The organism is Nonomuraea gerenzanensis (genome assembly GCF_020215645.1).
Lineage (GTDB): Bacteria > Actinomycetota > Actinomycetes > Streptosporangiales > Streptosporangiaceae > Nonomuraea > Nonomuraea gerenzanensis.
On record NZ_CP084058.1, the window covers coordinates 11438298 to 11493915 of the forward strand.

The 55618-nt window shown below is 66.3% G+C and carries 63 protein-coding genes, 1 tRNA gene and 1 pseudogene (2 of these 65 only partly in view); 17 read left to right on the forward strand and 48 right to left on the reverse strand.

What is annotated here, in order from left to right:
* Both LCN96_RS53290 and LCN96_RS53295 read left to right on the forward strand, forming a co-directional pair.
* Nucleotides 1-10: the final stretch of a hypothetical protein gene (locus LCN96_RS53290; RefSeq protein ID WP_225270011.1), read on the forward strand. 230 nt of this gene lie to the left of the window's left edge; 10 of the gene's 240 nt are visible here — the last part of the coding sequence; its start codon lies off the left edge, out of view; the stop codon is at nt 8-10.
* Between the two features lie 31 nt (nt 11-41).
* The gene (locus LCN96_RS53295) at nt 42-383 is read left to right on the forward strand and encodes a DUF4190 domain-containing protein (protein ID WP_225270012.1); all 342 of its coding nucleotides are present in this window, start codon (nt 42-44) and stop codon (nt 381-383) included.
* A 42-nt stretch (nt 384-425) separates the two neighbouring features.
* Here LCN96_RS53295 and LCN96_RS53300 read toward each other — a convergent pair whose 3' ends face one another.
* The 5 genes from LCN96_RS53300 to LCN96_RS53320 form a co-directional block, all read right to left on the reverse strand.
* The gene (locus LCN96_RS53300) at nt 426-1187 is read right to left on the reverse strand and encodes a hypothetical protein (protein ID WP_225270013.1); all 762 of its coding nucleotides are present in this window, start codon (nt 1185-1187) and stop codon (nt 426-428) included.
* A 255-nt stretch (nt 1188-1442) separates the two neighbouring features.
* On the reverse strand, nt 1443-2558 hold the full coding sequence (locus LCN96_RS53305; RefSeq protein ID WP_225270014.1) for a radical SAM protein: 1116 nt from the start codon (nt 2556-2558) through the stop codon (nt 1443-1445).
* A gap of 25 nt (nt 2559-2583) precedes the next feature.
* On the reverse strand, nt 2584-2916 hold the full coding sequence (locus tag LCN96_RS53310; RefSeq protein ID WP_225270015.1) for a hypothetical protein: 333 nt from the start codon (nt 2914-2916) through the stop codon (nt 2584-2586).
* A gap of 350 nt (nt 2917-3266) precedes the next feature.
* Complete coding sequence (locus tag LCN96_RS53315) at nt 3267-3590, reverse strand: hypothetical protein (protein ID WP_225270016.1); 324 nt, start codon at nt 3588-3590, stop codon at nt 3267-3269.
* Nucleotides 3591-3770: 180 nt separating this feature from the next.
* A complete protein-coding gene (locus LCN96_RS53320; RefSeq protein WP_225270017.1) occupies nt 3771-4169 on the reverse strand; it encodes a hypothetical protein in 399 nt (132 codons plus the stop codon).
* 350 nt (nt 4170-4519) lie between these two features.
* On the opposite strand from LCN96_RS53320, the gene LCN96_RS53325 reads away from it, so the two are divergent.
* Nucleotides 4520-5767: a transcriptional regulator gene (locus tag LCN96_RS53325; RefSeq protein WP_225270018.1), complete on the forward strand. Its 1248-nt coding sequence runs from the start codon at nt 4520-4522 to the stop codon at nt 5765-5767.
* 170 nt (nt 5768-5937) lie between these two features.
* Here LCN96_RS53325 and LCN96_RS53330 read toward each other — a convergent pair whose 3' ends face one another.
* The 24 genes and pseudogenes from LCN96_RS53330 to LCN96_RS53445 form a co-directional block, all read right to left on the reverse strand.
* Nucleotides 5938-6504, reverse strand: coding sequence for an RNA ligase family protein (locus LCN96_RS53330; protein ID WP_225270019.1), 567 nt, complete (start codon nt 6502-6504; stop codon nt 5938-5940).
* Between the two features lie 553 nt (nt 6505-7057).
* Nucleotides 7058-7582 carry a hypothetical protein gene (locus LCN96_RS53335; protein ID WP_225270020.1) on the reverse strand — a complete coding sequence of 175 codons (525 nt, stop codon included), beginning with the start codon at nt 7580-7582 and terminating at the stop codon, nt 7058-7060.
* Nucleotides 7572-7949: a DUF6915 family protein gene (locus LCN96_RS53340; RefSeq protein WP_225270021.1), complete on the reverse strand. Its 378-nt coding sequence runs from the start codon at nt 7947-7949 to the stop codon at nt 7572-7574. Before LCN96_RS53340 ends, LCN96_RS53335 begins: the two co-directional genes overlap by 11 nt.
* On the reverse strand, nt 7946-8311 hold the full coding sequence (locus LCN96_RS53345) for a hypothetical protein (RefSeq protein ID WP_225270022.1): 366 nt from the start codon (nt 8309-8311) through the stop codon (nt 7946-7948). Before LCN96_RS53345 ends, LCN96_RS53340 begins: the two co-directional genes overlap by 4 nt.
* A complete protein-coding gene (locus LCN96_RS53350) occupies nt 8308-8751 on the reverse strand; it encodes a DUF7296 family protein (protein ID WP_225270023.1) in 444 nt (147 codons plus the stop codon). The genes LCN96_RS53345 and LCN96_RS53350 overlap by 4 nt, the downstream gene beginning before the upstream one ends.
* An 11-nt stretch (nt 8752-8762) precedes the next feature.
* Complete coding sequence (locus LCN96_RS53355; RefSeq protein WP_225270024.1) at nt 8763-8939, reverse strand: hypothetical protein; 177 nt, start codon at nt 8937-8939, stop codon at nt 8763-8765.
* 2 nt (nt 8940-8941) lie between these two features.
* The gene (locus LCN96_RS53360) at nt 8942-10738 is read right to left on the reverse strand and encodes a DNA polymerase (protein WP_225270025.1); all 1797 of its coding nucleotides are present in this window, start codon (nt 10736-10738) and stop codon (nt 8942-8944) included.
* 51 nt (nt 10739-10789) lie between these two features.
* Nucleotides 10790-11239 carry a hypothetical protein gene (locus LCN96_RS53365; protein WP_225270026.1) on the reverse strand — a complete coding sequence of 150 codons (450 nt, stop codon included), beginning with the start codon at nt 11237-11239 and terminating at the stop codon, nt 10790-10792.
* An 8-nt stretch (nt 11240-11247) separates the two neighbouring features.
* The gene (locus LCN96_RS53370) at nt 11248-11463 is read right to left on the reverse strand and encodes a hypothetical protein (protein WP_225270027.1); all 216 of its coding nucleotides are present in this window, start codon (nt 11461-11463) and stop codon (nt 11248-11250) included.
* A 22-nt stretch (nt 11464-11485) separates the two neighbouring features.
* Nucleotides 11486-11692 (reverse strand): hypothetical protein, encoded by a 207-nt coding sequence (locus tag LCN96_RS53375; RefSeq protein ID WP_225270028.1) that lies wholly within the window; start codon nt 11690-11692, stop codon nt 11486-11488.
* A gap of 75 nt (nt 11693-11767) precedes the next feature.
* A complete protein-coding gene (locus LCN96_RS53380) occupies nt 11768-11977 on the reverse strand; it encodes a hypothetical protein (protein ID WP_225270029.1) in 210 nt (69 codons plus the stop codon).
* Between the two features lie 17 nt (nt 11978-11994).
* Nucleotides 11995-12660 (reverse strand): hypothetical protein, encoded by a 666-nt coding sequence (locus LCN96_RS53385; protein WP_225270030.1) that lies wholly within the window; start codon nt 12658-12660, stop codon nt 11995-11997.
* Entirely contained in the window at nt 12661-13422 is a 762-nt protein-coding gene (locus LCN96_RS53390; RefSeq protein WP_225276260.1) for a metallophosphoesterase, read from the reverse strand.
* Nucleotides 13419-13565, reverse strand: coding sequence for a hypothetical protein (locus tag LCN96_RS53395; protein ID WP_225270031.1), 147 nt, complete (start codon nt 13563-13565; stop codon nt 13419-13421). The genes LCN96_RS53390 and LCN96_RS53395 overlap by 4 nt, the downstream gene beginning before the upstream one ends.
* On the reverse strand, nt 13565-13963 hold the full coding sequence (locus LCN96_RS53400) for a hypothetical protein (protein WP_225276295.1): 399 nt from the start codon (nt 13961-13963) through the stop codon (nt 13565-13567). The genes LCN96_RS53395 and LCN96_RS53400 overlap by 1 nt, the downstream gene beginning before the upstream one ends.
* A complete protein-coding gene (locus LCN96_RS57610; protein ID WP_225270032.1) occupies nt 13860-14096 on the reverse strand; it encodes a DUF3310 domain-containing protein in 237 nt (78 codons plus the stop codon). The genes LCN96_RS53400 and LCN96_RS57610 overlap by 104 nt, the downstream gene beginning before the upstream one ends.
* Before the next feature lie 66 nt (nt 14097-14162).
* Complete coding sequence (locus LCN96_RS53410; RefSeq protein WP_225270033.1) at nt 14163-14825, reverse strand: toprim domain-containing protein; 663 nt, start codon at nt 14823-14825, stop codon at nt 14163-14165.
* Nucleotides 14826-14838: 13 nt separating this feature from the next.
* Nucleotides 14839-15027 (reverse strand): annotated as a pseudogene (locus LCN96_RS57615) (hypothetical protein); the annotation flags it as partial.
* Nucleotides 14999-15391: a hypothetical protein gene (locus LCN96_RS53420; RefSeq protein WP_225276296.1), complete on the reverse strand. Its 393-nt coding sequence runs from the start codon at nt 15389-15391 to the stop codon at nt 14999-15001. The gene LCN96_RS53420 and the pseudogene LCN96_RS57615, both read right to left, overlap by 29 nt.
* Nucleotides 15388-15534: a hypothetical protein gene (locus LCN96_RS53425; RefSeq protein WP_225270034.1), complete on the reverse strand. Its 147-nt coding sequence runs from the start codon at nt 15532-15534 to the stop codon at nt 15388-15390. Before LCN96_RS53425 ends, LCN96_RS53420 begins: the two co-directional genes overlap by 4 nt.
* Entirely contained in the window at nt 15531-16388 is an 858-nt protein-coding gene (locus LCN96_RS53430) for a DnaB-like helicase C-terminal domain-containing protein (RefSeq protein WP_225270035.1), read from the reverse strand. Before LCN96_RS53430 ends, LCN96_RS53425 begins: the two co-directional genes overlap by 4 nt.
* Nucleotides 16389-16575: 187 nt before the next feature.
* A complete protein-coding gene (locus tag LCN96_RS53435; RefSeq protein WP_225270036.1) occupies nt 16576-17355 on the reverse strand; it encodes a RecB family exonuclease in 780 nt (259 codons plus the stop codon).
* 336 nt (nt 17356-17691) lie between these two features.
* On the reverse strand, nt 17692-18165 hold the full coding sequence (locus tag LCN96_RS53440; RefSeq protein WP_225270037.1) for a hypothetical protein: 474 nt from the start codon (nt 18163-18165) through the stop codon (nt 17692-17694).
* Between the two features lie 1783 nt (nt 18166-19948).
* Complete coding sequence (locus LCN96_RS53445; protein ID WP_225270038.1) at nt 19949-20446, reverse strand: hypothetical protein; 498 nt, start codon at nt 20444-20446, stop codon at nt 19949-19951.
* A gap of 163 nt (nt 20447-20609) precedes the next feature.
* Between LCN96_RS53445 and LCN96_RS53450 the strand changes: the two genes are divergently transcribed.
* The 7 genes from LCN96_RS53450 to LCN96_RS53480 all read left to right on the forward strand — a co-directional run bounded on the left by LCN96_RS53450 (nt 20610) and on the right by LCN96_RS53480 (nt 27065).
* Nucleotides 20610-20685: transfer RNA gene (locus tag LCN96_RS53450), tRNA-Lys, on the forward strand.
* Nucleotides 20686-20902: 217 nt separating this feature from the next.
* Nucleotides 20903-22294, forward strand: coding sequence for a tyrosine-type recombinase/integrase (locus LCN96_RS53455; protein WP_225270039.1), 1392 nt, complete (start codon nt 20903-20905; stop codon nt 22292-22294).
* A gap of 53 nt (nt 22295-22347) precedes the next feature.
* Nucleotides 22348-22737: a hypothetical protein gene (locus tag LCN96_RS53460; protein ID WP_225270040.1), complete on the forward strand. Its 390-nt coding sequence runs from the start codon at nt 22348-22350 to the stop codon at nt 22735-22737.
* Nucleotides 22671-24977: a TOTE conflict system archaeo-eukaryotic primase domain-containing protein gene (locus LCN96_RS53465; protein ID WP_225270041.1), complete on the forward strand. Its 2307-nt coding sequence runs from the start codon at nt 22671-22673 to the stop codon at nt 24975-24977. The genes LCN96_RS53460 and LCN96_RS53465 overlap by 67 nt, the downstream gene beginning before the upstream one ends.
* Before the next feature lie 108 nt (nt 24978-25085).
* On the forward strand, nt 25086-25331 hold the full coding sequence (locus tag LCN96_RS53470) for a hypothetical protein (protein WP_225270042.1): 246 nt from the start codon (nt 25086-25088) through the stop codon (nt 25329-25331).
* Complete coding sequence (locus tag LCN96_RS53475; RefSeq protein ID WP_020547379.1) at nt 25328-25717, forward strand: type II toxin-antitoxin system VapC family toxin; 390 nt, start codon at nt 25328-25330, stop codon at nt 25715-25717. Before LCN96_RS53470 ends, LCN96_RS53475 begins: the two co-directional genes overlap by 4 nt.
* 181 nt (nt 25718-25898) lie before the next feature.
* Complete coding sequence (locus LCN96_RS53480) at nt 25899-27065, forward strand: hypothetical protein (protein WP_225270043.1); 1167 nt, start codon at nt 25899-25901, stop codon at nt 27063-27065.
* Nucleotides 27066-27327: 262 nt separating this feature from the next.
* On the opposite strand, the gene LCN96_RS53485 is transcribed toward LCN96_RS53480, so the two are convergent.
* The gene (locus tag LCN96_RS53485; protein WP_225270044.1) at nt 27328-28689 is read right to left on the reverse strand and encodes a site-specific integrase; all 1362 of its coding nucleotides are present in this window, start codon (nt 28687-28689) and stop codon (nt 27328-27330) included.
* A gap of 1071 nt (nt 28690-29760) precedes the next feature.
* On the opposite strand from LCN96_RS53485, the gene LCN96_RS53490 reads away from it, so the two are divergent.
* Together LCN96_RS53490 and LCN96_RS53495 are read left to right on the forward strand one after the other, a co-directional pair.
* A complete protein-coding gene (locus LCN96_RS53490) occupies nt 29761-30207 on the forward strand; it encodes a hypothetical protein (protein ID WP_225270045.1) in 447 nt (148 codons plus the stop codon).
* Nucleotides 30208-30259: 52 nt separating this feature from the next.
* Nucleotides 30260-30871, forward strand: a complete 612-nt coding sequence (locus LCN96_RS53495; protein WP_225270046.1) for a DUF6461 domain-containing protein — start codon at nt 30260-30262, stop codon at nt 30869-30871.
* 1085 nt (nt 30872-31956) lie between these two features.
* Here the strand turns inward: LCN96_RS53495 and LCN96_RS53500 are convergent.
* From LCN96_RS53500 to LCN96_RS53555, 12 genes are all read right to left on the reverse strand, one after another.
* Nucleotides 31957-32745: an MBL fold metallo-hydrolase gene (locus tag LCN96_RS53500; protein ID WP_225270047.1), complete on the reverse strand. Its 789-nt coding sequence runs from the start codon at nt 32743-32745 to the stop codon at nt 31957-31959.
* Between the two features lie 424 nt (nt 32746-33169).
* Nucleotides 33170-34267, reverse strand: coding sequence for an oxygenase MpaB family protein (locus LCN96_RS53505; protein ID WP_225270048.1), 1098 nt, complete (start codon nt 34265-34267; stop codon nt 33170-33172).
* Between the two features lie 355 nt (nt 34268-34622).
* Entirely contained in the window at nt 34623-34931 is a 309-nt protein-coding gene (locus tag LCN96_RS53510) for a site-specific integrase (RefSeq protein ID WP_225270049.1), read from the reverse strand.
* A gap of 295 nt (nt 34932-35226) precedes the next feature.
* On the reverse strand, nt 35227-36654 hold the full coding sequence (locus LCN96_RS53515; protein WP_311132149.1) for a DEAD/DEAH box helicase: 1428 nt from the start codon (nt 36652-36654) through the stop codon (nt 35227-35229).
* 354 nt (nt 36655-37008) lie between these two features.
* On the reverse strand, nt 37009-37215 hold the full coding sequence (locus LCN96_RS53520; RefSeq protein ID WP_020545593.1) for a cold-shock protein: 207 nt from the start codon (nt 37213-37215) through the stop codon (nt 37009-37011).
* A gap of 234 nt (nt 37216-37449) precedes the next feature.
* The gene (locus tag LCN96_RS53525) at nt 37450-38178 is read right to left on the reverse strand and encodes an N-acetylmannosamine-6-phosphate 2-epimerase (RefSeq protein ID WP_225270050.1); all 729 of its coding nucleotides are present in this window, start codon (nt 38176-38178) and stop codon (nt 37450-37452) included.
* Nucleotides 38179-38203: 25 nt separating this feature from the next.
* A complete protein-coding gene (locus LCN96_RS53530; protein ID WP_225270051.1) occupies nt 38204-39112 on the reverse strand; it encodes an ROK family protein in 909 nt (302 codons plus the stop codon).
* On the reverse strand, nt 39109-40038 hold the full coding sequence (locus LCN96_RS53535) for a dihydrodipicolinate synthase family protein (protein ID WP_225270052.1): 930 nt from the start codon (nt 40036-40038) through the stop codon (nt 39109-39111). The genes LCN96_RS53530 and LCN96_RS53535 overlap by 4 nt, the downstream gene beginning before the upstream one ends.
* Nucleotides 40035-41024: an oligopeptide/dipeptide ABC transporter ATP-binding protein gene (locus LCN96_RS53540; protein WP_225270053.1), complete on the reverse strand. Its 990-nt coding sequence runs from the start codon at nt 41022-41024 to the stop codon at nt 40035-40037. The genes LCN96_RS53535 and LCN96_RS53540 overlap by 4 nt, the downstream gene beginning before the upstream one ends.
* On the reverse strand, nt 41021-42949 hold the full coding sequence (locus LCN96_RS53545; protein ID WP_225270054.1) for a dipeptide/oligopeptide/nickel ABC transporter permease/ATP-binding protein: 1929 nt from the start codon (nt 42947-42949) through the stop codon (nt 41021-41023). Before LCN96_RS53545 ends, LCN96_RS53540 begins: the two co-directional genes overlap by 4 nt.
* Before the next feature lie 2 nt (nt 42950-42951).
* Nucleotides 42952-43902: an ABC transporter permease gene (locus LCN96_RS53550; protein WP_225270055.1), complete on the reverse strand. Its 951-nt coding sequence runs from the start codon at nt 43900-43902 to the stop codon at nt 42952-42954.
* Between the two features lie 22 nt (nt 43903-43924).
* On the reverse strand, nt 43925-45514 hold the full coding sequence (locus LCN96_RS53555; protein WP_225270056.1) for an ABC transporter substrate-binding protein: 1590 nt from the start codon (nt 45512-45514) through the stop codon (nt 43925-43927).
* Nucleotides 45515-45642: 128 nt separating this feature from the next.
* On the opposite strand from LCN96_RS53555, the gene LCN96_RS53560 reads away from it, so the two are divergent.
* Complete coding sequence (locus LCN96_RS53560; RefSeq protein WP_225270057.1) at nt 45643-46365, forward strand: FadR/GntR family transcriptional regulator; 723 nt, start codon at nt 45643-45645, stop codon at nt 46363-46365.
* Nucleotides 46366-46463: 98 nt separating this feature from the next.
* Nucleotides 46464-47966 (forward strand): sialidase family protein, encoded by a 1503-nt coding sequence (locus LCN96_RS53565; protein WP_225270058.1) that lies wholly within the window; start codon nt 46464-46466, stop codon nt 47964-47966.
* A gap of 419 nt (nt 47967-48385) precedes the next feature.
* On the opposite strand, the gene LCN96_RS53570 is transcribed toward LCN96_RS53565, so the two are convergent.
* The gene (locus tag LCN96_RS53570) at nt 48386-49048 is read right to left on the reverse strand and encodes an O-methyltransferase (protein WP_225270059.1); all 663 of its coding nucleotides are present in this window, start codon (nt 49046-49048) and stop codon (nt 48386-48388) included.
* Nucleotides 49049-49114: 66 nt separating this feature from the next.
* Here LCN96_RS53570 and LCN96_RS53575 point away from each other — a divergent pair, with 66 nt between their 5' ends.
* The gene (locus LCN96_RS53575) at nt 49115-49765 is read left to right on the forward strand and encodes a TetR/AcrR family transcriptional regulator (RefSeq protein ID WP_225270060.1); all 651 of its coding nucleotides are present in this window, start codon (nt 49115-49117) and stop codon (nt 49763-49765) included.
* A gap of 136 nt (nt 49766-49901) precedes the next feature.
* Here LCN96_RS53575 and LCN96_RS57035 read toward each other — a convergent pair whose 3' ends face one another.
* Together LCN96_RS57035 and LCN96_RS53580 are read right to left on the reverse strand one after the other, a co-directional pair.
* Nucleotides 49902-50036 (reverse strand): hypothetical protein, encoded by a 135-nt coding sequence (locus tag LCN96_RS57035; RefSeq protein ID WP_263657418.1) that lies wholly within the window; start codon nt 50034-50036, stop codon nt 49902-49904.
* A 49-nt stretch (nt 50037-50085) separates the two neighbouring features.
* Nucleotides 50086-50691, reverse strand: coding sequence for a TetR/AcrR family transcriptional regulator (locus LCN96_RS53580; protein WP_225270061.1), 606 nt, complete (start codon nt 50689-50691; stop codon nt 50086-50088).
* A gap of 98 nt (nt 50692-50789) precedes the next feature.
* On the opposite strand from LCN96_RS53580, the gene LCN96_RS53585 reads away from it, so the two are divergent.
* Entirely contained in the window at nt 50790-51392 is a 603-nt protein-coding gene (locus LCN96_RS53585) for an NADPH-dependent FMN reductase (protein ID WP_225270062.1), read from the forward strand.
* A complete protein-coding gene (locus LCN96_RS53590) occupies nt 51389-52882 on the forward strand; it encodes an MFS transporter (protein WP_225270063.1) in 1494 nt (497 codons plus the stop codon). Before LCN96_RS53585 ends, LCN96_RS53590 begins: the two co-directional genes overlap by 4 nt.
* A gap of 314 nt (nt 52883-53196) precedes the next feature.
* On the opposite strand, the gene LCN96_RS53600 is transcribed toward LCN96_RS53590, so the two are convergent.
* From LCN96_RS53600 to LCN96_RS53610, 3 genes are all read right to left on the reverse strand, one after another.
* On the reverse strand, nt 53197-53559 hold the full coding sequence (locus tag LCN96_RS53600; RefSeq protein WP_225270064.1) for a VOC family protein: 363 nt from the start codon (nt 53557-53559) through the stop codon (nt 53197-53199).
* Between the two features lie 243 nt (nt 53560-53802).
* A complete protein-coding gene (locus tag LCN96_RS53605) occupies nt 53803-54483 on the reverse strand; it encodes a response regulator (protein ID WP_225270065.1) in 681 nt (226 codons plus the stop codon).
* Nucleotides 54484-54520: 37 nt separating this feature from the next.
* Nucleotides 54521-55618, reverse strand: partial view of a sensor histidine kinase gene (locus tag LCN96_RS53610; RefSeq protein ID WP_225270066.1) — the 3' portion only. Its footprint extends 84 nt past the window's final position; only the last 1098 of its 1182 coding nucleotides appear in the window; its start codon lies off the right edge, out of view — the gene reads right to left on this strand; its stop codon occupies nt 54521-54523.

A 55618-nucleotide genomic window follows, 5' to 3' on the forward strand; every position in this document is an offset into this window, starting at 1 on the left:
GCAGGCTTGAGTAGGACGATCTCGTGAGATATAGGTCGGCAATGGCCACTCCCCTCCAGCCCGAAGAGCCCGTTCCGTACGGCTACCCCTACAGCGAGCACCCGCCGCCAGCTCCCCCACCGACGCCGCCGGCGGGCTACTGGCAGCCGGCACCGCGGCGCACTGTTCCATCGAGTCGAGCGAAGCTCAGTGTGCTGTTCGGAGTGGTCGGACTCTTTCTTCCTTACGTGGGTGCCGTTCTGGGGATTGCTGCCGTGGTGACAGGTCACCAGGCGCGCAAGGAGATTAGGACTGGCCCGTACCGGGGGTACAACACGGCTGCACTCGGCCTGGTGCTCGGCTATGTCACGCTGCTGGGGCAGCTCGTCATGCTCCTCCGGTGAAGGAGAAACACCCCCGCCTCACAGTGGATGCGGGGGGTGGTCTCACGTACCGATACAGAGTCGATGGCTGAGCCACTCGTGGGCGGCCCACTGCATCTTCATCTTCCACTTGGCCGAGTCTGCCTCAGAGATCTCGGTCCACATGTTCACGCAGCCCTCCGCGAAGACCTTCAGTCCTTCGGCCGGTGCTGCCTGCCAGGCGGGGAGGTCTCGGAACACCGTCTCGGCCTGTTCCGCTGTGTGCCCTCCGGCTATCAGCCGCAGAATCATGCATGCTGGGTCGATCCACCCGGCCCCCTTCGTTGGCCATGCCCAGTCGATGAGAAGGGCGCGGCCGTCCGAGATAAGGACGTTCAACGGGTTGTAGTCGGTGTGGAGGAGGCGGTCTCCTACGAGCCAGTGGAGATCCTCCTCATTAAGGATGTACGGCTTCCAGCGGCTCTCAGCCGTTTTCAGGTCCAGGCTGGGACACGAGATTCGGCCGAGGACGGCCATCGTGTGTTCGATCTTGGGGAGGTCTTCCGACCCTGGCGTGTAGTCGGCGTGTCGGCCGTCTATGTACTCGAAGCCGATCAGGTCCCAGTGTTCGTCTTCCTCTACCCGCCACTGGACGCGCGGAGAGATCGAGGCCACGTACGGCCCGATGGTCCACTCCATGTCTTGCGTCCAGCGCCTCGGGTACGCACGCTTCAGGCCCTTGACGAAGAACTTGTCGAACTCCGTCTCCAGGATCAGCGCGACGGCCGAGTTCATGCCCTCGGATGCAGTTTCCGCGTTCATGACGCGACCGGTGTACTTCTCCACGGCTGCTCTTGTGGAGTCCGGGAGGTCCTCCCAGTGTGTTCGTTCTACAGTCACACTTCCTCCGTCCTTGAACGCCGGGGGCCGCCCCACGATATCGGTAGGACGGCCCCTGGCCTGCGTCGATGGACTAGTACGGCTGGTCGTCAGACGACGAGCATGAGCACTTCTGCGGACCAGTCAGAGCGTCGATGTCCTGAATCACTTCGATCTCAGGCCTCGGCGCGGGCTTGGTCCCGATCTCAACCATGACTGCGGTCATGTGGCGTTCACCTCCTTCGGGTGTCCGTGCTGGCAGTAGTTCGCCAGAGGGGAATTGGCCTTCCGGTAGAGCTGGACGAGCGGCATGCAGGTCCCACAAGAGCCCTGGAGAGTGCACCCGGTACATCCGCCCTGCCGAAGGAGCAGGGAGTCAGCGATCTCGCCGAGCCGGTACATGCCTTCCGGCCCCTCGGCTACGAGGTCGATGTTGGGCTCTCGGCCGATCTTGCAGATCGAGGCCATGCCGTGCGGATCGACGTGGAAGAACGTGTGACCGGCATTGCAGCCCGTGAATGTCTTCCTCTTGCGGAGGTGCTCCAGCGATTGCGAGGGGAGCGTCTCAGCGCCGCCGTAGATGGTCGGCGACATGTTGACGAAGGTCGAATACGGGATGCCGAGCTCCTCCGCCATGCCCTCCATCCGGGCCTGCTCGTCCGCGTTGTGCTTGGTGACGATCAAACTGAACTTGAGCGGAAGGCCAGCCTCGTGTCCGGCCCTGACACCCTTGATGAACTTCCTGTAGGAGCCAGGCCGACGAGTCAGGCTGTCGTAGCTGGCCTCGGTCGCGCCGTAGACGCTGATCGTGATGTCGTGCGGCCGGTGCTCGGTGAGCATCTCGAGAATCCGCGCGTCGTGGAGCTTGGAGCCGTTCGAGAGGATGCTGATCATCATGCCGAGCTCGAAGCTGAGCATGTAGGTCTCCCGGAACAGCTTGTCGATCGTTGGCTCTCCTCCGGTGAGCTGGAACCAGAGGACTCCGAGAGCCTGGAGATCCCGGATCATTTTCTCCCTGTCCGGCCACTCCAGCCCCTCGAATTTCTTGAGGCCGAGGTAGCAGTGTTCGCAGTCGTAGTTACAGCCGAGGTTGAGTTCGTAAGTCGCTCTGACGTAGCCGTACGAGCTCGGCTGGCGGACGAGGACCTTGTCCGTGAAAGGCTCCAGGTCGATGTCTCCCCACACGGAGGAAGCGGCCTCAGGAAACCAGGCCGGAGAGTCGGCCGCGGCCGAGAGCTCCAGATACTTCGCCTCGGAGATCCGGATGCCTCCTCGACGGCCAGGGCTTAGCGCGAAGTACTCCCCGTCCAGGTACGGGCTGACGATGACGGTGTGCATGCTGCGCAGTCCCTTCGGCTTGGGATCAGGTGGGGAAATAGCGCTTGTGCGCCGAGCAGCTCGGGCCGGCGCAACGAGGAGCGAAGTCGTAGCCAGCCAGACGGCGGATCTCAGGTAAAACCGGGAAGATCGGCCAGCGTGCAGCCGACGCGATGACCATGAGCGGAAACCCGATGGGGCCGATGACGGCCCACTGGCGTGACACGATGAGCTGCTCTCGTCTCCGAGCCTTGCAGCCGCCACACATCTTCGAGACGTCTCGCTGTGTGAGCCGATCTATGGCCTCGATCGTCGGCAAGACAAAGAGCCCGATGCCGGTCAGCCAGATCAGGAGGAGGACGTCCGTCGGCGCGATCACGACGTGGCCCTCTTCCGGTGGTTGTGCGAGGCGGAGAGTCGTTGCCAGGTTCGAGCGGCTGGCCCGTACGGTCCTCGGGCGGTAATCAATTCACGCCCGTTCGAGGTGCGGTGCTTGACGAAATACTCGCTATTGCCCCATGTGCATAGGACGAACTGCTCACAGCAGGAGGCTTCAAGTATCACGACGTACCTATTCGGGATGTACGGCTCCCAATAACGCATAACAGTCACTCCTGCGGCGCGGCGGCCAACCGGGGAAGTGTGGGCCGGGAAGGACCGCCGCGCCTGATCGAGGGCTCGGGGCGAGAGGGTTGACCTTCCGGCCCCGGAGTGTCTTACGGCCGGGCGCTAGAGAATCATGCCGAGCTTGCGCCAGTCGTCGCCGGACGCCCGGAGGTCGCCCGGGTGCTCCTGGTCGCGTACGGAGTAGGCGTCGTGGTCGTTGATCCGGGCGTACTCCAGGCCCATCCCCTCGACCGCCTCGTAGCGGTCCTCGTCCACGTCGTACTCGTACAGGTCCGCTTCCCCGTCCACCTGCGCGAGGCCGGCGCTTCTGCCGAGGACCGCGCCCAGCTTGCGGAAGGCGTCACCGGCGTTCCGGATTTCGTCCTCCTGTCGGCCCTTGACGCGGACCGCGTAGTCATCGGTGTCCCCGATCGGCGCGTACTCCAAGCGGGTACCTTCGAGCGGCGCCCACTTGTCCTCTGAGACTTCGACCCTGTGTAGGTCGGGCTCGATCCTGGCCGACATCGTGTTCTCCTCGGGGTTAGTTTCTTCGGTTGTGCCGGACGCCAGGGCCCGGCTTGGACTCCCCAACCCGTCGAAGCCGAGGGCAACGACGGGCCGGGGAGGCTATATAGATCTCTCCTTGAGGGTGCGCACAATCCTCCTGTAGTCCTCAGGGGAGACCACGCCTTTTCCGGTCCAAAATAGGTCTGACTGCTGGGCTGCCCAGGGTTCCCACATGTTTAATACGGCGGCCAGGTCTTCAGCACCCAATGCTTGTTGAGCTGACAGCAGTGGGATGCCATCGACAAGCACTTTCGTTAGCAACGCCATTTGATAATGGTGACTGGTTAGCTGAATGGCGGACACCCATGACAGCTCAGAAACTCGATATCTGATGTTGCGGCCTTGAGCAGGAACGGTCACTAATCGACGCCAGTTGCTGAACTGCGCGACGAAGGTGAAGTCGAGTGCCTGGCGACAGGTCACGACATCCCGTGGGCTAAGGTCCTCATCCTGCCGCATGCCACTGGCCCTTGGCCGAGACGACTGAATCGTGGTTCCTGATCAGGCTCAGGACGACCTTCCCGTGCCGGTAACCGGTAGGGCGCATCGTGGTGTCGAGCCTGACAAGCTGGACGAAGCCCGCCGAACCTACTGGTAGGTGATCAAGGGCTTGCCTTAGACGTTCTTCGGCTCTAGCGGCGTAGTTCGTCACTCCGCACGACCCTCTACTGTCCCTGTCGCTGGCTTCCCAGTTGAAGAGGCGGTTCGCATCCGAATTCACGACTTCATCACAACGCTGGGTAGCAGGCTCAGACCAGGAGAGACTAGAGGAGAGAAGCGGAGAGTCCCCCATCTGCGCGAGGTGTGCCGTGAGCGATCAGAGGAAGAAGCTGCCGGCGTGGGCTGTCCGCTTGAAGGCGGAGCGAAAAGCGCGCTTCTGGTCCCAGAAGGACATGGCAAGACAGCTTGTTGAGGCTGCTCCTCCTGATCTGCGGCTTCCGCAGCGAACGTCCATCATGCGGGAGATGCGTGATTGGGAGGCTGGGAGGTGGAAGCCGAGCGACATATACCGGCGCTTGTACGCCATCGCGTTCGGCATGGATGAGTTGGATCTCTTCGCCGATCCATGCAAGCCGTCAGGGAAGAGCCCTGAGGAGGTTCTCGCGTCGATCATGCCGGACGGTGACCCGCTTGTGCCTCTTGCTCTCAAGGCTGGCCGCCGAGTTGGGAAGAGCATCGTCGACGACTTGACTGCCCGCGTTCACAGCTTGCGGCTAGCCGACGATGTGCTCGGGGGTGAGGACCTGATCGGCCCAGCCTTTCGTGAGCTGGATGCCGCGGTGCGGGTCTACCGGGAGTCGATCCACACTGAGGACACTGGCCGCAAGCTTCTGACTGTCATTGGTGAATGCGCGCAGATCGCTGGATGGGTAGCCTCTGACGCCGGCGAGCATGGTCAGGCCGAGCAAACGTATGCCCTCGGTATAAGCGCTGCACGAGAGGCGGGGGACGCTGTCCTCGAATCCAACCTAATCGGCTCTCTCGCCTATCAGATGTCCAACATAGGGGATACGGGCAATGCGGTAGCGCTGGCCGAGGCAGCGGTAAAGACAGCCGGACGACACTCTCCAGGCCGCGCCCGTGCTCTTGCTTGGGATCGCCTGGCCTGGGCTCATGCCCGAGACAACGATGCTCAGTCCGCAATGCGTGCCCTCGGGGAGGCCAGCACTGCTCTGGGCGGCGACCGCGTGCAGGACACCCCTGGCTATCTTTATTGGGTGGATGCGGGAGAGCTCCAGGTTATGGAGGCCAGGGTCTACACCGAGTTGCGTCGCCCGCTCCGAGCGGTACCTCTCCTATCGGATGTACTGGCTCGGTACGACGCCACCCACACGCGAGAGCTGGCTCTGTATCTGTCATGGCTGGCGGTGGCGCTCACAGACGCGAACGAACCGGAGGAAGCAGCGCATACCGCCCGCCGGATGCTTGAACTATCCGGAGATGTGGCAAGCGACCGTACACACACTCGCTCCTTGGTTGTGCTCAGCAGGCTAGAAACGTACGCAGATGTGCCGCAGGTGCGGGAACTGCTCACGGACTATCCACTCGGCGCATAACCCTTCAACGGGCCTAGATACTTTGGAAAGCAGAAAGGGCCCGGAGGAATCCTCCGAGCCCTTTCTTGTTCAGTCCTCTACTTCGCCAGCTTAAAGCCGAGCAGTAGACCGGCGATGAAAGTAATCAAGCAGGGAACGATGATTGCTTCATCGAAGCTCATGGCCATCCCTTACTTGTCCAGAATGACCTTGAATATCTGGTTCGCGGCCGTGTGGTAGAGGCAGATGCCTTCGGGGCGGGTCCAGCCCGGAACGGCTTTGGAGCCATTGAGCGCCAGGTCCAGGAGCGCGGTCTCCACACTGATCAGACTGTACGGGCCTTGGTAGAGCACGGGCACGACGCCCAGGCCCGGCACCGAGGTGCCTGCCGCGAGCTGGGTGCTCCACTTCGCAGTGTTGAAGAGGCTGAACCGCTTCTCCTTGAGCCCGTACGTCCTCTGGATGCCGGCGCCCCACCACTCGCCGTGGTGTCGTCCAGGGCCCAGCTCGGCGACCAGGCCGTCGCGGTGCTCACGAACCCACGCCGCGAAGCCGTAGTTGTCCTCCGACTGCCAGGTGGCATCATCGAGTCCCCGCGGCCCCATCGGCAGGAGTCTCTTGCGGCTCTGGGCACCCACCTGGCCATCCTCGGTGATGACGATCGCAGCATTGGTGCCGTCGAGCTTCTCAGTGATCACGCAGTCCTTGAAGAGCCTGGGTGTCTTCGGCCACGGGTGAAAAGTGATCTCAGTAGTCATTCAACCTCCCGGTAGTAGTTGCCTTGGTCCCCATATCCATGAGTTCATCCACCACGGCCCGCCCTTCGTGTGACCGCAGGTGAGGCACATGGTGGGCATCCATCGCCCCTCCACATCGCGGATGTAATGGGGATGGGTGGCGTAGTGGCCTGGCTCGATCAAGCAAGGGCTCCCCGGATGCCCAGGGAGCCACCAGCAGAAGTCCGGCATGCAGGGCTGCAAGCTCAGCCGCCACCACTGCTTGAGCGAGAGCCGAACCCGCCACGCTGTATTACGGTCCCGGTACGGCTCTTGATGCCTGTATTGGCTGGCCGGACGGTTGTTCCGCCTCTCACATAGCCACTGGAGTAATTGCCGCCGTAGTACCACATGTATGTGTTGTGGGATCCGCCGCTGCAGTAGCGGTCATCTACGACTCGATACCCATCGCCAACTGGGTTGCGTTCCACGCAGTCAGCGGTGACATCGGAAGTGCCACATCCGGACATGACTAAAGCGGCGACGGTTCCCACCGTGAACAGTTTTACGTCACGGCTTACTTTCCGCCTTAATGTCACTCGTGCTCGTAGGTTTCGACGGCGATGCGGTCGCGGTATACGGTCACCTGGGCGTGGTCGCCGAACTTCTCATACAGCAGCTCTTCAAAGTGGCCCTTTTCCATGGCGTGTGTCAGCTCTGAGAAGGCGTCATAGTCGTCATGGCGGGGGATCTCGTCTCCGTACTTCTCCCACCTGCCTCCCCAAGAACCTTCATTTCTCACCCATCGCCTTGGATAGCCGCCCTCGATGAATACGCTGTAGATCGTGTGATACTCGTCGTCGTCCCACTCGTCTGCCGCTGCCTCCGCCCGGTCATTGACCTTGATCTCCGGGACATGAACGTCAAACTCGCAAACGTCGCCATCGTTGAAGTAGGGCGTGTACTGCTCCCAACGAATGGCCTCCACTCGAGGCGACTCGACCAATGGGCGGAGCAGTTCACTGAACCGTTCCTCGCCCCACTGCTCAACGCCAGCGCTCGATCGGGGAAAGACAGGCTCGCCCACAATGGGCAGGCCGGCAAGAGTGCTATTGGTCATTACGCTCCTTCAGAAGGGTGGAGAGGGGGACTTCCTTGAGGACACTGCCCGACATCCAGGCCTGGATCGGCATGCCGTCGATATAGTCCTTCGGGCTGGGGATCCAGCCGAGATCCTCAAGGATGTGTTGCTCTGCGATGAGTCGGACAGGCACTTCAACAGACTTGCTGTTCTTCTGCACAGTGATGGTGGTACCGAAAAGTTCTTGGCACAGCCACACGCCAAGGGTGTGGTGATAGATACTGCGATGCCTTACGTCGCCAATTACTTTCTTAGATGAGTCGATGAACTCATGAATGGGAAGGTAGTCAGAGACTTCTCCTCCCCATCGCCGCGTGCACGACTTAGCGTGGTAGTAAGAGTTCACAGATGCTGCTCGATGAGATCGGCGATCTCAGCGAAGCTCAGGCCGTTGTCGTTGTGGCCAGCGGCTGAGCTGGAAACATAGTCGGGGCCTTTGACGTGGGGAAGTTCGGGGTTGCTACAGTCGAGGCCTGCCCACTCGCGTACACGCCGGTCCTCGACGACCGTGTACGAGTTGCCGAACCAGACGATGCCATCGTCATCCACCCTGCGCTTGATCACCCCTCGCTTCTCCGCGATATCGCACAGAACTCCAAGGCAGCAGTAGCCTCCTGTCTCGGGGTCGAAAAGCCTGGCCTGGGCCTGCTTGTATGCGCCACTCCTCAGCGCCGCCAGCCACTCCGCCTTAACCTCGGGATTCATCATGCGGACTCCAGTTCCTTAGCGGTCTTTCTCGTGCGGGTCTTTTTTGGCTCTACGGCCTTCTGTTCTTCCGTGCGCTTCCAAGGCTTGATCTCGGGAACTTCGTCCTTGACGAAAACGGCGTCAATGTCGCCGTTCTTGTAGTGGATGAACATCTCCGGCTTTGCACCCATCCAAGGCCACTGCCAGCGCTCAATCAGACGTATCGGCGTGCCGTAGTAGGAAGGCTCCTCATCGCCCTCATCATCTCCCCATTTATCGGACCAGCGATTTCCACAGCAGGGGCAGTCACCGGCTCCGTCAAAATAGAGTCCCAGTTCCTCGGCTGTCGAGTTTGCCGCCTTGGCGGAATCGGCTTCGATCACAACGAGGGCGCTGATGCCGCTGTCCTGGTAGTCGAAGTGGCCATATGAGTTGTTCTGGGAGTACTCAAAGAAAGGCAAGCGGTTTTCCTTCAGTTGTCGGCAGTCAGGAGAATTGCGGTGCTGGCGAATGTGATCGCGCTGACGATCAGGACGTACCAGGTGATGAACCAGGCAATGCCTTCAACGTCGAAGGCCAGTGCGGTAACGGCGAGCGCGAACATGATGCCCGCCACAATGAGAGAGAAGACTTTCTGCCCTCTGGTCATGTCTATTCCTTCATGTAGAGGCTTCCCCAAGATCGCCTACCGATTTCGGGGTCAGTCGCTATATCGACACCTCGCAACGTCATTTGCATGTGGTGTGCAATCGACTGAGAAAGTTCCTTCGCCTCGTCTTGAGGCAGTGAGCAGACGACCTCATCGTGGATTGGCAGTCTGAGATAGTCTGTGAGGCCTGCTTTATCGAGGTTGAGGAGTGCCATGCCGAGCACGTCGCGGCTGCTCGACTGAATCATGTAGTTCAGCGCCGAGTACGGCCTTGTGCGGTCAACAGGAAGAACTCGTCCTGTGATTGTCGTTATGAAGCCGTCTCGTCGTGCGAGTCGCTGCAGCTTTTTCGAGTAGGCCGATACACCCTGGTAGGTGGCGTCAAAGGCCTTGCCGACCCGCTCACACACGGAGAGAGGTAGGCCAGTTGCTTCCGCGAGGGCCTTGGAGCCTCCGCCGTACACGCGCTGGAAGTTCGCCAGCTTGCCGACCTTCCTGTCTACGCCTGCGGCGTCTGCGGTCATCTGATGGAGATCGGCGCCCGAGGCAAACGCCTCGCGCATCACCGGATCTTCAGACAGGGCTGCCAGGACTCTCAGCTCCATGGCGATGTAGTCGATGGAGCCGATGACGTGCCCTTGCTCGGCGAGGAAGGCACTTCGGATCATGTGCTCTCCGGAGGGGAGAGTTTGAAGCGCCGGCCTCGTGATACTCATCCGGCCTGTACGAGCCTGGAGTGAGTTGATGCTGCAGTGAATGCGGTCTCGCGAGTCCTTCAGCTCGAGGAAGGCGTCAACGTATGTCACTCGCCACTTCGATGCCCGCCGCGCCTTCTGGATCGCCTCGGCGAGCTGGTTGCCCTCTGCTGCTAGGGCCTCGAGTTCCCGCTTGTCCGCCTGCGCCTGGCCAGTCGCGGTGAACTTCCTGGGCACCCAACCGTCCCTCATGAGGGCCTCTGCTACCTGCTTGGGCGAGTTGACGTTCTCCAGTCCGAGAGCTGCTGCTCTGTCCTCGTACAGCTCTTGCTCGTCGAGCAGCTCGTCACTGAGTTGTTCCAGGTACTCCGTGTCTACGAGGAAGCCTCGGCGCTCCATGTGCGCGCATACGCGGGCGAGCTGGTGTTCGTACGCCACCAATTTTCGTGAGCTGGTGGGTACCCGCCGTTCGAGCTTCTGAGCCAGGATCGAGGCGAGGATGGGATCCATGCCTGCGTACAGTTGGTAGCCCTCGTGTTCGAGGGGTACGGAGCCCCAGAACCTCGCCTTAGTGGTCTTCAGCTCCTTCGCCATGCGGGCGACTGAGCCTTTGACATCCTGGGCTGTGGCGTGGTCGACGAACGCGGCCGTCAGCTCTTCCAGGCCGTGACCGATACCGCCTTCATGTGCTGCTCGCGGGTCAATGAGGTGGCTGAGTATGCGGCTATCGGTGGTCTTCCTGTAGGTGAGCTCCAGGGGTACGCCGAGGTGCTCATCTGCCGTCAGGAGATCAAAGGTCGCGTTGTGGCAGTGGAGCCGCTCAGCGATCTCAAGCGTTCGGCGCGCGTACCAGGCGTAGCGCGCTCCCTTCTCGATGGGCAGGACCCACGACTCGCGTGAGTTACCGAACTGGGCAAGTCGCACTCGGAAGCCTGGAGAGTAGATGTTCAGTCCGGTGGTTTCGGTGTCGAACCCGAGCACTGGGTTTCTTACCGCCCACTCAGCGAACAGCCGGAGGTCTTCCTCGTCCTCGGTGACATTGATCCGGACGGGCGAACCGCGGATGCGGTAGTGAAGTTGCCTTATGGTGCCTCCCGCAGGCATGAAGAAGGAGGCCGACTCAGCGCCGGCCTCCCTCGATCGGTCAACGAGTGACTACTTGACCCACACCGGGGAGCACTGCTCGTTCTTGTCCTCGGCGGGACAGAAGTAGGCCTTCCATGCGCCCTTGGCCGATGTGCCGGTCCGATACGTCATCTCGCCGTGCTGGCACGTCTTGCTGGCCACGCCGGGCGGGTTCGAGCGGGAGGCAGTGCGGCCGCCTGACGAGCCGCCCGTGCTGAACGCGGCGGCGGCCTTGGTGACCTTGTGCTGCAGCCCCTTGGAGTACACCTCGTCAAGGGTGTCCTCGGCTTCGTCAACGCTGCCCGCGTGGATCACGATCCACGGGGCCTCAAAACCAGGGCCGCCCTTCAGAGTGATGACGACCTTGCCATCGTCGGTCAGCGTCAAGGACTTCCTTTCTTTCGTCGACTCATCCCATGGCATCTCATCGCCCTCAGGATCATCAAAGTTGAACGGGTCATCGAGGAATGGGTCGTGCATACTCGCCCCTACAGGGAGTCGGTGACGTACTCGGCGCGCGGGGGCAGCTTCACCGACCGCGCATACAGCGCGTTGTCGAGGTCGCTGAAGAAGTCCTCTGCGGGGCCGGTGTAGTTCTCCCGGGTATTGGTGGGGAACCAAGTCAGAACGCCGCGCAGTTGCTGCGCTTCAGCCTCGGTGAGTTCGATGGTGATCGTGCGCGTCGTGGATTCAGTGGTCTTCATAAGGTCTCCTTGAGGTGGTGGATTAGCGGATGTAGTCGGCGCGCTTGCCGTAGCCGATCTTGAGGTTGTAGAAGGCATCGGAGTACTTGCTGGAAAGCTTGTAGTACTTATCCGACGGCGACTCGCTCGACTTCACCGGGTAGAAGACGATGAGCGAGTGCAGCTCCTGGACCTCGTCCTCGGTCAGCTCGAGCGTGATAGTGCGGGCGTTCTTCTCGGAAACGTTCATGACTTCCAATCCCTGAAGTAGAGGTACTCGATCAAAGAGACAACGCAGAACACAATGAAGAGTCCGATGACGAACTCAGGCACGCTTTGCTGACACCGTGAGCGCGTGGTTGAAGAGCTGGTCGGTGTACCACTGCGCCTGATACTCATCGAAGCCAGCGTCCACGAAGGTCTTCTTGATCTGCATCATCTCCTGCGCGAAGGCGCTCATGGGGTGCTCCACCTCCACGCCAAGAGCACGGGCGACGAGATTGGTGAGGTCCTTCTCAAACTGCTCGTTGTTCATTCCTGCTCCTCATAGCCTTAGTAATTCGTTGATGTGTGCTGCTGGGCTTGAGCGTTGCTCATGGCCTTTCGGGCGCCGGGGCCTTCGTAGTCCCAAGGGGTGCCGGCGCGAGTGCTGCGTGTGCCCTCATTGAGGTAGAGAGTCACCAGGCGAAGAGCATGGCTGATGTACTTCTGCTCCTGACTAGTGAGGTCCTCACGGTCCCGGTACTTCTTCTCAATGACCCGCAAATGAGACGGGCGGAGCTTGGCGACAGCCGCTTCTACATCGAACATGTCGGCGTAGATTTGCGTGTGCGCGGCCCAGAGCTCGAGCTCTTCGCCGAAGGCCTCTAGCGAATCTTCCTGCCCGTCCCACTCTGGCTGCTTCCAGCCGTTGGGCCAGTTTCCTGGGTCGTAGTACCGGCTCAGGAGTGTTTTGACTTCGTCGGCCGAGTACACGTACTCGTCGTAGAAGTGCAAGATGCGGCTGGCTTCATTCTGGCAGTGCCGGTATCCTGCCCGCTTCATCGCTTCGTAGAGCAGCCCGCCACTGATGCTGCGATACCGCTGAGGCTGCTCGCACATGTCGAGCATGATTGCCTGCGCGATGTCCTCTGTCTCGAATCGCTGATAGCTATTCGCTACGATCCGAGCCGCACTGACTGCGTCGTCCCAATACTGGGATGGATCGTAGTCTCGCACCTACTTTCCTCCGTACTTGAACCCGTCCACAGAGAACGTCTTGTCCTTGTGAATAGGGATCCCCTGTGGATGCACGTAGCTTCCGTCAATATCCAGAACACCGAACCCTTGCTGCCAGTTCGCGCCGCCGTTCTTCAGGTAGTGGGCCTTCTTTAGGTCGCAAAGATGGCCTACTTCGAAACCGGTGAGGGTTGAGATTTTGCCTTGGTAGCCGAACGACTCGCGGGAGATCGCAAGTCTGTGCGTGTGCCCCATGGCGACGCTCTTGCCGATCTTGTTGGCAGCGTTCTGAGCTGTCCTGCCCGCGATGTGGCTGATGGAGAAACCGAGGTGCCCATGCGTGATCGTCCAGTCCTGGGTGATGTCGTAGAACCCTTTAATGAGGGTGACGTCGTAGGCCTGGAAGTCGAGGAGCTGGTCTAGGTCGAAGTCTCGCGACTCTGCGAGTGCCGGCGCGTACTTCGCGAGGTAGGCCCGCGGCCGTAGGTCGTGGTTGCCTTCGATCACCTTGATGGGGCCGGAGTATGCTTCTCGCAGTTCGGCGAGATACTTCTTTCCTAGCTCGCTGTCCTGGTAGATACTCCCCTCGAATTCAGCCCGTGTTGCCTTACTCCAGGTTGATGGTTGGGGGAAGTCCATGAGATCGCCGACATGGACAACTTCGGCGGGCTTGGTTTGCTTGATGAAACCAATGACGTTCTGCAGAGCACGCTTGTCCTCGTAGGGGATTTGCGTGTCCGAGATGATGACGACGCGCCTCAGGTGTCCCCCTCGGCGATCTTCCCCGCGATGCTGAGCACGACGGGTGTGAGCTTCAGGGCCTCTTCATATGTAAGGCCGCGAGTGACGAGGGCGTTGTAGGCCATCACACTCATGTCCGCTGCCTCTTCGATGATTTCTTCCATCAGGACACCAATTCCTTGCTTTCCCAGTCCTTTCCTCTGACGTAGCCGACATGGAGCCACAAGTCATAAGAGCCCCAGGTGTCCGCGTCCTCATGTGCCATGAAGCGCCCGAGGCTGATGTAGTTGGTGGGGCCGGGGTCGTCGGCCAGCCTGTTCACGAGGTAGTTGAGGAGTCGCTTGATTTCCTCGGCAGTGGGTGTGCCATAGCCCGCGTGTGGGCTGGCGTATACCCATCCCTTCTGTGCGTGCAGTACAGCCAGTTCGTGGGGTGTCAGGCTCCATTCCCCATCGATGTCAGCCGACAGTGCTTCCTTGGTTGTCTCCGGAGTTCTCAAGCCGGTGAATTTCGCGGTTGGCGTACCAGACAATCTTGCGAAGATCCTCGATAGGATTTTCATGTTTGAGTCCTGCCCTCCACGCATACTTGATGATGTTTCCCACGTTGAATGGGAAGTGCTCTGCGATCTGGATGCACTCGATTCCAGATGGATGGCTTGTGTAATGCTCTGGGTGGTTGACCAGGTCAGTCACAGGGGGAAGTCCCAGCAGGGGCAGTTGTAGTCATTGCAGCCGCTGTGGTCGTCATCCCAGTCGTCTTCAGGTGTTCTCTCCATCTCCGGGTAGACCACGGCCATTGATCTTTCCCTTCAGGGCTTGGGGCCCGTGTTCGAGCACGAACGAGTTGACGTCTCCGCCAGTCATCGGCACTATGCGCGCGGTGTCGAGGCTTCGCGCGACCGCCTGGCCGAACTCATGACCGGCTTTGTCGTCGTCGATCAAGACGAAAACGGTGTCGTACTGCTTGAAGAGCAGATGCCAAACGGGCTGCCATGAGTTGGCACCCGGCACGCCCACGGCGGGCAGTCCGCATTGCTGCGCCGTCATGGCGTCTATCTCGCCCTCAGTCACACACACCTTGCTGTACGGCAGTGTGAGGGCGGCAGTGTTGTAGAGGCGGGTCATGTCGCCGGCGACTGTCAGGTATTTTGATCCTTCGCCATCTAGCCGCCGGAATCTGATGCTGGTGACGGAACCATCTGGGGTTAGGTAGGGGATGGCGAGACACCCGTGGTACATCTCATGTCCCGGAAAGGGGTCTTCGACGTACCCGAGGTGATGTCGTTCGATGGTTGCGTCTGTGAGTCCTCGTTCTTCGGTGAGGTACTTCTCTGCGGGCGATGCCTTGATGCTCGCGTTGTACCTGATCGAGGCTTCTTCCATAAACGCCCTCAAGGAATCTGAGGGCACCAGCGTAGTCAAGGTCCTCCTTTCTTCTTGCTAGGGCAATTGCGTCTCCTTTGAAGCCGCATGCGTGGCACATGAGGCCGTAGCCGTTGGTCCTGGCGGACGGTCGGTCCTCCTCGTGCACGGGGCACAGGATCGTCGTCCATCTACCATGTTGCATAATCGGCTCAAAAAATATCCCGTAGTGCTCAAGCACCGGGGTCAGCGGGAGATCCATCAAGGAAGTCCTTGTAGTAAGCCGCCGCCATCCTCCGGAAGAACCAGAGAGGCACGATGGCGAGTCCGTCGCCCGTGGGCCTCCCTCGCCTCTTCAGCGAGATCACCCACTCGTCGACGCTCTTGTTAGCCGCTTGCTCCGCTGCGTCTTCTGCAACCTGCCAGATGGAGATGCGTGCAACGTCCTTGCACTGCACGGCAAGGGGGACGGGGCCTGTGTCGATGTCGGCCTGGTCCTTGCCTCCGTGCCGTTGTCCGTTGCGGCCCCAGACGAAGCCTGCTTCGTTCATGTACCGGCAGTTGTCGGATTCCCAGCGGTAGCCGCGTCGCTTGTTCGCTCGGTTGCGGCGCGCTATCTCGCTCAACCAGCCGTCAGCCTGTTGCTCCAGTAGGCGTCTATCGCCTTGCCCAGGATCCAGTGATCTAGGAACGCCGCTGTCCAGCCGTTCGGAGGTTTCTTTCCTCCCGCACGCCAGCGCTCCCACGAACTGAGATCGAGGTTGGTCACGTGAACTCCTCCATCAGTCGGCGGAACCCGGGCTCCAGCTCGAGGCCCGTGTCCCGGTCTTGGTCTTGGATGGTCATCGTTGACAGGTCGCAGTCCAAGACGACGGTGAATTTCGCTGCGCTGCTTGCTCGGCCGCCACGGTTCTTGACGATGGCGATGCCTAGGCCTTGCCCTCCGAACTCGTCCTCTTCGGTGAAGAGGGTGAGGCACATCTGAGGGATCTTGCCGACCTTGCCACGTAGACCGCTGAGTGGGATCGGTCTTGTTCCGTCTTCCCACTCACCCGTGACGTGGTGAAGGACGATGACGCAGGCCTGCGTCTGCCGCGCGAGGTCTTTCAACCAGCCGAGGACGTTTTCTTGCGCGACGTGTGTCTCTGCGACTTCGTCGTAGACCACGTCTCTCAAGTTGTCGACCACGATGACTTCGGGCCACCGCCCGTAGAGATAGGCGTAGGCCCGTACGTTGTTGTCGATATCGTCGAGTGTCGGGGCGGCGTTGAAGTCCATCCGCACCATGTCAAGCCGCTCGTTCAGCAGCTTGTCGTAGTCGGCCGTCTCTCCCTTCTCCATGGCTTCGAGCACCTCTGCCAGCGGAGTGCCAGTGAGGATGCTGACTGCTCGGGAGTACTGCTCGCTCTCGTCGGAGTCCGCGCTGAAGTACATGCCGCGGGCGCCGGACTTGAGCAGGAGAGTGGCCACCAAGGCGGACTTGCCTCCGCCGGGTGCGCCGGCCACTAGGACCAGTTGGCTTCGCCTGAATTGTGCCCCGACGAGAGCCAGGGTCTTGAAGACGACGGGGAGTGGTTTCCCGGCGTTCTTCGCCCTGGCTCGGGCTCTGGTGATGAGGTACACCAACACCTCTTACTTAGTTTCTTGGCTGTCCACTATTCAGTTCTCAATCCCGCTAGGCGGGGCGCGTGCACGTGGCCGGTACTGGAGCTTTGCGGCTCCCTCTCGGTGTGACTCGGACCATAGCAGGTTCCTACCAAGTTGCAAAACCCTGATTTTTTTACCCGACCGCAGTCGGGCGTCAGTCGTGCTAGTTGCTCCGGTAGACGGGGCAGTGGTGCTTCACGGGGCAGCTCCAGCAGTTGTCCGAGCTGGGGTTGGGCATGTAGATCCCGGCTCGTTCCGCCTGGTCCATGTCGGTGAACCAGCGTTCGAGGAGGGGCTCAGAGAAGCTGCCGAGGTCGATCGGATCAGTTGGTTGCCCGTCCTTGGCCATGTAGTAGTCGCCCCAGTCGGCCTCAACGCCGAGGACGTCTCTTAGGCCGCGCTGGTACACCTTGAGCTGTACGGGCAGGTGAGGGGTCTTGGTTCCGGTCTTCAGGTCGCGCACGAAGGGTGTGCCCTCGAAGTCCTCAAGGACGAGGTCGATGTAGCCGAGGACCCGTACGCCGCCGATCTCGGTCTCCACGCCGACCTCTACCGCCGGTTCGCCGTCGGGCAGTGTGAGGGGCTTGAGGTGATCCTGCTTGGCGTATTCGATGTATCCGACGACTTGTGATCGGCCTGTCCTGTAGCGGTCCTCGATGTCTGTGGTCGTGGACTTCCGTCCGCCCCGCAGCCACTGGTTCAAGTTGGGCTGCTCTTCTTGCGCCTTGGCTATCAACTGATCCCATGTCGCGGTGAAGACCTGGAGTGCGCCGAGAACCGGCATGGTTCGCTTGGAGCGCTCCCACGCTTCGACTGCCTTATGGACCGCTGTTCCTTGGAAGGTCCATGCGGCGGGAAGCTGATCCACTTGGTCTACTCGCTTGAGCTTGTAGGCGAGTCCACAGCGGGAGTACTCGAGTAGCTGGCTAGCTGACCTGTGCAAGACGGGCCTCCTCCTTGCGAGTCACAGCGGCGGGAAATGGGCCGTAGTAGCGTTCTGTCTCGCTGCTGACGGCGCGGGGTCTGCTCGTGGGCGGCAGCGCCTTCAGCGCCTCAGCAAGCACGGACTCGGAGTGACCCTGAGGGGCAATCCGCAGCACGTATATCTCCCAGTCCTGGTATTCCACCCTCATGAGCTTCACTCCTTGCAAATCAATGAGCACGTAGAGTGATCCAAAGAGTTCGATCGCGGACCACGTGGGGCTAAGGGGGGTCAACTATCACTCCTTACAGCCGGGAGTCCCCCGTTGGACTCCCTATACGACCAGACGGGTTCTCGCTACTCCTCCATGCGGCGCTCCCGGGCCGCCAGGGCATCGGTGAGCAACTGTCGCAGCCAGCCGCCTTCCGCCGGCTCGTCGATCAGCTTGAACCCGCCTTCCTCACACACCTGCTTGCCTCGATACTTGGGGTCATAGTCGATGTCCTTCGACTCACTCACGATGAGGTTCGCCCAACGACCCGCGGCGTTGACCTTCTCGGTTGCCCCCTCGCCCTCCGTCTCGATCAACCGAACCAGTGCACGGATGTACTGCAGCGGCTTGGCCTCAAGGTGCTTCGGCAGGATCTTGGGCCAGTGCGGGGGCAAACGGTCAAGCGTGGAGACGTTCTTCTCCAGCAGGCCGAGCCGATCAAGCGCCCTCGTCACGGTAGTCCTATGCACCCCCAGTTCCTTGGCTATCTCGGGTGAGCTCATATTGAGTTCGTGCAGGCGTCTTACTTCCTGCTCGTCGATGGATAGCGGTCGTGCCATGGCGGGGAAGCCTCCGGGCTCGGAACATCTCTAGTCCTCACTGTCTGGCGGCGACCCTACCATGTTGCATAAACTTGTCAATCCACTACTCAGGGTTACTGAGAGTGGTGGTGCGCTCTGTGTGCGCGATGACCATAAGCGACGGGTTATCGCGTGGCCGAAAAAGATCCTGGCGCAGGCCGAACTACTTGTAAAGATACTTGCCCGTGGCCCGTGTTGCAGGTTGCAACAACGCCAAAACTGCAGGTCATCACATATGTAAGTTTAAACATCAATCATCGAATCGAGATGAATGAGTTGTACCGACCTACTTGTAGCGGATCGTAGCCCACGGCATACGGAATGACAACGGCATGCTTGCCTACAGAAGTCTCCAGGATCGGCAGCGCACTTTCGGATGTCCCAAGACTGGGTACCGGCGATCCCGTGGGACTGACTGTGGGAGTCTCCGGTGGCGCGGGACTCACCGTGGGTGAAGGAGTAGAAGTCTCTACGACAGATGAGGTGTCGATAGGCAGCGGAGTCGGAGTGGAATCACTACTCGCTGTCGGGCTTACTGAAGGGGAGCTAGTAGGAGTCGCTGTGGGCACTGCACTTGTCGGCAGCGGCGTGTCTGAAGGCGGAGCCACAGGCGTCGGTGACGCGCTCGGTGAGGTGCTGCTTGGCATGACAGTGGGAGTGGGAGTGGGAGTGGCCGGCGCGGTGGGAGTGGGGGTAGAGATCCCCTTACTTGTCGTGGCCCGAGACGTCGGAATCGTCACCGACTCCGCAGTAGGTGACACTTCATAGTGCTGTGAAGCCATTGCGCTAGTTGATGGCGTCGCCGTGGGAGTCGGCTCCGGCAGAAGAGTAATGTCTGATTCCGGCGTCGGAGGGTTGTCTTCAGCCGTGGCCTCAGGGGTTGCCTCCGCCACTGGCATCGAGGCGGGGACGCTGGGCGTTGTCGTGGTGGTGATCGTGACGGGCACGGCTACTGCGGTGATAGCTACCGCTGCCGTTCCAGCCGTGGTCAGAGCGAAGCCGCCAGTTGTGACCTCGGCCAGTGTGACGCCCGCGATGGTCACCTTGGAAAGGACTACAGCCCCGCCCGCGACGGGGGCCGCACCAGAACCCGCAGGGCCGACCACGCCGAACAGCTTCTTCATGCCTAGGAGAGGGAGGGCCACCAGGCCCGCGACGTTCTTGTGCTTCCCGAACAAGACTCGTCGCACATCACGCCAGAAGGCCGCCAAGCGGCTCGCCCGCTGCCGTTCCTCCGGAGTCGGAGCCTCCGCAGCCTTTCTTTCTTGCTGGTGTAGCTCGCTTGTGACGAGATGGAGCGCGGGCACGGAGGGGAGAGTGCCGGTGTCTCCTGACTCCATGTATGCGTCAACCGCTTCGAGTTGCGGGCCGATGGCTCGCTTGATGCCACTGGGTGAGAGCTGGAAGCGGCGGCCGTGTGCCTCCTCCAGCGTTTCCGATGCTTCCTTCAGCAGGCTCGTGAGCCGGATGCCGGTGACGTTGTACTTCTCACGAAGCGCCAGGATCCCGAAGTGCTCTATTTCTTCCCATATGTCATGTTCATCTGCGAGCCATTGCCGCCGGGCCTTGCTGAACTTGATGAGTCGGGCAAGGTCGTCCACTGTGATCTCGTCCGACGTCTGGTAGCCCAACTGTTGCATAACGTGGTGTAGGGCACGCTTGTGCTTGTCGATGTCCACCCCGAGGAGACCCCCTGTTACCGCTGTGCAAGCTGCTCACGGTAGGGCAAAGGTGGATCAATGGGAAGCCTGTTCTCTAACCGTCAATCAGAGGCCAAAAGAGACTTGGCGTAGGTAACCGCCTGCGCGAATCTGACGCGGTCCTTGGCTTGTGCGTCCGCCCAGATCGGACCGTCAAGGGGGGTTTGGTCGGCAACCTGGCACAACAGGCGTGCGATCACACGGGCCTCGGTGAGTGTTGCGCCGTCGATGGTCAAGGCGTCGCTGACATCGCAGATGGATTCCACCGATAGGTCAGGCAGGCGGCGCACGGCCTGGAGGCCGCTTCGCAGGAGTGCCACGTCTGGGAAGTCGGGGCTCTGGGCCATCGCTACGAGGGCTGCGGGAGCTACGCCGAAGGCTTTGGCAGCCTCCTCAAGGTCCGTCTCAGCGACGACCGCCACAGCCGCTTGCAGGGTGGCTCCCAGCGTGTTGTAGAACTCCCGGATGGAGGCGCGGAGGTCGCCGAGGTAGACGATCCGGTCGATCGGGCCGAGGTGCTCGCCGTGCAGGAGCTGCGTGAGCAGGGGAGGCTGTTCCATGCGTCGGATCTTGTCAGCTATCGTGTAGGTGTTTCCAGCTCGTACGAGGGGACGCAGGAGATTCATACGCTGGTGCTGGGTGAGGCGTTGACGGGGATGGCGGCTTACCGGTGATGGAGGCGTCGCGGGCAGGGCGGTAATCTCTGTACCCTTGCTCGTGCGAGGGGCGTTAGCTCAATTGGCAGAGCTGCGGACTTTTAATCCGTAGGTTCCGGGTTCGAGCCCCGGGCGCCCTACCACTCCATAAGTGCAGGTCGAAAGCGCTTTCTTCGAGGCGGTGACACGACGCCGGCGAGACCGCCTAGAAGATCATGTTCCCCCGATGTTCCCGCATCTCACCACGCAACGGTGAAAAGTCCGTTCGTTGATGCGAGTCGTGACCGTCTGTGCCAGCTGCTTCCTTCACCATGCGTCCCTGGACCGTCAGGGGGAGTTGTGGCGCGAATCATCGAACGCATGGCCAAGAACGGCGCGAGATCGTGGCTGGTGAAGTGGCGTACAGGTGGGGGAAGAGGCGGAAAGGAAGACTTCGAGACCTGCTACGAGCGGCCGATCGCCGAAGATTTCGCGACCTTGGTCGAGCTCAGCGGCGAGAATCGTCCGCACGGCTACCCCAAAGGCTGCCATGGCGTCGAGGACCCACACTTCGACGGCACACTTGACGCCGACATGCCGACCTTCGAGCAGTACGCGCGCCACGACTACGCCACCCGGCTCGGGGCCGCCCCCACTCAGCGCTTCGTCTACCTGACCGAGGCCGAACGGCATGTCTTCCCCTTCTTCGGCCACCTGCCCCTGGATCGGGTCACCCGTCGGGTGCTGCGCGAATGGGCGGAATGGATGCTCGCCAAACCATCCGCACGCAACGAACACCAGCCCGCCCCTCGCATGTCGGATGAGCAGGCGGCACGACGATGGGCACGAACCAACGACGTCGCGGTCAAGAAGACCGGACGCGTGCCGCCCGGCGTACTGCGGCAGTGGCGGGACGCAGGCTCCCCCCGACCCGCACCACCGGCCCCCGCGACGCTCTCCCCGGCCACGGCGGCGAAGGTTTATCGGGGAGCGATCAAGCCGGTCTTCAAGGCGGCCATGCAGCAGGGTGAGAACGGCGAGCCACCGTTTCTCAGCTCATCTCCCTGTGACGGTTTCCGCCTGCCGACCGGCCCGGTGACCGCCCGCGCCATCCTGTACGGCCCCGAGGTCGACACCTACCTCCAAGCGGTCCACGACATCGACCCGGACACTGCCTTGTTCATTGTGACCGAGATGGCCACCGGCCTGCGGTGGGGTGAGATCGCCGGGCTCCACGTGTCCGGCCTGGATCCGGTCGGCTGCGTGATCCATGTAGTTCAGACGTACGCCTATCTACTCGACGAGACGACCGGCCGCCGGCGATGGCAGCTCAGGCTCTACCCGAAGGGTAAGAAGCAGCGCGACGTGCCCATCTGCCACGAACTGGCGACGCTCCTGGCGCGCCGCGCAAACGGTCGGGATCCTGGCCAGCCCCTCTTTCAGGGACGCGGAGGCGGCTACATCGATTACGCCAACCAGCGCAACAACGTGCTGCAGCCCGCCCTCGAACGCGCTCACCAACGCGGCCTGGCCAAGCACATCACCCCACACGCACTTCGACACACCATGATCACTATGCTCCGCGACGGCGGCGTCGCACCAGGAGTCATGCAACTCATCGCCGGACACAAGTCCTACCAGACAACCGCGGGATACTCCGGTCAGCACACCCCCGCCCAACGAACGCTCATCCTCAACTCCGTCCATCCCGTCATCAAGGCAGCAGCATTCCTGTTCAGCGATCCAGGACACGATGGGGAAACCTCGCCGTAGGTTACGATTCGTGTCTGCTTGGTCGCCTGGCGGAAATCGCGCAGGATAGATCCGTGGATTTGTGGGCCGAATGGGACGACCCGGTCGAGCTACGAATGCGGTTGGACGCCGCCTTGGTCGAGATCGCAGAGTTGCGTGAGGAGAACGACCGGCTCAAGCATCTTCTCCGTCAGCGAGTCTCGGCTTCGCGCGAGCACGACGCCGCCGATCCTGATCAGACCTCCGCTGCCTGCGTCAACCCGCCGCAGGACGGCTTGCCATATGCGGACGTGTCGTCGCCTCCGTCTGCGAAGCTCGCCTTGTTCAAGGCGTTGTTCGTCGGCCGCCGCGATGTGTATGCGACCCGCTTCTTCAGCCGCAAGTCCGGACGGCACGGGTGGGCCCTGCGGAGAAGGAGTTCTGGCGTAAACGGGACGACGCCGAGCGGGAGTTCCTGCCGCTGACGGACGAGGTTCTCATCGCGCACCTGAGCCGAACCACCGACGGGCGCGACTCCCATGTTGGGCTGTATCCGATGCTGCCCGACGACACCTGCCAGTTGCTGGCGTGCGATTTCGACGGCGCGGGCTGGCAGGGCGACGCCACCGCCTACGCGGAAGCCTGTACGCGGGTGGGCATCCCTACGGCGGCGGAGATTTCCCGGTCGGGAGCCGGTGCCCACGTGTGGATGTTCTTCACCGAGCCCGTCCTGGCCGCGTCGGCACGTACCATCGGCATGGGACTGTTGCGTGAGGCGATCGACCGGCGAGGCACGATGTCGCTGGCCAGCTATGACCGGCTGTTTCCCGCGCAGGATTCGCTTCCGGTCAAGGCGGCGGCCCGGTTCCGGTTCGGGAATCTGATCGCGCTGCCGTTGCATGGCAGCAGTCGGGAGCAGGGCACAACGCTGTTCTGCGACCCACGAAACTGGCAGCCTTATGAGGACCAGTTCGCGTTCCTGTCCGGTGTGCGCCGGCTACGCCCGGTCGAGGTGGATGCACTGGTGAAGCGGTTCGGCCAGATCGACGCCGGACCGTCGACGTCGGGCAGGCTACCGGCCAAACCGCATAGGGAAGCGCTGGGTGTCGCTCCTCAACAGGTGCACGCACGGCTCGGCGCCATGCTGGCGATTTCGACCGACAGCCTGCCCGCGCCACTGATCGCCGCTCTCAAACACCTGGCCGCCTTTCACAACCCAGAGTTCTACCGGCGGCAGTCGATGCGGTACTCCACCTTCGCCACTCCGCGCTTCGTACGCTGCTTCGACGACAGCGACCCCGACTGGCTACGACTCCCACGAGGGCTGGCGGAGCAAGCGGAACATCTGATCGGGGCAGCGGGCGGCGCCATCGAGATCACCACCACGGTGCCGGACCATGACCCCATCGCGGTGCGTTTCACTGGTGAGCTGACGAATGTACAGACCGAGGCGGTCACCGCGATGGCCAAGCACCTCACGGGAGTCCTGATGGCGCCACCCGGCGCGGGCGAGACCGTGATGGCCTGCGCACTGATCGCCCGGCACCAAGTACCAACTGCGATCATCGTGAACCGCGCCGAACTGCTCGACCAATGGAGAGACCGGCTGACGATGTTCCTCGATCTTGACGGAGCGCAGGTGGGTGCCAAGGGCAGGGGCAAGGACAAGCGGCACGGAGTCGTCGATGTCATCATGCTGCAGTCCGTTGCCCACCGCGACGCCGACCCATCGCTACTGGACGCGTACGGCATGGTCATCGTCGACGAATGTCACGCGGTCGGTGCTCCGGCCGCCGAGGCCGCCATCCGTCAGGTGGCCGTGAAGCGCTGGATCGGGCTCTCGGCGACGCCGTACCGGGCCGACCAGATGGACGCGCTCATCACCATGCAGTGCGGACCGATTCGGCATGAGATCACCTCTGAGGTGTCTTTCGCCCAGCGGCTCATTGTGCACGCGACCGGCTTCAGCACCGAGGAGATCGGAAACGACGGCATCTCCTTCCAAGCGATCTATGGCGAACTGGCCGCAGACGAGACCCGGACCGCCCAGATCGCCGCTGACGTCGCGGACGCGGCGAGCCGAGGCAGGAACAGCCTCCTGTTGACCAACCGAATGGAACACCTCGAACGCTTGGCTGCGGCCCTGGAGGACAAGGGCATGACCGTGACACTCCTTCACGGGCAGCTCAGCACCGCAGAACGCGACCGCGTCCGCACCCGCCTTGCCGATGCCGGGACAGGCCCGCTGGTGCTCTTGGCCATCGACAAGGTCGCAGGCGAAGGATTCGATCTGCCGCGACTGGACGCCCTGTTCCTCGCGATGCCGATCTCGTTCAAAGGCAAGGTGATCCAGCATGTCGGCCGGATCATGCGAGAAGCCGCCACCAAGCACGGCGTCGAAGTCCACGACTATCTGGACGCACAAGTCCCACAGTTGGAACGCATGTACGGCAAGCGGCGCCGCACCCTCACCCGCCTTGGCTTCACCACCACAACGTCCGGCTCAAATGAGCACCCACCAGCCACCGACGCTCCCCCGCGCCCTTCCTCGCCAAAGACACCAGCAGAGATCACACGTCCAAGCGACCAGCAGCCGACCGCATCGCAGGTGCGCGCGTGGGCTCGTGAACATGGACTCCCGGTCGCCGACTGCGGCAGACTCCGCCCTGAGATCTGGGAAGCCTGGCATGCCGCCGCCGATATTACGCCCGGGGAGAATCCCTGACTCTGCGGAAACCGCAGGAGGATGCCGGCCATCGGCCAGAGTGAAGCTCGGCCACCAGTTACGCTGGAGGTGCAACTCAGGCACCGCGACGGAGGGAGTCGAGCGACGGTGAGCGTGGACCTCGAACACGAGCCCATCCATGACCTCGCCCGCCGGGTCATCCGGCTGGCCGAGGAGACCCAGCACGCCGCTCAAGTGCTCAAACGCCGCCTGGATGCGCTGGAACGCCGCTCCGAAGCCGCCGGCAGGGCCGAACGCATTCTGAGCGTTGCCGCCGGCATGCGGACCCACCTCGGTCGAGACCGACTGTCCGTGGAAGATCTGTACGACCCGGACACCGGTCTTCCCGCGTGATCATCGACTCCAGCGCCATCATTGCGGTCATCAACGGTGAGCCAGAGGCCATTCCATTCGCTCACACCATCGCCGCAAACGTGTGTCGCATCTCGGCCGTCAACTACGTCGAAGCGGCCATCGTGGCGGACAACCGTGGTGAGGCCATGCGCAACGCCTTCGACACGCTCGTTGATGAGATGGGCCTCATCATCGAGCCGGTAACGCCTCATCAGGCCAGGATCGCGCGCCGGGCGTACCAAACCTACGGCAAAGGCAACAATTCCAAGGCCAAGCTCAACATGGGCGACTGCTTCGCCTACGCGCTCGCCAAAGACCTCGACCAGCCCCTGCTCTTCAAAGGCGAGGACTTCCCGCACACCGACATCACCCCCGCACAGCCTTGACGGTCCAGCAGTCCCTTGCCAAGGTGATCACAGGGGTTCCCGCAGGAGTATCGTGCGCTCCTGTGACTCGGCCCCCTGACGATCCAACCGGCGATCGGCATCCTCGACCTGCTGCTGCCCGACCCGTCACCAGCCGGAGCCGAGTGGACCGGCGCGTTCGCACGCTGGATTGGGTGAGAGCGTGAGCGAGTACCAGTACTACGAGTTCCTGGCCATCGACCGGCCACTCACCGACCAGCAGCAGGCCGAGGTCCGCGCCCTGTCCACCCGGGCCCACATCACCGCAACCAGTTTCACCAACGAGTACCACTGGGGCGACTTCCACGGTGACCCGTCCCGCATGATGGAGCGTTACTACGACGCACACCTGTACCTGGCCAACTGGGGCACCCACCGGATCATGCTGCGCCTGCCCAAGGCCGTGCTCGACCCCAAGCAGGCCGAACGCTACCGCGTCGGCGAGCAGGTCAGCTCCTGGACCAGCGGCGGCCACCTCGTCCTCGACTTCACCAGCGAGGCGGAGGAGGAGTCCTGGGAAGACGACGTCGAACGCTCTCTGTCGGCGATCGTCGGCATCCGCGCCGAACTGGCCGCCGGTGACCTGCGGCCGCTCTATCTGGCCTGGCTGTCGGCATACGGGACCTGGGAGCGCGACGAGGACGCCTTCGACTACGAGGAGGAGGACGAACTCGAGCCGCCCATCCCACCCGGATTAGGCTCGCTCAGCGCACCACAACGGGCCCTGGCCGACTTCCTGCGCCTGGACGACGACCTGCTCGCGGCAGCCGCCGAGGCCAGCGCTCCAGTGCAACCCGTACAGCACGATCGAAAGCCCCTGGCCGCCTGGATCGGCGCTCTGCCCGCCAAGCGCAAGGACGCGTTGCTGTTGCGGGTGATGGAGGAAGACGGCGCGAAGGTTCGGTGGGAACTGCTGCGCGAGTTCGGCGGTGGCATCACCGGCCAGGAGGTGGAGACGGGGCGGACGGTCGCCGAGTTGCTGGACGCCGCCGCCGCCCGCCGTCACAGTCGCGAGCAGCAGGAGGCGGCCCGGCGCGCCGAAGCACAGGCCCGCAGGGAGCAAGAGCAGCGGCAGGCCAGGGAACTGCGCCTGAACCGGCTCGCCCAGAACCTCGACGCCGCGTGGGACGTGGTGGAAGCCTCCATCGACACCAAGAAGCCCCGCGAATACGACCAGGCCGTCGAACTCCTCCGCGACCTGCACGCCCTGGCCATCCGCGACGAGCACACCCCCACCTTTACCCAGCGCCTCACCCACCTCCGGGAACGACACCAGGGCAAACCCAGCCTCATCAAACGGCTCAACGACGCGGGCCTCACAGCCGAGTAACCGGCAATTTCCAGGTCTGCGAGTTAGCGATCCGAGCCACCGAGACCACGGATGAATCATGTGTTCCGGCCGGCCAACGCATGGACAATGCGTAGGGTCAAGGGATGCCCATCCGCCCCATGGTTGCTCATTGGATGCTCGTCGGCACCTGATACGGCACGACACTGGACGACATTCTTGGACATTCCAAGAAGAGACAACACATGACACCGCGCCACAATCGGGCACGATTCGATAGTGAGCGGCATTGAGAACTGCGACTTTAATCCGTAGGTTCCGGGTTCGAGCCCGGGCGCCCTACCACTCTCACCTGCGGTTCCCCGAGATTCTGTAGTCGAGTCGTCTGATCGTGAGTCACGGTGGGACACATGTGAGTCACGTACCAGGGCGGGCGTTGCTGACCTTGCGTGCGGTCTTGCGAGCGGCTTTGAGAACCAGCCGGGCGGTGGCCCGGGCGCTCTCGTGATACAGCTGCGGCAGCACCGACGTGTACGTGTCGGCGGTGAGCACGATGCTGGCATGTCCGAGTAGTCCTTGCACCACGCGCAGGTCCGGCTCCTGCCGCCAGGGCCAGCGTCGCGGCTCCGTGCCTCAGGTCGTGCAGCCGTACCGGGGGAAGTCCGCTGGCCAGGACCAGTTTGTGGAGGCGGTAGCTGAGGTAGTCGGGATCGATCGCCTCGCCGTTCTCGCGGGTGAACATCGGGGTTGACGGCGACCAAGCGGTGCTCATTTCATCGCGCTGGGCTCGTTCGTGGCGGTGCAGCAGCCGGAGGGTGTCGAGGTCCAGAGCAATGCCGCGCTGGCTGGAGGCGCTCTTCGGCGGGCACGGAAGCAGGCCATGGTCGGTGTGGACGAGCTGGCAGGAGATGGTGAGTTCGCGCTGGTCGGTGTCGAGGTCGATCCAGCGCAGGCCGGCCACCTCGGCGCGCCGCAGCCCGCACAGGGCGATCAGCCACCACAGCGCGAACAGCCGATCGTCACGGACGAAGGCGAGAAACTCGGTCAGCTGCTCGACCGTCCACACCGCCACGGCGGGGCGATGACCGGTGCGTCTCCACGCGGCAGCGCGACGTGGTGTCCACACTACTGGGTGGACGTGGCGCGACGACGGTAGCCGCAGTCCACGTGCCGGATCGTCGCGGATCAGGTCTTCTCGGACGGCTTCGTTCAGCGCGGCCCGTAGTGTCGCCCGGATTCTTTCCAGAGTGGCCGCGCTGATCGGCTTGCCGTAGCGGGTGCGGCGGCTGGCCACCGTGGTGAACATCTTGACGACGTGCCGTCTCGACAGCCGGCGTAGCGGGATCGGGCCGAGATGCGGGATCAGGAACAGCCGGATGTGATCGCGGTAGGCCTTGTAGGTGGTCGGCCGGATCCGCTGCTCGACCACCGACAACCAGTAGTGCAGCCACTGGGCGACTGTGCAACACTCGGTCACAGGCGCCGCCTCCAGCGACACAGCGAGATCGCACGCGGCCTGCCGCGCAGCGTCGGCCGTGGGGAAGCCGCCACGGCGCAGTCGCTGCCGCCGCCCGGCCATGTCCGTCACCTGGACGGCGAAGTACCAGCTGCCATGGACGGGATTCGCCAGCCGGGCGCAGCGGTTTCCCAGCCGCTTGCCTGTCACGGCGTCAGCACAGCCACAACGCCGATACACCACGTGATGATCTTGAGTGCATGTCATCTCCGCTCACTCCCTTCCTTGGATCACGTGAGGCGACGGCAACAACAGCACCTCCATCCACTGAAGATCAGGGAGATCCATTAGCCACCTGATCGGCGCGTCGATCACGTGGCCAGATGACCTTGACTCCCTCGGCAAGGGGAAGATTGGGCGGCAGCCGCAGGGGATCGCCCTTGGATTGACCCACATCAAGCGCAGGGTGGCCCCCAGATCCCTGCGAGATGTACCGCGGCGTACCTCGCGGACGGCACCGTTCCCGTTACTGAAAACGATCTTTACTTTTATTTGCTTCTTATGTGATGATCAGTGAGTTTTGGCACCTTTGTTCGAAAGGTTGCATGTGAACACTCGCCGATTAGCGTCCTGCCTATCCGGCCGGACGCGCCGCCACGCTGCCCTGATCGCCGCTCTGATGCTGCCGCTCTCCCTCACGAGCGCGCCAGCGATCGCCCAGAGCCTCACACCCTCCCCCACCCCGGTCTCCGCAACATCCACATCAGCCGCCGCCCCGGACCCGACGCTCAAGACCGCCTGGGAGTCGGCCTCCAAGTCCGGCAAACCCGTTGAAGTACCGGCCAAGTTCACCGAGACCATGAAGGTTTATGCCGACCCGACGGCAAGAACCTGCGAGCCGAACTGCATACCCGGCCCGTCCAGCTCAAGAACTCGGCCAGCGGCGCCTGGGAACCCATCGACCCGCGTATCGTCACCCGCGACGGCAAGCTGCAGGCCGCCCGGGTTAAGTCCCCGCTGACCTTCGGTGGGCGTGGCGCCAAGCACCTGGTGTCCGCGGCCGGGAACGCGGCACGATCGGTCTGGCGTAATCCGAGCGCTTCCCGAACCCAAGGTCTCCGGCAATGCGGTCACCTACCCCGACGCCGTCGCGCCGGGGGCGGACCTGGTGGTGCTGGCCCAGCCCGACGGCTTCACCACCCAGGTGGTCTGCACCGCCGCACCAGACGGACAGCCCGGCTCCACACGCACGCGATACAGAGCCGAATGTCAGGACGTTCCATGGCGCGAATTATCAGCGAAATGCTTGATCAACGCGAGATCCAGAAGTATCTAGAAGGGGTTGTGGACCCCGACATGGAATGGGTGCTCGCGGACATCCATGCCGACGCAGAAGAGTGGATCGCCACCGTCGATAACGGGATATCCATCAACGAGGACGACAGTGAGCGATGCCTCCTCAAATACGAGCTCTGGGATGGGTCGCCTCCCCTGCTCACCTCCTGGGACAGGACCTGGACCGGAAGTGTGCTCCTGACCTCAGGAAGGGTCGTTGCCGTTAGTGGCTATTCCGGTGGAACGTCATACGGCGCAGCATTCGACCTTGGCCGTAGGGGCGCAATTTGGAATGTCGCAGTCCACCGGAAATCCCTCGGGCACGACGAGTTCACGCCGGACATCGTCAGCTTCACCCTGCTGAAGCTGCGGTTCTGGCCCACGACGGCGTAAAATTCTCTGCGAGGGGGCCCTCGCGGGATGCCCCCGCCTTCGAGGGACGGCCATGCAGTCACCGACCTACTTGTACGACCTTCTGGCCTCGACCCTCTTCACCGAAGGGCTCGACGGCGACATGGACCTGTGGGCACTGGGATTCAGCGCCGTCTGGATCAAGGGCACGGACCTCGACACCCTCGCCCCGATCTACCAACTGGACCTCTCCACCCGCACCCCGTGCCATTTGAGTGACATTCTCGACCGGAACATCGACGATGGATCCCGCTTGGTCGCCGAAGTCGGGGACTGGGTAGGCATCGTGCCCGCATCCGCCGACCGCGACCACCTGCTGTCCATCACCGCAGGCGGTCGCGAGGCCTTCGGCCTCAGCATGGACATCAGCAACCGGGACTACCTCCATTACGCCCGCGGCGGGCGCCTGGTGACCTCATTCAGCCCTTCTCAGCCGGAGTTACGCTTCGGCGGCGAGCCGTACGCACTCGATCATCTGATGGATGGGCTGCGCTTCCAGATCAGCGCGGAAGATGTCTTCGACGATCGCGTCGACCGGGAGGAGAGTGTTAGCTCTGCCTTGGCCCTGATCGGGCGCTTCACAGGAACCGACATCGCCACCGACTGGTTTGAGGCGCAGCACTCCTGCATCCGGCCCACCTCCTGACGGCTCACGCCCGGCCCGTGCGGCACGTCGCAAGCTGCCCATTCACGCGCCGCCAGGCTGACGATTCGCGATGATCTCCACGGTCGCACAGGGCTACCACACCGTGGGCGAGCCGCCCCGGGCTCGTCATGTAGCCGCAGAACGAATGAAGGCATCGTCAATTAGTTAGCCAGTCGAACGCAAAGGAACGAACGGTCAAGGGATGCCATCCGCCCCGTGGTTGCTCATCGGATGCTCGTCGGCACGTGATACGGCATTTCCAGCGCGGACAACGCATGACATCGCGACAGAATAAGTCACCATTCGGTACTGGGTGGCATGGAGAACTGCGACTTTTAATCCGTAGGTTCCGGGTTCGAGCCCCGGGCGCCCTACCACCACACCCTATCTGACCTGCGTTTTCTCGATTGTGAGCGGCCTCCCGCGCGGCCGAGGCGCACCGTTGGTTGCTCGCCGGTTGCTCTTCGGCACGGTTTCGGCACATGCCCGGCGTTTCCGGATCCCGTATGAGCTCGTTTGCCAGCCGCAGGCCCACAACTCTGTGATCGTGGGCCTGCGGCTGAGCCGTGCCCCCTGTGGCTTCGCCCCGCCCCATGCGCGCAACGGCGCCCGCCTGTCGATGGCCACGCACGTGCGCTGAAAGATCCTGGCCGTCCTCCTCGGCTTGCCGGCCGCTACCACCGCGGCCCGATGGAACACCATCGCGGGCCACAGACCGCGCCAGCCATGTGGCGCGCCCGGTCCGCCCGTCTCTCGGACCCGACGTCCTTGAGCAGACGACCGCCGACACCTGCGTGCCGATGCGTGCGTGCTGGTGCAGGGCTTCACCTGCGCAGCCTGGAAACCAGGAGCTTCGCGTCAGGACGAGCGGCACTCGGGCGCGCCGGCCTCGGGCATGTGAACGCAATGACGGCTGGGGCTGGCACGATGGCGCGGCCAGCGACGTGCCCCGATCCCCCAGCCGTTCCTGCTGATCCGACAGCGCGATGACGGATTCCCGGCTCCATCCCGGACCAGGCCGGGCCGCACCTTGCTGCTGGTCGGCCTCCCGTGCCGGCCGGCATCCATGCCCTGGGCGGCTGTGTTCAGGAGGTGCCGGCCACGGTGTCGAGTGTGGCCTTGCCGCTGCCGAGCAGGTCTTTCGCAGGGGAGGTGGGGTGGCTGGTGTCCTGGTCGTGCTGGTCGGTGGCGAGTCCGTCTGGGTTGAGGTGGAAGGTGTCTCCGTCGGCGGGGAACAGGACGGTGGAGCGGGTGGAGGTGGTGACGTCGTCGTCTCGGTGGGTGGTCAGGAGTGGCAGGGCGGGCCAGCGGTCGGCGAGCGCTTCGACGTCGTCCAGGCCCATGTGGCCGGTCCTGCTGTGGTGGAAGGTGGTGTCGAGGACGAGTGCGGAGCTGTCGCGGGCGAGGTCTTCCACAGCGGGGCAGTAGACGGTGTCGCCGGTGTAGCCGAGGCGGGTGCCGGCCTGGTCGGTGATCAGGTAGCCGAGGGAGGGGACGCTGTGCTGGGTGGCCGTGGCGCGGATGGTGTAGCCGTTGCCGGACCATTCGCCGCCGCTTTCGTCGAACTCGACGAAGCGGGCGCGGGTCTTGGCCTTCATGCCCGGCCAGGCGCCCGGGTAGGCCAGCTCGAACAGCTGCTCCACGCGCTGCTCGAAGCCGGTGAGGCCGATGAGGATCAGGTCGCTGTCGCGGGGCTTGCGCAGGCCCTGCTCCAGGAAGAGGAAGACGATGTCGAAGAAGTGGTCGGCGTGGAAGTGGGTGATGAGGCAGAGGTCGACGGTGGTCGGGTCGAGGTTGTCGCGCCACATGGCCTTCATGGCGCCGTTGGGGGTGTCGATGAGGAGCTTGTTGTCGATCAGTACGGATGCGCTCATGTGAGCGCTGAGGATCGATCCGGTCCCGATGAAGTGCAGATGCATGGCTGTGGTTCCTTTCCGCCGGCGAGCAGACCGTGTCGCGGTCACTGTGAGTGTTCGGTGTGAGCCGTTTCCGCAGCAGCGACGGCTACGCGCGGTCCGCGCCAAGCTGTTTCCAGGGTTTGCTGACTGGTCGCCCATCGCCGCCCGTGAGGGTCCGTGGCGGGCCATGGGCAAGCCCGCCAGGGCCCGTTGGCCGCGCGCTCGTTGCCAGGCAGTCGCGAAGACACACCCCGTAGGTTCTCGCTCCAGCGGGGCGGGAGTTGCGGAACGGGTGCTGCGGAACGGGTGCTGCGGAACGGGTGCTGCGGAACGGGTGCTGCGGCGCCGCTGACGGGCCGCGCCGCGGCAACCGAGTGTTCCTACCTGATGGAGTTCAGGGTCATCGTGCGACGATGCGGTCGGCCATCTGCGGCTCGGTCTCCTGACCGTGGGTGAAGGCCTTGATGGAGACCTCCTGCACGGCGTTGCTCAGCTCACCGAACACCTTCTTGACCGGCGGGGTCTCATACAGCGGGGTGGCGGAGACGACCTTGTTGAACAGGCCGCCGAGCTGGGCGACGGAGTCCAGGACGGCGTTCCTGGGGATCTTCATCATGTCCGCGTAGGTGTCGCCGAGGGCCAGGCGCAGGAACGCGGCCACGGCACCGGGCACCCCCACATACTTCTGATAGAGGTCGATGCATTCGCGGGTGAGGTTGATGCCTTCGGGGCTGGAGGCCCACTCGTGCGGGCGGGCCTCGTGCCACAGCCGGCGCCCCTGCTCATACCCTTCGGGCAGGATACGGTCGGGCACGCCGAGGAAGTGCGCGACGATGCGCCAGGCGTAGTAGAAGCCTTCGGCGTCGTCGGTCTTGACCTTGTAGCCGAGGTTGCCCATCGCGTCCAGGATGCCGATGGAGAAGACCAGGGCGGCGCCGGCGGTGTAGAGCTGGGAGACGGGCATGCCGTCGCGGGCCTGGTCCCACTGGCCGGAGCGCAAATGGAGCTGGCGGATGGCGGCGTGGATGAGCCGCACCTTCTGGCAGGTGGGCACCAGCTTGGAGTGCGCGGTGAAGGCGTCCTCGTTGCCCATGCCGACGAACAACCGGGTCGACTGTGACAGGCGGCGGTGCGGCTGGCGCAGCACGTGGGTGGAGTCCAGGGTCTTGGCCCCCATCGGCGCCAGGTAGGTGCCGACCAGGCCCGCGGTGGCCTGCAGGGTCGAGGCCTCGCCCTGATAGCGCTGGAAGAACACCGCGGTGCGGGTCAGCTCGCCGGGGGTGACCCAGGAGGGGTACTGCCGGGTGGATTCCATGTAGTCGCGCAGCACGGCGGGCGCGCTCGTGGGGATGTCGGAGTCGGCGGCGCTGATCTGCCGGAAGACCTCGTTGACGGTGTTGACCTGGCCCGCGTCCAGGAGCTGGGTGACGACGTGGTCGGCCGGCGGGTCGCCCTCGTCCTTGAGCTGTTGCTTGAAGTCGGCGTAGCTGAGCGTCATGGCTCCTCCGTGATCACGCGGTGGCCGGGTCTCCACCCACCCGCCTCACTAGCTCTCTGTAATTATCCTTATACGTTATGTAGCGCTCGGAGTGCTGCGGCAGAGGGTGCCAGTTCTGAGCTCTCATGCGAGGCGGTGACGATGCGGCCGCCGCCCGCGGCGCCAGCAGCAGATCATGGAGATGCCTGCCCCCGTGGTCGCCGACGCGCCCAGCTGCCACGACCAGACCGCGACCGCCTCCCCCGGGGACGAGCGGGACACGGAGCCGCAACGCCGCCAGAGAGCGGGGATCAGTGACCATCGGGCTCGCTCATCCGCAACATCGGCAGCTGAGCAGGCGAGCGTGACCCTGCTGTCACCGGACCGCCGATTCTCCAGCGGGAGACGCTCTTCGGCGGGCATGGGACAGGCGGTGGTCGGTGTGGACGAGCTGGCAGGTGATGGTGAGTTCGCGCCGGTCGGTGTCGTGGTCGATCCAGCGCAGGCCGGCTACCTCGGCGCGCCGCAGATCGCGCGGAGCGATCAGCCACCACAGCGCGAACAGCCGGTCATCCGGCGCTCCCTCGAGCGACTGAGCGAGATCGTGGGTGGCCTGCCGCGCTGCCCCGGCCGTGGGGCAGCCGCTGTGGCGCAGTCGCTGCCGCCGTCCGGACGCATCCGTCACCTGGACGGTGGAGCACCAGCTGCCGTGGGCCTCAGCTCGGCCTCGCCCGGACGGACCTCGCTGGTCTGCGGGACGATACCGGCGTCGGTCATCGAGCGGGTTGAGGATGACATCGCGGACGTGAGGGGCGATGTCCCGGGCTGGTCAGGGGCGGTTGAGACCTTGGTGAAGCAGAGCCAGGATCTGCTGTCGTCTGCGGCGCCCGGCGCGATGGGCGACTGGCTCAAGGCCGAGAGACACCATGTATCTCGCTGGGCCGGCAGCCCACCTGGCCTTGGGCGAGCCCCATCCGCTGCTACCGGAATCGTCTGCCGTTCCGTCCCGACCGACGACTGGCAACCGGTGCGGTGACGGTCACGGGGATGCCTGAGGGAGTCTGGGCGCCCGTGATCCGCCTCAGCTCGGCCTCGCCCGAACGGACCTCGCTGGTCTGCGGGACGATACCGGCGTCGGCCATCAAGCGGGTCATGTCACGGCGCTGGTTGGGCAGCACCAGCGTGACGACGCTGCCGGACTCGCCGGCGCGGGCGGTGCGGCCACCGCGGTGCAGGTAGTCCTTGTGGTCGTTCGGCGGGTCGACGTTGACGACGAGGTCGAGGTTGTCGACGTGGATGCCGCGGGCCGCGACGTTGGTCGCCACCAGCGCCGTGACGTGGCCGCTCTTGAACTGGGCGAGGGTGCGGGTGCGCTGGGGCTGGGACTTGCCTCCGTGCAGCGCGGCGGCGCGCACTCCGCTGTTCAGCAACTGTTCGGTGAGCCGGTCCACAGCGTGCTTGGTGTCCAGGAACATGATCACCCGGCCGTCGCGAGCAGCGATCTCCACAGTGGTGGCCTGTTTGTCGGCCCCCTGGACGTGCAGCACGTGGTGCTCCATCGTGGTGACCGCGCCCGCCGAGGGGTCGACCGAATGGACCACCGGGTCGTTCAGATAGCGGCGGACCAGCAGATCGACGTTGCGGTCCAAAGTGGCGGAGAACAGCATGCGCTGGCCATCTGGGCGCACCTGGTCGAGCAGGTGGGTGATCTGCGGCATGAAGCCCATGTCAGCCATCTGGTCGGCCTCATCCAGCACGGTGATGCCGACCTGGTCCAGGCAGCAGTCGCCGCGCTGGATGAGATCCCTGAGCCGTCCCGGGGTCGCGATGACGACCTCGGCACCGGTGCGCAGCGCATGGGCCTGGCGGCTGATCGACATGCCGCCGACGACCGTGGCCAGCCGCAGCTTCAGTGCTTGGGCGTACGGCGTGAGCGCATCGGTGACCTGCTGGGCCAGTTCCCTCGTGGGGACGAGGATCAGGGCGAGCGGGCGCCGCGATTGTGCCCGCTGTCCGGAGGTGCGCACGAGCAGGGCCAGGCCGAAGGCGAGCGTCTTGCCCGACCCGGTGCGCCCCCGCCCCAGGACGTCCCGGCCGGCCAGGGAGTTGGGCAGCGTGGCCGCCTGGATCGGGAACGGTTCGTTCAAGCCCAGGCCGGTGAGCACCTTCAGCACTGCGGGCGGCATGCTCAGCTCAGCGAATGTCGCGGCTGCCGGCAGCGCCGGGGTTGCGGTGACCGGCAGCGCGAACTCTCTCTGGAGCGCGGCCGGACGCCGCCCGTTGCCGGACCGGTTGGAGGCGCCTGAACGGCCCTGAGCCGGAGAGCTGGATCGGCCGCCCCTGCTTCGGGCGGAGCCGCCCGTACGGGGCGAAGAATTGCGATCGTGAGCGCGAGTTGCGTGGTTCATGCAGAACCTTCCTCGATGCGGCACGTGTCAGGCGATCCTCGACGCGATGAGCGGCCCAAGAACAGCTGGCACGAGCCTCAGAAAGACGAGTCGGACCGGCGGGAACAGCCTGGGTCCGTACGTCGAAATGGTCGGCTTTCGCCGGGAAGAACGCGGCTGTGATGCCGCGCCGTAGAACTGGAGCGGGCCTATGCCCGAACCGGAGCCATCGGTGGTGCATCCGGCGTGCGGCGGAAGAACAGACACGCTGCGCTTCTCGGGGGGTGAGGTCGTCACGGCACGATGGATGCCACAAAAGCAACGCGCCGGGGACCGCGCCCTGCGGCGCGAGCCCCGGCTACGTGGTGCGCGGTGTCAGGCGGGAACGATGTTCTCGGCCTGCGGGCCCTTCTGGCCCTGCGTGACGTCGAAGGCCACCTTCTGGCCCTCGCGCAGCTCACGGTAGCCGCCGTTGGCGACGATGTTGGAGTAGTGCGCGAAGACGTCGGCGCCGCCGCCGTCCTGCTCGATGAAGCCGAAGCCCTTTTCCGCGTTGAACCACTTCACGGTGCCAGAAGCCATGTTGATCTCCTTTGATGGGTGCAAAGCCGGAATCCGCATCCGAACGGATTCCGCGTCGCCGCGATAGGACCACACACCCGGAGATGACCGGAGAACAAAAAATGCACCTGAGGCTACATACCGTCAGGTGCACACAAGTCTTTATGGGTACCACAACTGCAACTGAGCCCAATCTAGCACATGTGCCGTCGTGCTGCGGGCGCAGTCCTGAATCGGCGATGACGGCGTGCGACGTCAGCCGCGCCTCGTGACCGCCGTCGCGAACCAGCGCGTGATGGTGGCCGGGTGGGTGATGGCGGTGCCGACGACGACGGCGTGCGCGCCGAGCCTGACCGCCTCGGCCGCCTGTTCCGGCGTGTGGTAGCGCCCCTCGGCGATCAGCGGGACGGGCAGCTCGCCGGCGAGTTCCGCGACCAGGTCGAGGTCAGGACCGGGAGGGGCCTGGGAAACCTCTGACGAGGTGCCCCCTGCCCGGCGGGAGTACGGGGTGTAGCCGGCCAGGGTCGTGCCGATCACGTCCGCGCCCGCCTCGGCGGCGGCCAGCCCTTCCTCGCGGGTGGAGACGTCCGCCATGACCAGCCGACCGGTGCGCTTGTGCACCGCCTTGATCGTCCGGGCGAGCGTCCGGCCGTCGGGACGCGGGCGGCGCGTGCCGTCCAGGGCCACGATGTCGGCCCCCGTGGCGGCGACCGCGAGGGCGTGGCCGAGGGTGGGCGTGATGAAGACGTCGCCGTCGCCGTCCTTCCACAGGCCGATGAGCGGCAGGTCCAGTGCCGCCCGGATGCGCCGCAGATCCTCCAGTCCCTGGGCGCGGATGCCCGCGGCCCCGCCCGCCGCGACCGCCTGGGCCATGCGGCACATCGTGTCGGGATCGCGCATGGGTTCGCCGGGATAGGCCTGGCAGGAGACCACGAGCCGGCCGCGAATCGCTTCGAGCGCTGGATGCGTGACCGTCGAAGTCACAAGTCCTCCCTGGTTGGGGCAACGGTCATGGGAGCAGGGTGAAGGCCAGGCGGGCGGCGCCGAGGAGAGCCGCGTCCGCGCCGAGGGCGGCCGGGACGACGGGGACGTCCCGCAGGGCGGGCAGCACCTCTGTAGCGATGGCCGCGCGCAGCGGCTGCCACCAGGGCTCGCCGCAGTTCGGGACGCCTCCCCCGATCACCACGATCTCCGGGTCGATGACGTTCATCAACCCGCCGATCGCGTGTCCGGCCGCCGTCCCGCCGAAGGCCAGCACGGCGGCGGCGACCGGTTCGCCTGCCGCGGCCAGGCGGGCCACCTCGGCGAGGTGCGCCGCGTCCGTCTCTGACCGGCTCCGGAACCGGGCGAGCAGGGCCGGTCCTGAGGCGACCGCTTCCACGTGGCCCTGCCCTCCACACGCGCAGGCCACCCCGGCCGCCGCGGCCACGGGCACGTGCCCGGCGTGACCGGCCACCCCGTGTGCCCCGTGCCGCACGTGCCCGCCGAGGACGGTCGAGGCGCCGATGCCGGTGCCGACGGCGATCAGCAGGACGTCGGCGTACCCTGCGGCGGCGCCGCGCCACTGCTCGCCGAGCGCGTGCGCGTGCACGTCGTTGTCGACGGCGACCGGCAGGCCGAGCCTGCGGGACAGCTCGCCGCGCAGGTCGGTCCCGGCCCATCCGGGAAGGGCCTGGGTCGCGGACACCACCACGCCGCGCCGCCGGTCGATCACCCCGGCGGCGCCGACACCGACCGCCGCCACCACCTCGGTCCCGCCCACGGTGCGGACGAGGTCGGTGGCGGTGGTGAGGATGGCGTCCGGGCCCTCCATGGCAGGGGTGGGGCGGGTGGCGTGATCCAGGACGGTCCCGGACCGATCGGCCAGGGCGACGGCCATCTTCGTGCCGCCGATGTCCAGGCCGGCCACGAGGCTCACAGCAGCCCGGCTTCTTCGAGACAGGCGGCCACGGCGCGGGTCTCCTCGCCGGTCAGCTCCCGCATGGGCGCGGCCACGGCAGCGCCGTCGATGACGCCGCGCAGGGCCAGCGCGGTCTTGAACGCTCCGACGCCCCGCGTGCTGCCGCCCGCGGTGGCCGGGGAGGCGGCCTCGACGATGCGGAACAGCCGGGTCAGGCGGTCCTGCTCGGCCCTGGCCTCGGCCCACCGCTGCTCGGCGCACGCCTGGAGCAGGCGTACGTACCCGTGCGGGTCGACGTTGCCGAGCCCGGGCACCGCGCCGTCGGCACCGGCCAGCATCATCGCGTCCACCACCAGCTCGTGGCCGGTCAGCGCCGAGAACCCGGCGAGCCCGGCGCTGCCCAGCACCACCTGGCGGAAGCCGGCGTCGTCGCCGCTGGAGTCCTTCAGCCCGGCCACGACGCCGTCGGCGGCCAGCGACAGCACGAGGTCGGCGGCGAGCTTGGTGTGCACGGACACCGGTACGTCGTAGGCCAGCAGCGGCAGGTCAACGGCCGCCGCGACGGTGCGGAAGTGGCGGTCGACCTCGACGGGGTGGATGCGGGCGTAGAACGGCGCCGTCGCCACGACGGCGTCCGCGCCGAGCTTGGCGGCGATCTCCGCCCGCTCGATCACGCGGCTGGTGGTCGTCTCGATGCACCCGGCGATCACGGGCACCCGGCCGGCGGCCGCCCGGACCGCGACCTCCAGCGCCTTGTCCCGCCGGGCGTCGGTGAGGAAGGCCGCCTCACCGGAGCTGCCGAGTGCGAACAGGCCGCTCACGCCCGCCTCGATCAGGAAGTCGATCAGCCGCTCCAGCGAAGTCGCGTCCACCTCGCCGTCCGAGGTCAGCGGGGTGACGACGGGCGGGATGACGCCGCCGAAGCGGGGGTTGCGGGGGCTCAAAGCAGGCTCCTTACGGGTGACTCGGGACGGATGCAGTGCCAGGCGTGCGCGCCGTCCGTCTCCTCGCGGGTGGCGGGCGGGAACTCCTGCGCGCACTCCTCATCGGCCTTCCAGCAGCGGGTGCGGAACGGGCACCCGGACGGCGGATGGGTGGCCGACGGGACCGGGCCGGTGAGCACGATCCGGTCGGCGTCGTCGAGCAGGCTGGGCGTGGCGGAGAAGAGGGCTCGCGTGTACGGGTGGCGCATGCGGCCGGTCACATCACCGGCCGGCCCCTCCTCGACCACCCGGCCGAGGTACATGACCGCGATCCGGTCGGCCAGATAGCGGACGGTCTGGATGTCGTGAGAGATGAACACGAGCCCGAGCCCCAGCTCCGTACGCAGGTCGAGGAGCAGGTTGAGCACCTGGGCGCGTACGGAGACATCGAGGGCGCTGGTGGGCTCGTCGGCGACGATCACGTCGGGCCGCAGCGCCAGCGCCCGCGCCACGGCGACGCGCTGCCGCTGGCCGCCGGACAGCGCGCCGGGCAGCGCGTCGGCGACGTGGCCGGGCAGGCCGACCAGGTCGAGCAACTCGCGTACGCGGGCGTCGCGCTCCCCGGGGGTGCCGCGCCGGTGCACGTCGAGCGGGTCGCGCAGGATGCGGCGCACGGACAGGCGCGGGTTCAGCGCGGTGGAGGCGTCCTGGAACACCATGGCCACGGCGGCTCCGAAGTCCTCGCGCCGGCGGCGGGGTGGCAGCGTCCACAGGTCCTCACCGCGGAAGCGCACGGTTCCCGAGGTGGGCTGCTGCAGGCCGACCAGCACCTTGGCCAGCGTCGACTTGCCGCAGCCGGACTCGCCGACGACACCGAGGATCTCGCCGCGGCCCACGGAGACGGTGGCGTCGCTGAGCGCGTACACCTTGTCGCGGCGGATCAGGCCGCCGCTGCGGGCGGTGTGCACCACGTGGACGTGGTCGAGGCTGACGACGGGTTCGGTCACGGTTGTCCCCCCGGGTGGAAGCAGGCCCGCGCGTGATCGTGCTGATCTCCCGTCAGGGCCGGCGGCGCGGTGCGGCAGGCGGGGTCCGCGGCGGCGCAGCGGCCCGCGAAGCGGCAGCCAGGGCCGAAGTTCTGCGGCGCCGGAACCACGCCGGGCACCTGGTGCAGGCGCTTGGCCCCGCTCTCAAGGGAGAGCACCGAGCCGAGCAGGTTGCGCGCGTAGTGGTGCCGGGCGCCGGTGAAGAGTGAACCGGTGGTGCCGATCTCGGCGAGCTGGCCGGCGTACATGACGGCGATGCGGTGCACGAGCTGCCCGACCAGGCCGAGGTCGTGGGAGACCAGCACCATGGCGAAGCCGAGCTCGTCGCGGAGCCTGGCGAGCAGCTCGACGACCTGGGCCTGCACGGTCACGTCGAGTGCGGTGGTGGGTTCGTCGGCGACGAGCAGGCGCGGGTTCCGTGACAGCGCCATCGCGATGAGCACGCGCTGGCGCTGTCCTCCGGACAGCTCGTGCGGGTAGCTGCGCGGGGTGCGCCGCGGGTCCAGGCCGACGAGTTCGAGCAGTTCCTCCGGGGTACGGGTGCCTCCCCGCCTGGTGAGCTGCCGGAGCTGGGTGCCGACGAGGACCGAGGGGTTCAGCGACGACATGGCGTCCTGGTAGACCATGGCGATCTGCGGGCCGGAGATCGCCCGCCGCTCGCGGGGCGTCAGCTGAAGGATGTCCCGGCTGTCGTAGACGATGCGGCCGCTCACCTGCGCGGCGCGGGGCAGCAGCCCCATGATCGCCAAGCTGGTGAGGCTCTTGCCGCAGCCGGACTCCCCCACCAGGCCGAGCGTCTCGCCGACGCGTACGTCGAAGGAGAGCCCCTGGACGACGGGAACGTCCCCGTAGCGCTGCGGGAAGCGGATCGACAGGTCCTCGACGGACAGCAGCGGCTCGGCTTGCGGGGACAGCGGCGGCACGCGGGACGGGCGCTCCCGCGTCCGGAGGGCCAGCTTCGCCAGCGCGTCGTCGACCTCCGCCGCGGCGGGCCGCGGCGTGACGTCGGCGGCGCCGGCCGCCGGGGTCCGCCGTGCCGCGCGCGGGGCGGCCCAGGCGTCGGTGAGCCCTTCGGCCAGCAGGTTGAGCGCGAGCACCGTCACCAGGATGGCCAGGCCGGGGAAGAAGGTGGCCCACCAGCCGCCGGACAGCACGATCTGCCTGCCGTACGCGAGGACGTTGCCCCAGCTGGGCGCGGGGTCCTGGATGCCCGCGCCGATGAAGGAGAGGCTGGCCTCGAAGATGATCGCGTCGGCCACGAGCACGGTGGCGAAGACCATGACGGGTGCGGCGCAGTTGACGGCGACGTGCCTGATGAGGATGTGCGGGCGGGGCGCGCCGATCACCTTCTCGGCCGCGACGTAGTCCTCGCCGTACTGGGCCAGGACGTTGGCCCGGACCACGCGGGTGAGCTGCGGCACGTACAGGAACGCGATCGTGCCGATCAGTACCGGGAGGTTGCGGCCGAACACCGCCACCAGCACCGCGGCCAGTGCGATGCCGGGAAACGCCATGATCACGTCGAGGACGCGCATGATGCCCTCGTTGACGGCCTTGCGCGAGGTGGCGGCGAGGCTGCCGAGCACCGCGCCGGCCAGCACGGCCAGCGCGGTGGCTCCCAGGCCGATGAGCAGCGACGATCGGGCGCCGTAGGCGATCCTGGCGAACACGTCCCGCCCGGCGCGGTCGGTGCCGAGCCAGTGCTCGCCGCCGGGCGGGGTGGCGGGCGTGCCGGTCGCGAGCGGGTCACCGGCGAGGAACGGCGCCAGCACGGCGAAGAGCGCGACCGCGGCGAGCACGGCGAGGGAGATGACGGTGACCGGCGAGAGCCGGGTGAAGTGGATGCCGGGCCGGGACAGGCGGCTGGTGAGTCGTGCTCTGAGCATGCTCACACCACCCTGATCCGCGGGTTGACGACGAGATAGAGCAGATCGACGACGAGGTTCACGACGAGGAACGCCAGCGCGATCGTCAGCACCGCACCCTGGACCAGGGCCACGTCGCCGTTGGTGACGCCTTCGAGGATGAGCTTGCCCATGCCGGGCAGGTCGAAGATCGTCTCGATGACCACGGCGCCGCTCAGCAGGTATCCCACGCGCAGGCCGAGCACGGTGAGCGGCGTGATGAGCGCGTTGCGCAGCGCGCCGCGTACGACGATGGCGCGGGGCAGGCCGTTGCCGGTGGCGGTGCGTACGTAGTCCTTGTCCAGCTCCTCCACCATGGACGTACGCACCAGGCGCGACAGTGATGCCGCCGCCGGGACCGCGATGGCCAGCGCGGGAAGGGCGAGCGACAGCAGCCAGCCGCCGATGGAGTCGGCGGGGTTGACGTAGCCGCCGGTCGGGAAGATCTCGAGGTTGAGCGCGAACTCCTGGATGAGCAGGATGCCCAGCCAGAACGCCGGCATGGCGACGCCCGCGATGGACAGCACGCGGGTCACCTGGTCGGGCCACCGGTCGCGGTGGAGCGCGCCGGTGACTCCGAGTGCCAGGGCGCCCGCGACGGCGAGCACCAGGCCCAGCACAGTGAGCTGGATCGTGAGCGGGAAGGCCGTCACGACCCGGTCGATCACCGGGGCGGCGGGAGGCGCGGTGTAGCCCAGGTCGCCCCGCACGAGCTGCCCGAGGAAGCGGACGTATCTCACGGGCAGGGCGTCGTCGAGCCCGTGTTCGGCCCGGTAGGCGGCGCGGGCCTCGGGGCTCGCGCCGTCGCCCAGGGCGTTGTACGCCGGATCGTTGGGCGAGAACTGCAGGACCACGAAGACGAGCAGGGTGACGCCCAGGAGCATGAGCGGCAGGCTCACCAGCCGTTTCGCGGTCAGCCTGAGGAATGCGAACATGGTGCTTTCCGTCGGAAGCGGATCAGAGGCGGGCGACGTCGAGGAACGACAGGCCCGTGGTCGGGATGGGCTTGAAGCCGGACAGCGTCTTGTCGTCCCAGGCGGTGGGCAGCTTGCGGTGCAGGATCGGGTAGAGCGGCACCTCCTCCGAGATGAGGTCGACCGCCTGCCCCCACAGTTTCTTCTGCTCGGCGGCGTCGCCGGTCCGCACCGCCTCATCGAGCAGCTCCAGCAGTTGCTTGGCCTCGGCGCTCTCACTCCAGCGGTAGCGCTTGGCCGGCCAGGTGCCGTCGTAGAACCAGCGCAGCAGCAGGTCCATGTCATTGCCGAAGACCGAGGGGTCGCCGGGCGCCACCAGGACCTGGAACGTGCCCGGGTCGATCTTGTTGGTGTACTGGCCGCCCGACTGGCCGATGTCGAGCGTGGTGCTCACGCCGACGGCGTCCCAGGACTCCTTGATGATCGGCACGATGTCCTTCACCCAGCCGGTGTCGGTGGTCACCATGCTGACCTGCAGATTCTCGACTCCCGCCGCCTTCAGCAGGTCCTTGGCCCTGCCGGGGTCGTAGCCGTAGACGGTGGCCGCCCGCGCGTACGCCGGGTGCGTCTCCTGGACGTAGCCGGTCGCCGGGGCGGCGTTGCCGAGCATGCCGGTCCGGATGACCTTGTCCTTGTCGATGGCGTAGTGCAGCGCCTGGCGCACCCGCTTGTCGTCGAAGGGCTTCTGGGCGCAGTTGAACATGAGGAAGAGCAGGCCGAAGGACTGGACCGCCTCCAGCTTGCGCTTCTCGGCCACCTTCGCGACGTCGAGGTACGGGACGTCCTCGATCGCCACGACCCGGCCGGACTCCAGCGCGGTGACGCGGGCGGACGGATCGGACAGCAGCCGCCAGGTCATGCTCTTGACCTTGGCCGGACGGGAGCCGTTGTACTTGTCCCACCGCTCGAAAACGATCTTGTCTTCCTTGGTGGCCTCGACGAGGCGGTAGGGGCCCGAGCCCACCGGCCGGGCGTCGAAGGCGGCCTTGTCCTTCTCCACGACCGCCTTCGGCACGACCTTGATGACCGCGAGCCGCTCCTTGAGCAGCGGGAACGCGTGCTTGAGCGTGATCTCCACGGTGGTGTCGTCCACGGCGGTCACCCCCGACACGAACGGGATGAACTGCACCATGAGCGAGGCGTTGGCCGGGTCCAGCACCCGCTGGAAGCTGAAGGCCACGTCCGCGGCCGTCACCGGCGAGCCGTCGTGGAAGGTGGCGCCCTGGCGCAGGGTGACCTTGACGGTGGTGTCGTCGACCTGTTGCGGCTCACCCGCGGCGAGGGCCGGGTAGGGCTCGCGCGTGACCGGGTCCAGGTCGAACAACGCCTCGAACACGTGCAGGTTGGCAGCGACGGGCGTGGCACCCGAGGAGGTCATCGGATCGAATCCGGTGGACAGCGCGTAGGAGATGCCGGCCTCGATGCTGTCGGTGGCAGCCGGAGCCGCACTGCCGGTGGAGGCGGGGCCGGAGCACGCGGCGAGCGAGCCGGTGAAAGCGGTGGCGGCGCTTACGGCCCCCACGAGCCGCAGGAAGTCGCGGCGGTTGACGGACGCGGCGACGAGGTCGCGCATGGCGTCCCCTCTCATGTGATCGTGCGGTTCCGGGTGTCACGCAAGGGCGAAGGGCATACGATGTCTGACGTCCTAGGTGGTGTGCGGCAATGTAGACGACCGATGAACGAAAGGGCAAGATGTCAACCGTGATCGACCCCATCTCGCGATCCGCTCGCAGTGCGCAGCTCCGCCCGCGCGAGGTGGCAGAGCGCATCAAGCAGTACATCCTGCAGAACCGCCTCAAGCCCGGAGACGCCCTGCCCACCGAGCTGGAGCTGTGCGCCGCCGTAGGGGCGAGCCGCTCCAGCGTGCGTGAGGCGATCAGGATCCTCACCGCGCTCGACATCGTCGAGGTACGCCACGGGTACGGCACCTACGTCGGCAGATTGTCGCTCGCCGCGCTGGTCGAGAGCCTCACCTTCCGCGGCCTGCTGAGCCGCGACGACGACTTCCGCGTGCTGGCCGAGCTGATCGAGGTGCGCCAGACCCTGGAGCAGGGGCTGGCGGCCGCCATCACCTCCGCCCTCGACCAGGACCTGCACCAGGAGCTGGGCCGGCTCGCCGACCAGATGGACGAACGCGCCCGCGCGGGCCAGACGTTCATCGAGCAGGACCGCGAGTTCCACCTGCTGCTCATGAAGCCACTCGGCAACGAGCTGGTCGCCCAGCTCACGGCCGCGTTCTGGGACGTGCACGCCATCGTCGCGCCCGCGCTGCACACCACGCCCGCCTCGGTGCGCGAGACCGTCGCCGCCCATCACGCGATCGTCGAGGCGCTGTTCACCCGGGACCTGGACCGGTTCACCGAGGCCATCGCCGCGCACTACGCCCCGGTCCGGCGGCATCTGAAGGAGAACCGCGGGCTCTGACCGTTGACGGGATGCAAGCGGAGGCTTACGGTACAGGACGTCTGACGTCCGATGCCCTTCTCCTCTTGTCGAAGGAGTGATCGACCGCTGTGACATCCATGCCCGTCTCAACCTTCCTGCGCCGAGCCCTGTCCGTCGTCGTGGCCCTCGTCCTGTCCATCGTGACCGCCACCGCCCTCACCCCCTTCCCCGCCTCGGCGGACGCCTCCGGCATCTCGGCGACCGTCGGATTCGACTGCACCGACAGCCGCCTCCAGCTCATCCTGGACAACCGCACCACCGCGACGAAGACGTTCACGATCACCTGGCCGGGCCGGACCGGCTCGCCCTGGACCCGTACCGTCGCCTCCGGCGGCAACACGCTGCTGTACTGGACGGTCCCGGCCGGCACGCCGTACACCCTGCGGACCGTGACGGACGGATTCGACACCACCCGCTCCGGCACCGCCCGCTGCGGCCTGGCCGCGGGCACGCCGCAGCTGAACTCGGCAGCCCTGCTGCGCACCAGCACCGTGATCACCGGGCTCAACGGCCCCGGTGGGCTCTACAACGGCACCGCGAAGTCGGTGCGCATCCCCGGCATGGCGGTCACCGGCAACGGCACGATCATCGCGGTCGCCGACGCCCGCGTCGACGGCTCCTACGACCTGGGCGGCGGCACCAACAACATCCAGATCGCGATGACGCGCAGCACGGACAACGGCCTGACCTGGCAACCACCGCGCGTCATCCATCACCCGGCCACGACCTCCGAGGGCGCGGGCGACCCGAGCGTACTCGTCGACCGCTCGACCGGAGCCGTCTACGTCTTCTACACCTACTCGCCACGGCCGGGCATCAGCTTCTGGTCGGCCGCATCCGGCTCCAACGCCGCGAACGACCCCGCCAGCCTGCACATCCAGTACGTCAAGAGCACCGACCACGGCCTCACATGGAGCGCCCCCGTGGAGCTCAACCCGTCGGTGAAGGACCCCGGCTGGCGGCAACTGTTCGCCTCCTCCGGGCACGGCATCCAGACCAGCACCGGCCGGCTCGTGCAGCCGATCGTCTACCGCGACGCCGCCGGAACCAGCCACGCCGCCAACATCTACAGCGACGACCACGGGCAGACCTGGCAACGCGGATCCTCGGCGTCCGGTGGCGTGAACGAGAGCAAGGCGGTGGAGCGGAGCACCGGCGCCGTCACGCAGAACATGCGCCACAACTCCATCCGCGCCCGCCACCTGGCCACCTCCACCGACGGCGGCCGCACTTTCGGCGCCGCCACCGCGAGCCCGGTGCTCAGCGACCCCCTGTGCAACGCCGACGAGACGTCCTACCTCACGCCCGCGCAACGTGGCGCGAACGGCGCGCCCCTCCGCACCGCCACCGCCCTCTACAGCGGCAACGCCCACCCGACCGCCCGCAGCGACCTGACCGTCCGCCTGTCCACCGACGACGGCGCCAGCTGGCCGGCCAGAGCCCTGATCAAGCCGGGCGCGGCAGGCTACTCCACCATGGCCGTGCTCTCGAACGGCCAGATCGGCGCGCTGTACGAGATCGGAGACACCGGCGGCATCGTCTTCGCCCGGTTCACGCTCGACTGGCTGCGGACCGCCTGACCCCGATCGCCCGCGGCCATCCAGCCGCGGGCGTCCGGCGGTACGCCGGGTGCAGGATCCCGGCCGGCACGACAACGGCCGTCGTGGTCGTCCACCGGATCCGCCGATCCGACCCGATCGCTCCCGCCGGCCGTGTCCTGCCCGCACCAGCACGTCCGGGCGGATACGCGCGCGACCGCCGACCGGACGGCGCAGCCGAAACTTCGCCAGGTCCGCCGTCCCGACTGGCCATGTACGTGGGAATGGTCAAGGGGCGCCATCGGCCCCATGGTCGCTCGTCGGATGGTCTTCGGCGCCTGCTACGGCATGGCGGCGGGCGGCAGTGCGGCAGTACGGCAGTGCGGCAGTGCGGCAGTGCGATGGAATGCGCGGGCGCGGTAGTTCATCTCGATCCGGCCGAGTGTGCTTCGCCGCGCCGCTCAGAGGCGGCAGCTGATCTCCATGCCGTCCTCGACGGGGAACGTCACGCTCTGGTACCCGTTCGCGGGGTCGCGTACGTAGTCCAGGTACGGCCGCAGGCTGCTCAGGCCGACGTCGTCGGCCACGACGAGTGTGCCGGGCCGCAGACCCGGCTCGAGAAGCCGCAGGACGGGCAGGCACAGCTCTTTCCAGCCGTCCAGCAGGACGAAGTCCGCGGGGTCGTCGAGGCCGCGAAGGGTGTCGCGGGCGTCTCCCTCCAGCATGGTGATCAGGTCGTCCAGGCCGGTCTCGGTGAAGGTCCGGCGGGCTGCGGCGATCTTGTCCTTGCTGAGTTCCGTGGTGATGACCCGTCCGGTGCCGTTGTCCCGTACGGCCGCGGCCAGGTACAGCGTGGAGATCCCGAAGGACATGCCGAACTCGACGACCGTGGCCGGGCGGACGGCCCGGACCAGGTTGTACAGCAGTTCCCCGCCTCTGGCGGAGATCGGCATGTAGACCTCCGCCACGGCGTCGGCCTGCTCCTGGGGCGTCAGCGCCGCGAACCCGCCGGGCAGCTGCGCGCTGACGCGCGCGGCAGTGACCTCGTCCTGCTCGGCTCGCTCGAACATCCGGCCGAGGGCTGCCTCGATGCGGGGGTCGGCAAGCGTGTGGGTGGGTGTCATGGACGCTAGAGTAGACGCAACGTTGCGACTTTTCTAGGGGCGATACCCTGACCGACGGGAGGCGAAATGGCACCTACGACAAGCGCCGCCGAGGCGGGCGGCACCGGCGGATCAGAGCGGCGTCACCACGGCAACCGGCACGGACGCAGCGAACAGGCCCGGCTGGCAGTGCTGCAGGTGGCCGACGGCCTGCTCGTCGAGAAGGGTTTCGCCGGCGTCACGATGGAGGGCATCGCCGCACGGGCCGGGGTGGCCAAGCAGACCATCTACCGCTGGTGGAAGAGTAAGAGCGACGTCCTGATGGACGCCTTCCTCCAGGACGCGGCCGAGGACCTCACGGCTCCCGATTCCGGCGACATCGCCCGCGACCTGCGCGACTATCTGCGCCGACTGGCGTGGTTCCTCAGCGAGTCCGACCCCGGCGCCGTCTTCAAGGCGCTGATCGCCCAGGCGCAGCACGACCCGGTGTTCGCCCAGGACTTCCGGTCCCGATACCTCGACGGGCAACGCCGCCGCGACCGCCTGCCGTTGGAGCGGGCCGTGGACAGGGGTCAGCTGCCCGCGGACCTCGACCTGGCGGCCGAGACGGACCAGCTCGTAGGCCCTCTCTACTACCGCGTGCTGGTGACCGACGAACCGATCAGCCACGAATTCACCGACGGGCTCGTCGACGCGTTCCTCCGACGGCACAAGCCGACGACGCGGACGGAGTCCTGACCGATCAGGACACCCAGGGACCGTTGGATGTCGTGATCAATGCTTCCGATCCGGATCCCGCCCGGAGGGCGGATCCGGCAGGAAGACGAGCGTGACGCGCATTCTTGGAAGCCTCACGTCGGCCCGGCGACACCAGTCAGCCGAACGCACGGAGCGCGCGCTCGCCGGCCCGCTGCACCACTGGCAGGTATCGGGGCAACTCGCGCCGTTGCGCGTCGTCGAACCCGATCGGCAGCGCGGCGTCGATGGCCGCGTCCCAGGCCTTGGTCATGGTGGCGGCAGCAGGGCACCGCACCGACGATCTCGCGGAGGGCCCGCGATCAGCGCAGGTAGCCGTGCAGGAACGCGCGGACGCCCGAGGTCACGGTCTCGGCGATCTCCTGTTCCGTGGGCACGGCGCCCTGGTAGGACGGGTCGGCGACGGAGATCAGCAGCAGGAGGTGGACGGCGGCCCGGTCGGGGTCCTCGGCGTGCAGGAGCCCCTGCTCGGTCCATCGGCGCAGGTATCCGGCGAGCTCGCGGCGCACGCGGCGGGGGCCCGTCTCCTGCCAGGTGTCGATCGCGGCCTGCGGGATGTGCCCGGCCTCGGCGTTGATCTGCCGTACCAGTGCGAAGTGCTCGGCGTGGCCGTCACCGGCGGGGGTGGCGATCTCGCGGCCGAAGTCGACGAGATCGGCCTCCAGGTCGGTCACCTTGCGCAGGTGGCGCTCGATCACGGCGAGCTGCGCGTCGGCGGCCCGCGCGGCGCTCTCCTGGATGACCGCCTGGAACAGCACGGCCTTGTCGGCGAAGTGGTTGTAGATCGTCCGCGTCGACACCTCGGCCGCGCGGGCGATCGCGTCGACGCTGGCCCGGGTGTAGCCGTCGCGGGCGAACACCGTCAAGGCGCCGGACAGGATCGCCTTGCGCTTGTCTTCCCTGGTCACCGGCGCTTGCCTCCATCAAAGTACATTGAGCGTTTTACTTTTTGCCACGCTCGTTGTACTTTACCGGACGTCACGCTGAAGAGCACGAGGAGACAGCCATGATCAGGATCGCCATCGTCGTCGGCAGCACCCGTCCCCACCGCCGGACCGCGGTCACCGCCGCCTGGGTCGCCGAGGTCGCCGGCCGCCACCCCGCCGTCGCGGCCGGCGAGGCCGCCTTCGAGGTGGTGGACCTCGCCGGCTTCGGGCTGGAGGTGCTGGACGAGCCGGCGCCCGCCCTGTTCGGCGACTACCGGCACCCGCACACCAACCGCTGGGCGCGGACCGTCGCCTCCTTCGACGGGTTCGTGTTCGTCACGCCGGAGTACAACCACTCGGCGCCCGCCGCGCTGAAGAACGCGATCGACTTCCTGTTCGCCGAGTGGAACAACAAGGCCGCCGGTTTCGTCAGTCACGGCGTGCACGGCGGCGTGCGCGCGGTGGAGCACCTGCGCCAGGTCATGACCGAGGTGCAGGTGGCCAACGTACGCACGCAGGTGGCGCTGTCCGCGTTCACCGACTTCGAGATCACCGACCCGGCCCAGCCCGGCGTGATCACCCCCGGCCCGCACCAGGAGCCGACCCTGGTGGAGCTGCTGGACGAGGTCATCGCCTGGTCCGGGGCGCTGAGGACGCTGCGCCACCAGACGGCGGCGGCATGACGGGCCGCCACGCCGGGACACTGGCCGCGGTCCTGCTCGGCTTCCTGACACTGCCGATGCTGATGTCCGGCACCACCGTCGCCCTCCCCCTGATCGGCGCCGACCTCGGCGCCTCGGGAGCGGCCCTGCAGTGGGTGGTGGTGGGGTACTTCCTGGCGGCCGCCGCCATGATGCTGGTGGCAGGATCGCTCGGCGACCTGTACGGCCGGCGCCGGGTCTTCGCCGCCGGAGCCCTCCTCTACACCGCGGGCGCGCTGGCCGGCGCCCTCGCCGGTGACATCGCGACGCTGAACGTCGCCAGGATCCTGTCCGGCGTCGGCGCCGCCGGGGTGATGACCGGTGGCGGCGCCGTGCTCGGCGGCGCCTTCACCGGCCGCGCCCGCACCCGGGCGTACGCGGCGATGGGCACGACGGCCGGCGTCGGCATGGCCGTCGGCCCTAGCCTCGCCGGTTGGCTGGTGGGCGCGCTCGGCTGGCGGGCCGCCTTCGCCGTCTTCGCCGGGGCCGGCCTGCTCATGCTGGCGGGCGCCGCCGCCATGGCCGACTCGCGGGCGCAGGAGAGGCCGCGCATCGACGTGGCCGGCGCGCTGGCGCTGATCGGCGCGCTCGGGCTGACCATGTTCGGCGTCAACCAGGCCGCGGCGGCCGGGTGGGCCAGCGCCCTGGCCCTGGTGCCGCTGGCCGGAGGGCCGGCCATGCTGGTGGTGTTCGTGCTGGTCGAGCGCAGGGCCCGCCATCCGGTGCTGGATCTCGGGCTGCTGCGCGATCGCCGCTTCGTGGCGTGGACGCTGGCCGGCCTGGTCCTGGCCGCCGGGCCCGCGGGGGTGACCGCGTACCTGCCGACCTATCTGCAGGGCGCGGCCGGGGTCCCCGTGCAGGCCGCCGGGCTGATCATGCTGGGGCTCACCGCGCCGGTGCTGCTCCTTCCGCAGGTGGGCGGGCTGCTGATCAACCGCGGGGTGCCGGCCCGCGCGCTGGTCACCGTGAGCCTGCTGCTGATCGCGGCGGGCAACGCCTGGCTGACCACGCTGCGCCCCGATCTCGGCGCGGCGGGACTGCTCGGCCCGCTGGCGACGCTCGGGACCGGGATGGGCCTGATGATCGGGATCACCGACGCGCAGGCCGTGAACCAGGTCCCCCAGGACCGGATCGGCATGGCCACCGGGCTGCTCAACACCGTGCGCGCGGGCGGCGGCACGCTGGCCACCACCCTGTTCGGCACCGCCCTCGCCACCGGGCTGCACGCCCGCGCCGGCGATCCCGACCGTGCCGCGCGCATCCTCGCGGGCAGCCTCGCCGGGGCCGGGCGGGCCGTGGAGGCTTCGTGGCTCACCGGGGCCTGGCAGGTGGCGCTGTGGGGAGCGAGCGCGGTGTGCGCGGTGGCCGCGCCGGTCGTGTGGGCGCTGCTCGCACCGCCCCGCCCCGGGCGGCCCGCCGCGGCGGCGGTCGCCCCCGCGACGCCCCGGGCCCGGCCGCCGGCGCTGCCGTAGCCCCACCCGGCCTACCATCGACCGAGCCGATAGGGCTGGTCAGCGCCGTGACCCCGGCGACCGGCAACGCACTCGCCGTCGTCAGGTCGACGGTCGCGGGGACGACGGCCAGCTCGGCGGTGTCCACGGCGCGCAGCTCCGCCCATGCCTCCGACCAGCCGAAAGTGACCACGCGGGCACCGGCGGCAGAGCTACGCATGATCGCTCGCTTCGCCCTCCCGGACAGCGTTCTTCCGGGGCTGCTCGCAACTCCGGCGGCGGCTACCTCCGCCCGGCTTCGGTTGGATCAGCGACGCCCGTCAACGCCGGTGATGTCAGGTAGACGTCAGGCAGAAGGGGTGCCCGGCCGGATCCAGGAGTACCCGCCAGCGCCCGTCGCCGGGCTGATGGTCCGGTTTGGTCGCACCGAGTTCCACGGCCAGCTCTTCCACCGCATCGAGGTCGTCAGCGCGGAAATCCAGGTGGAGCTGTTGTGGCACGCCCTGACCCGGCCACTGCGGGGCCCGGTACCCGTCAACCCTCTGGAACCCCAGATCACAGCCGGAGCCGTCCGTCAAAGCGACGAACCCGTCCGAACTGAACAGCTCGCGCATCCCGGTCAGTGCACCGTAGAAGCCCGCCAGCGTCCGCGGGTCGGCACAGTCCAGAGTCACTCCTCGCAGTACAGCGCCTGGCATCAGTCGCCCCTTCGCGTCCGCGCGTCTGTCTCCGTGAGCCGCCGCTGCACGCGATCACCGGCCACAGCCACACCGTACTCGCCACGTCCACCGCTGAAATAGCGATACACGACCCGGGCCTGGCACCTCGCCGCCGCCACCATCACCCCGACGCGGCCGTGGCCGCCGAGCTGGAGGACGCGGCGGATGGTCAGCCGACCGGCCGTGGAGTACGAACGTGGTCAGCCGACCGGCCGCATCCGGCTAGGGAACGTGCTGCGCTTCCGGACGGCGTACGTCCGAGTGCCGCGCGGCCAGCACGGCGAGCCGGATCCGGTTGGCCGTGCCGGTCTTGCGCATGAGGCTCGCCACATACGTCTTGACCGTCGAGACCCCCAGGTGGAGCCGCTCGGCGATGTTCCGGTTGGACAGCCCTTCCCCCACCATGGCCAGCACGTCCCGCTCGCGCGGGCTCAACCCGGTCAGCCAGGGCAGCTCGGGGGCCGGGTCGGCTCGGGGCTCGCGCGCCCGTACCGCCTGCCGGACCAGCCGCTCCAGCACGGCCTGGCTGAAGGGCGGCTCGCCGGCAGTCGCGCGGCGCAACGCGGCGAGCAGTGCGGCGGGTGGCGAGTCCTTCACCAGGAAGCCGAACGCGCCCGCGGCCAGCGCCGGATACAGGTGATCATCGTCGTCGAACGTGGTCAGCGCCACGATCCGGCTCGACGGGCGGGCCGCCATGATCCGCTCGGTGGCGGTGATGCCGTCCATGCCCGGCATGCGCAGGTCCATGAGGATGACGTCGGGCAGCCGCTCGGCCGCCAGCCGTACCGCCTCCCGGCCGTCGCCCGCCTCGCCGACCACTTCGATCTCGGGATCCGACTCGCACAGCATGCGCAGGCCGACGCGGACGAGTTTCTGGTCATCGGCCAGCAGCACCCGGATCACGCCGCCACCTCCCGGTCGCCGGTCAGCAGCACCCGGATCACGCCGCCACCCCCGCGTCCGTATCCGGGAGCTGGGCGCTCACGGGCGGCAGCTCGGCGTACAGCCGCCAGCCCCGCCCCCACGGCCCCGCCTCGAACCGGCCGCCGAACAACCCGGCCCGCTCGGCCATCCCGGCCAGCCCGTGACCGTCGCCCGGGACGCGGCGGGCGTCCTGCCGCCGGCCGCCGTCGTCCACGATCTCCAGCTTGACCACGTCCCGCTCCACCCGCACCGTCATCCGCACGCCTGCCCGCTCGCCCGCGTGCTTGGCCGCGTTCGCCAGCCCCTCCTGCGCCAGCCGCAGCACGGTCACCGCGCGTACCGCGTCCAGCTCCGCCACCTCCGGGCCGATCGCGCACTCCACGACGAGCCCCGTGGCGCGCACCCGCGCCGCCGCCTCCCGCAGTGTCTGCGGCAGCGCCGCCTGGTCGACCAGCGAGAAGAACGGCCCGTCGCCCACCTGCGCGGGATCCCGCAGCACCGCGACCAGCCGCCGCAGGTCCGCCAGCGCCGCGCCGCCCGAGGTGTGCAGGTCGTCGAGCACCTGCGTGATCCGGGGGTCGGTGTCCGGCAGCACGTGCCGGGCCACGCCCACCCGCAGCACCATGGACGAGACGTGGTGCGCCACCAGGTCGTGCAGCTCGCGTGCGATGGCGGTGCGCTCGGCGGTGCGCGCGGCCAGGGTGCCGGCCGCCGCCCGTTCGCGTGCCTGGCGGGCGTTCTCGCGGGCGAGTCGCACGTACGCACCGATCAGCAGCGGCACGCCGAGCAGCACCGACAGGCGGTAGAGGGTCGGCGGCACCTCGGCCGCGGGCGCGGACACGGCGTGCAGGGTCAGGAAGAACGCCGCCACCCCCGCCCCGTACGCCACCCGCCGCCCGCGCACCCGCAACGCCAGCTCGAACAGCGCGACCGCCACCATCGCCTTCAGCGGGACGCCCACGTTCGTGCCGATCACGTCATCCGCGACGAGCAACCCCGACAGCGTGGCGGTCGCGGCCAGCGGCACGCGCGCGCTCGCCAGGCAGACGGCCAGCCCGCCGAGCGCCAGCGCCCAGTCGGCCGGCCGGTCCGGGCGGTGCAGCAGGTGCAGGTC

What these genes read in the sequence shown, in the direction of transcription:
- LCN96_RS53370 (WP_225270027.1), bottom strand. Translation starts at nt 11,463, where the DNA reads ATGAAGACCACTGAATCCACGACGCGCACGATCACCATCGAACTCACC.
- LCN96_RS53320 (WP_225270017.1), bottom strand. Translation starts at nt 4,169, where the DNA reads ATGCGGCAGGATGAGGACCTTAGCCCACGGGATGTCGTGACCTGTCGC.
- LCN96_RS53365 (WP_225270026.1), bottom strand. Translation starts at nt 11,239, where the DNA reads ATGCACGACCCATTCCTCGATGACCCGTTCAACTTTGATGATCCTGAG.
- LCN96_RS53570 (WP_225270059.1), bottom strand. Translation starts at nt 49,048, where the DNA reads ATGACACCCACCCACACGCTTGCCGACCCCCGCATCGAGGCAGCCCTC.
- LCN96_RS53455 (WP_225270039.1), top strand. Translation starts at nt 20,903, where the DNA reads ATGGCCAAGAACGGCGCGAGATCGTGGCTGGTGAAGTGGCGTACAGGT.
- LCN96_RS53575 (WP_225270060.1), top strand. Translation starts at nt 49,115, where the DNA reads ATGGCACCTACGACAAGCGCCGCCGAGGCGGGCGGCACCGGCGGATCA.
- LCN96_RS53375 (WP_225270028.1), bottom strand. Translation starts at nt 11,692, where the DNA reads ATGAACGTTTCCGAGAAGAACGCCCGCACTATCACGCTCGAGCTGACC.
- LCN96_RS53360 (WP_225270025.1), bottom strand. Translation starts at nt 10,738, where the DNA reads ATGCCTGCGGGAGGCACCATAAGGCAACTTCACTACCGCATCCGCGGT.
- LCN96_RS53495 (WP_225270046.1), top strand. Translation starts at nt 30,260, where the DNA reads ATGCAGTCACCGACCTACTTGTACGACCTTCTGGCCTCGACCCTCTTC.
- LCN96_RS53600 (WP_225270064.1), bottom strand. Translation starts at nt 53,559, where the DNA reads ATGCCAGGCGCTGTACTGCGAGGAGTGACTCTGGACTGTGCCGACCCG.
- LCN96_RS53330 (WP_225270019.1), bottom strand. Translation starts at nt 6,504, where the DNA reads ATGACTACTGAGATCACTTTTCACCCGTGGCCGAAGACACCCAGGCTC.
- LCN96_RS53565 (WP_225270058.1), top strand. Translation starts at nt 46,464, where the DNA reads ATGCCCGTCTCAACCTTCCTGCGCCGAGCCCTGTCCGTCGTCGTGGCC.
- LCN96_RS53550 (WP_225270055.1), bottom strand. Translation starts at nt 43,902, where the DNA reads ATGTTCGCATTCCTCAGGCTGACCGCGAAACGGCTGGTGAGCCTGCCG.
- LCN96_RS53395 (WP_225270031.1), bottom strand. Translation starts at nt 13,565, where the DNA reads ATGGAAGAAATCATCGAAGAGGCAGCGGACATGAGTGTGATGGCCTAC.
- LCN96_RS53335 (WP_225270020.1), bottom strand. Translation starts at nt 7,582, where the DNA reads ATGACCAATAGCACTCTTGCCGGCCTGCCCATTGTGGGCGAGCCTGTC.
- LCN96_RS53445 (WP_225270038.1), bottom strand. Translation starts at nt 20,446, where the DNA reads ATGGAACAGCCTCCCCTGCTCACGCAGCTCCTGCACGGCGAGCACCTC.
- LCN96_RS53520 (WP_020545593.1), bottom strand. Translation starts at nt 37,215, where the DNA reads ATGGCTTCTGGCACCGTGAAGTGGTTCAACGCGGAAAAGGGCTTCGGC.
- LCN96_RS53400 (WP_225276295.1), bottom strand. Translation starts at nt 13,963, where the DNA reads ATGAAAATCCTATCGAGGATCTTCGCAAGATTGTCTGGTACGCCAACC.
- LCN96_RS53380 (WP_225270029.1), bottom strand. Translation starts at nt 11,977, where the DNA reads ATGAACAACGAGCAGTTTGAGAAGGACCTCACCAATCTCGTCGCCCGT.
- LCN96_RS53345 (WP_225270022.1), bottom strand. Translation starts at nt 8,311, where the DNA reads ATGATGAATCCCGAGGTTAAGGCGGAGTGGCTGGCGGCGCTGAGGAGT.
- LCN96_RS53545 (WP_225270054.1), bottom strand. Translation starts at nt 42,949, where the DNA reads ATGCTCAGAGCACGACTCACCAGCCGCCTGTCCCGGCCCGGCATCCAC.
- LCN96_RS53295 (WP_225270012.1), top strand. Translation starts at nt 42, where the DNA reads ATGGCCACTCCCCTCCAGCCCGAAGAGCCCGTTCCGTACGGCTACCCC.
- LCN96_RS53490 (WP_225270045.1), top strand. Translation starts at nt 29,761, where the DNA reads ATGGCGCGAATTATCAGCGAAATGCTTGATCAACGCGAGATCCAGAAG.
- LCN96_RS53585 (WP_225270062.1), top strand. Translation starts at nt 50,790, where the DNA reads ATGATCAGGATCGCCATCGTCGTCGGCAGCACCCGTCCCCACCGCCGG.
- LCN96_RS53590 (WP_225270063.1), top strand. Translation starts at nt 51,389, where the DNA reads ATGACGGGCCGCCACGCCGGGACACTGGCCGCGGTCCTGCTCGGCTTC.
- LCN96_RS53500 (WP_225270047.1), bottom strand. Translation starts at nt 32,745, where the DNA reads ATGAGCGCATCCGTACTGATCGACAACAAGCTCCTCATCGACACCCCC.
- LCN96_RS53355 (WP_225270024.1), bottom strand. Translation starts at nt 8,939, where the DNA reads ATGACCAGAGGGCAGAAAGTCTTCTCTCTCATTGTGGCGGGCATCATG.
- LCN96_RS53555 (WP_225270056.1), bottom strand. Translation starts at nt 45,514, where the DNA reads ATGCGCGACCTCGTCGCCGCGTCCGTCAACCGCCGCGACTTCCTGCGG.
- LCN96_RS53440 (WP_225270037.1), bottom strand. Translation starts at nt 18,165, where the DNA reads ATGGCACGACCGCTATCCATCGACGAGCAGGAAGTAAGACGCCTGCAC.
- LCN96_RS53505 (WP_225270048.1), bottom strand. Translation starts at nt 34,267, where the DNA reads ATGACGCTCAGCTACGCCGACTTCAAGCAACAGCTCAAGGACGAGGGC.
- LCN96_RS57035 (WP_263657418.1), bottom strand. Translation starts at nt 50,036, where the DNA reads ATGACCAAGGCCTGGGACGCGGCCATCGACGCCGCGCTGCCGATCGGG.
- LCN96_RS53515 (WP_311132149.1), bottom strand. Translation starts at nt 36,654, where the DNA reads ATGAACCACGCAACTCGCGCTCACGATCGCAATTCTTCGCCCCGTACG.
- LCN96_RS53305 (WP_225270014.1), bottom strand. Translation starts at nt 2,558, where the DNA reads ATGCACACCGTCATCGTCAGCCCGTACCTGGACGGGGAGTACTTCGCG.